The sequence below is a fragment of the Pseudomonas sp. 24 E 13 genome, assembly GCF_900004715.1.
GTDB lineage: Bacteria > Pseudomonadota > Gammaproteobacteria > Pseudomonadales > Pseudomonadaceae > Aquipseudomonas > Aquipseudomonas orientalis_A.
Genome location: NZ_CVTO01000117.1, coordinates 58,852 through 115,037, shown reverse-complemented (window position 1 = coordinate 115,037; position 56,186 = coordinate 58,852). Strand labels below are relative to the sequence as shown.

Below are 56,186 nucleotides of genomic sequence, written 5' to 3'. Positions count from 1 at the left end.
GCCGCCATCGGGGGCAAGTCGAATCGTCGCACCGCCCCTCCCACATTTGGACCTCGGAGCGTCAGGTAGATACGCGTCCGCTCCCTCGCCACAGGTGCGGTTTCGCACCACAATTGTGTAGATACCTATGCCCCGATAGCAGTGGTTCCGTCGGAGCCTCTTTGACTGACACACCGCAATCGGGGGCAAGCCCCCTCCCACATTTGGTTTGCGGTGTTTCAGATATTGGCGCGCAGGATGCTGTCGGGCAGTGACTCTCCCTGCTCGACACTTGCCGCAACGGCCGCGATCAACCCTTGCAAGTCATAGCCCTGCCCCGCCAGCCACGCCTGATCGTAGTAAGTGGTGGCATAGCGCTCTCCCCCATCACATAGAATCGCCACGATCGACCCCGACTCCCCCGCCGCTTTCATCTGTTGCGCAGCCACCAGTGCACCGATCAGGTTCGTCCCGCTGGAGCCCCCCACTCGCCGCCCCAACCGCTCGGCCAGGTAATGCATGGCTGCCAGGGACAGCGCATCCGGCACCTTGACCATCGCATCGATCACTGCAGGCAAAAATGAGGCCTCGACCCGTGGCCGGCCAATGCCTTCGATCCGCGAGCCACAGTCCAGGCGCAGACTGGCGTCGCCGCTCAGGTAATAATCGAAAAACACCGAACGTTCGGCATCGGCACACAGCACGCGGGTGCAATGCTGGCGATAGCGCACATAGCGTCCCAGGGTCGCGGTAGTACCGCCGGTGCCGGGGCTGGAAATCAGCCAACTGGGCTCCGGGTGTTGCTCGAAACGCAACTGCTGGAAGATCGACTCGGCGATGTTGTTGTTCGCGCGCCAGTCGGTGGCGCGCTCGGCGTAGGTGAACTGGTCCATGAAGTGCCCGCCGCTTTCCTGCGCCAGGCGTTCGGACTCGGCATAGATCTGCGTAGGGTCCTGCACCAGGTGGCTCTTGCCGCCATAAAAGGCAATCTGGGCGATCTTTTCCTGGGAGGTGGTGGCGGGCATCACGGCAATGAACGGCAGGCCGAGCAGGCGCGCGAAATAGGCTTCGGAAATGGCCGTCGAACCGCTGGAAGCCTCGATCACCGGTGCACCCGGCTTCAGCCAGCCGTTGCACAACGCGTACAGGAACAGCGAACGCGCCAGCCGGTGCTTCAGGCTGCCGGTCGGGTGGCTGGACTCATCCTTGAAGTACAGCTCGATACCCGGCAAGCCCGGCAATGGCAACGGGATCAGGTGGGTGTCGGCGCTGCGCTGAAAATCCGCTTCAATGATACGAATGGCTTCGCGGGCCCAGGGACGGTGGTCACTCATGACGAGACTTCTCTAAGGATTTGGGCCTGATATTAGGGGGTTTCCTACACTGCACACAGATACAGTAACGACTCAATTGGACACACAATTGCTAGGCTTAGACGCAACGCCAGCTCTACCGAATGCTTATAACAAATAAGAATATAATTTTTGTTTTAACAACTAACGGTACGGGTTAGGGTACGCACCTATTGAACCTGGATTGGAGAGCATCCCTTGCCTCTGCGTAGCACTTTCACCCGTTTCTTCCAGCTGGAGGCCGCCAGCGGTCTGTTGCTGATCGCTGCCGCTGCCCTGGCGCTGATTATCAACAACTCACCTTTGTCGCACCTGTACGGCGCCTTTCTCGACACGCCCGTGGTGGCCCAGGTTGGCGCGCTGCAAATCGCCAAGCCCGCCTTGTTGTGGATCAATGATGGCCTGATGGCGTTGTTCTTCCTGCTGATCGGTCTGGAGGTCAAACGCGAGCTGCTCGACGGTCACCTGTCCAAACCGTCGCAGGTGGTGCTTCCGGGTGCGGCGGCGATCGGCGGCATGGTCGTACCCGCGCTCATCTACTGGGCATTGAACAAGGACAACCCTGCGGCCCTCGCCGGATGGGCGATACCGATGGCCACGGATATCGCCTTTGCGCTGGGCGTCCTGGCACTGCTGGGCAAGCGTGTGCCGGTGTCGCTGAAACTGTTCCTGATGACCCTGGCAATCATTGACGACCTGGGCGCCATTGTCGTCATTGCGCTGTTCTATTCCGCCGACCTGTCCGGGGCTTCCCTGGCAGGCGCAGCGGCCTGCCTGATCGCCTTGATCGCGATGAACCGCCTGGGTGTGGTCAAGCTTGGGCCGTACCTGATCATCGGCCTGATCCTGTGGGTGTGCGTACTCAAGAGCGGCGTGCACGCCACGTTGGCCGGAGTGACCCTGGCGTTCTGCATTCCACTGCGCACCCGTAATGCCGAAACCTCGCCCCTGCTGACCCTGGAGCATGCCCTGCACCCGTGGGTGGCCTACGCCATCCTGCCGCTGTTCGCGTTTGCCAACGCCGGGGTGTCCCTCACCGGCGTCAGCCTCGAGAGCTTTACCCACCACGTGCCCATGGGCATTGCCGCCGGCCTGTTGATCGGCAAGACCATCGGTGTGTTCGGCCTGACCTGGCTGGCCATCAAGACCGGCATCGCCTCACTGCCCAGCGGCGCTAACTGGGGCCAGGTGCTGGGGGTAGCGATACTGTGTGGTATCGGCTTTACCATGAGCCTGTTTGTCGGCTCACTGGCGTTCGTACCGGGCGTCAGCGAGTTTGCCGGCGAGGATCGCATGGGGATTCTGACCGGTTCGATATTGGCGGCGTGTATCGGTTATGCGGTGACGGCGATGGCGAGTCGCAAGAAAGCCGTCACCGCCTAGTCGGGTGATATCCAAACAGCAAAAAGCCGCCTCGAACTGAATCGAGGCGGCTCCACTTCTCAGACCTTACAGGTCATCGAAGCTGTCGCGCAGGAATACCCATACGTGATAAACACGCAGGGCATTCACTACGAGGTTCCACGTACGTCGTGCAAACTTAGACATACTCGGCCCTCCAAGCGTTGGGCCTTACCTCCAGCGCACTTACCGGAACACGTGGGCCTTCGAATGCTGTCATTGCGTTCTATGAGGCGGCAGGGTTGACGGGCCCTCCGCATCAATCCGGCACGGATTACTAGCCCGTGGCGGCGGGTCCAAAAACTTGCTCATTGACCCGGCCTACTCACAGGATGACGAACGTAGAACGGCGTCGATACTAACTGAGCTGCCCGCCGAAGGTGTGACCAAGCGCACGGCGAATTTTGTTATTTATTTTCAATTTCTTTCTGACAAAAAAAGTATCAGAAGCGCTAGTGCTGCTTTACAACGGCTTCTTGCCAGATACCGCAGCCGGCAGTAATATTCCGACCATGTCATTGCGTTCTGTGAGCCTGCAAGGTTAGCTTGATATGGCCTTGCGATAAAAAACCGCCCTACTAAGGCGGTTTTTTTTATGCGCAATTAGGATTTTTTAGACCGTAAGATCACGGCCCATTAAACAAAAAACCCCAACCAGTCACCCGGTTGGGGTTTTTCTTTGCCTTTCGCTGACCGCTTAGCGGGTAACGCGGCTGGTACCGTCAACCGTCATGATGCGTACGCGGTCGCCAATGCGGAAAATTTCATTTTCCTGCACGGCTTGTACGTAGGAGCGCATGCTGCCGTCGTCTTCGCGAACGGTGATTTCCACGCCCTGGGTGCGGGTCAGGCCTTCTTCGGTGGCCGAACCCAGCAGGCCGCCGGCCACCGCGCCGATCACAGCGGTGACGATACTGCCACGGCCGCCGCCGATGGCGCTGCCGCCAACGCCGCCGATGACTGCACCCGCAGCGCCGCCGATTGGGGTTTTGGTGCCTTCGATTTTCACCGGACGCAGGGATTCGATGGTGCCCATGCGAACGGTCTGTACACGACGCGCCTCGTCACGGGAGTAGGAGTCGCCGGTCAGACTCGAGGCGCAGCCACCCAACAGCAAGGACAGGGTAGTAAAGCAGGCAACTAGTAAAACAGACTTACGCATAGCATCAACTCCAAAGGACAGGTATTCATTAAACGCTGCGGCTTGGCGCCTGTCACGGCAAGCCAGGCAAAAAAGTGCTTTCATTCAGCCTGAGTACAGACTGTCGGTACCACAGGATTCGACGAACGGTAGCTAAGCCGCACCATGCCATAGCCTGGTTGATCAGTGTAGTCGTACAGCCGAAAACGCCGAAATCTCGTACATAAAGACTTCGGCGCACAGGACATGATTCAGATGAGATGACGAAAGGCGACGCTCAAGGCGCAAGACGCTCGCGCGTCCATTGGCCCGCTTGCAGCCGATAGTTGAGGCGATCATGCAGGCGGCTGGCGCGGCCTTGCCAGAACTCGATGCGCTCCGGCAACAAACGATAGCCTCCCCAATGCTCGGGGCAATCGGGCTGGGTATCGCTGAAACGCTGTTCAGTCGCCTTGAGCAGCTGCTGCAGTTCTTCGCGATCACCAATGACCTTGCTCTGCGGCGATGCCCACGCACCCAGGCGGCTGCCCAGGGGGCGCACCTGATAATAAGCATCCGACTCCTCAGGCGTGACCTTGACCACGCGCCCTTCAATACGCACCTGGCGCTCGAGGGTCGGCCAGAAAAAGGTCATGGCCGCGAACGGCCGCGCCGCCAGTTGCTCACCCTTGGCGCTCTGATAGTTGGTAAAGAAGGTAAAGCCCTGTGCATCCAGGCCCTTGAGCAACAGGATGCGACAGTGCGGCCGACCGTCCTGGTCGACCGTCGCCAGGGTCATGGCATTGGCCTCCACCGGTGCCTGCTCAGTTTTCACCGCATCGGCGAACCATTGGTGGAACAAGGCAAACGGCTCATCCGGGGCCTGGGCCTCGCTCAAACCGTCCCGTGTGTAGTCACGGCGCATATCGGCCAGTGCCTGGGTCATGCGGCTTTATCCTTGTGGTTCAACGGATCAGTTTTTCGCCTGGTCGTTACTCGCCGGTGCAGCAGCCTTGGCTTTGGTCGCAGCCGGTTTCTTCGCAGCCGGCTTGGCCGGGGCCTTTTTAGCGGCTGACTTGGCAGCCGGCTTGGCGGCGGCTTTCTTGGCCGGCGCTTTCTTGGCCGGGGCTTTTGCCGCCGGGGCCGGTGCGGGAACATCCTGCACAGCGACCATTTCAGCCACAGGCGGAGTCTTGCCCGAGTTGTACTGGCTCAGCAGCGCCAACATAGTTGTACGCTGAGTGAACATGATTTCCATGCGACGATTCAGCGCACGGCCCTGGGAACTGTCATTGGCGGCACGCGGCATCAGGTCGCCCATGCCACGCAGCATCAGGCGGTCCTGCTTCAAACCGCTGAGGCTGAAAATCGAAGCGATCGACTGCGCACGTTCCTTGCTCAGCGCCTGGCTGGCCGGAGCGCTGCCGGTGGCATCAACGTGGCCCAGAACCAGTACGGCGGTCTTGGGATCGGCTTCAACGGCCTTGGCGACGCGCGTGAACGGACCCAGGGTCACCGGCAGCAGCATCGCCGGGCGTTTCGGGTTGTATGAACCGTCTACCGGGGCAATCACCACCAGTACGTTGTCGCGACGTTCCAATTGCAGGTTGCTGTCCTTGATCGCGGCGCGCAGGCGCGGCTCGTAATCGTCCAGCCAGGCCTGGGTGATTTTTGGATCGGGCATCTGCACGTTGGTCACATCGACCTTGGCCAGTGGCTTGGGCTTGGTATCGAACGGCCACCACCAATGGGCTTCGGTGTCGGTCTTGGCCACGACAGGCGCAGTGTCCGGTGCAGGAGTGGCGGCCTTGAGGTCGGCTTTCAAGTCGGCCTTGGCCTCGGCGGCCTTGTCGTCGGCGCTTTTGGCGGAGAATGGCCACCAGTTGAAGCCGGTGTCGCTCTTGGCTGCCGGAGCAGGCGCTGCGGCGACAGGCGCGACAGGCTTGGCGTCGGCAGCGGGCTTGGCGTCAGCAACAGGCTTGGCATCGGCGGCGGGCTTGGCATCCGGCTTGGCGTCGGTCTGGGTCACTGCGTCCTTGGTAGCAGCTTTATCTGATCCAAATGACCACCAGTGCCCACCTTCGGCATCATTTTGTGGAGTTTGTGCACAGCCGGTAATAGTGAGGCACAGCGCCAGTGCCAAGGACTTGTTCGATAACATGAGATATCCACAAAATGAGAAAAAACCAAGGGGCCACATGCCCCGTTAACCAGACGCTTAAAGAACATTGAAGTTACATCATTGCGTTCAGCGTCTTCTTATACGTGCCTTTGTAACAAAAAATTGTGAAACAGCAAGGGGTTTATAGACAACCGGCCAATATTCCGACCAACTTCTGAGCCCGTGGGTCCATAAGTACATAGGGCCCCAGGGTATTAGTCACAAAACCGAAGGCTACATCATGCTCAGGGTCGGCAAACCCTACCGAGCCCCCTGCCCCCGGATGCCCGAATGCGCGCGGACCAAGGCCGAACGTAGCATTGGGCAACTCCGGTTGATCCAACATGCAGCCCAGGCCGAAACGGGTTTGGGTCAATAAGGTTTTATCCGGCCCGATACTGTGTTCGCGGGTCAATTGTTCGAGCATGTCGCTTTCCAGCAAACTACCGTCCAATAAACCACTATAAAAGCCGGCCAGGCTGCGTGCATTACCGTGACCATTTGCCGCGGGTTGCTGCATACGCCGCCATTCGGGTTTATTAGTGCTGGTCAGAATAGACGGCGGATTGGCAAATGCACGTGTAGTCATTGCCGTGGGTTCACGCATCATTACTTGAAGTAACCGTTGTGCCGCAGCATCGCCCATATTGCCCTTGCTGCGGGCTATATGGGCGACACGGTAAAACTCTTCGTCCGCCAGGCCCACGTGAAAATCCAGCCCCAACGGCCGCGCCACCCGCGCCACGATAGACTCTCCAGGCCCGCGCCCATCGGCACGGCGCAACAGTTCACCGACCAGCCAGCCATAGGTGATCGCCTCGTAGCCATGGCCCTGGCCGGGTGTCCACCACGGCGCTTCGGCCGCGAGGGTATCGACCATCAGTTGCCAGTCGTACAGGGCTTCGATGGGCAGCATCTCGCGGATCGCCGGCAGCCCGGCCTGATGGCAGAGCAACTGGCGCAAGGTAATGGACGCTTTGCCCGCTGCGGCAAATTCCGGCCAGTAATCGGCCACGGGCGCATCCAGCTTCAGCTTGCCTTCGGCTACCAGCTGCAGGGCGGTGACGGCAGTGAAGGTCTTGGTGCAGGAGAACAGATTGACGATCGTGTCACTGTGCCAGGCCTCGGCGCCGTCCTTATCGGCGGTGCCGGCCCACAGGTCGACAACCGTCTCGCCGCCGACCTGGATGCAAAGCCCGGCACCGCGCTCCTGAGGGTCATCGAACAATGCGGCAAACGCTTCACGTACCGCTTCGAACTGGAGCGTGTAATGACCCTGAATCTGCACCGGAGCGACCTCGAGAAAACCGCATGAAAAGTGGCCGACATTGTTCCAGTCATTGAGGGATTTGTGAACCCGTCAACGGCGAATCAATGCCCATTTCCGGAGTGCCCGCCAGCATGCCCGGCGCCCTGGCCCGCACCTTTGCCGGCCTGGCCCGAGCGGCCGCCTTCACTCTCGCGGGACGCACCGGCGGCCCTGGCTTTTTCAGCCTCCTTACCCAGTTGGTCGACCGCCGCGAGATTGCTTTTACGCACGCTCTCGACAAAGCCCTGAAAGGGCACGTCAGTGATGCCAACCAGGCCGAAATGGCCGTTTTCACCGTCCAGCAGGCGTCCGGTCACGGGCTGGTCCAGGTACTGGAACCAGTGCACGCCGACAATCGAAGGCTCCGCCATGGCTTGCTTGAGGAAGGCGGCATAGGCCGCGCCCCGCTCTTCTTCACGGGCCAACTGCGTCACGCCGCCCCAGAATGGGCCACGGTCGCTCGAGCCGAAGTTGAACTCGGTGATCAATACCGGTTTGTCGAGTGCGCGCAGGGCGGCGAAGTCATAACCGTCCTGGGGCTTGAGGGTATACATATTGAAGCTCAGCACATCGCAATACTGTGCACAGGACGCCACGGCTTCAGGGGTGCTCACGGCGTAACGTCCGCCCAGCAGCAGTTGGTTGGGCGCGTGCCATTTCAGCGAGTCGGAGATGGTCTTGAAGTAGGCATCGGCGAAGGTCTTCTGGAAATACTTGAAGTCGGCCTCGATTTCCGGGTGTTCCGGGCTGGGCATCGGCGGCTCGAAGCCGGGGTCTTCCATCAGCTCCCAGCCGGCCAGGTGGATGCCCCAGGCTTTCGACAGACCGTCTTCATTGCGGTACTTGTCGCGCAGTTGCTTGAGAAAAGCACGCTTGGCCGGTACGTCGGTGGTCATGCGCAAGGTGCCGTAGGCCAGGGCATAGCGCGATTTTGCATCGTCGCCAGGGCCGGCCCAGGCCAGTTCGTTGTCGGCGAAGAAGCCGATCAGCCACGGGTCGTCGCGATGATCGCGAGCGGCAATGGCCACGGCGCGCTCAGTGGCCATGGCGAAGCGTGGGTCGAACGGGTCGGGCATGCCGCCCCACCAGTCGGTGCCAGTGCTGATGCTGGCGTAGTCACCCACAATCGACAGCGGCAAGGTGTAAGGCACACGGTCAGCCGTGGCCAGGTCCGGATCGCTCCAGTTGCCCACGGTGTTGAAGCCCCAGGCTTGCAGGCGGTCGAGGGTATGGGTCACCCAGCGCTTCTGATCGAAGCCGTCACCGCCATAGGTGCGCTGCAGGTTGGCGCCATAAAAATCATACCAGCGTCCCGAACCGAAACCGCGACCTTCGCCCGCGCCGTTGCCGGTACGGTTGTCGCCACTGCCGTAATACTTGTCGAAGGGTTCACCGGCCTTGGGCAGCGCCGCAAACATCCACTCTCGCCCCGCCACGTAGGTCTGGCTGTTGTCCGCCGCCACGGTGTTGACACCCAGCGAGTAGAACGGATGGCCTTGCGGCGTGACCAAGTACCAGCGACCATCGCGCTTTTCAGTGCGGAAGAAGCCGCTGGCGTCGAACGCCGGGCCTTTGTTCCAGCCGCCGTATTGATCCAGGGCGGATTTGTCACGCTCGGCAAGCCACCCCTTCAGTTGTTGCTGCTCCTTGGCGGCTGCGGCCTTGAGCTGCTCGTCGCTGCTGACTTTTTCCGGCCAGCGTGCACGGGTGGACTGACCGTAAGCGTCCACCAGCTCGTTGTAGGCGGCCTTCATCACCGGCTCGCTGTCCTGCACGCCAAAGCGCTCCAGCAGGATGCTTTGGGCGGCATCGGGTTTGATCATCGACAGCGTCACCGACACCACCTGGCTGCGGTCGACTTCCCCGGTGCTGGCGGCCAGCAACACACGCTGGCCGTCCACGGTCATCGGCATCGGCGGGCCGGCCTTCATGCCCTGGCTCAGCGGCGAGTTGGCTTGCAGTGGCACCAGCAAGGTCTGGGCCGGGCCGGCCGGCAGGTCGATGCGACTGACCAGGGTCTTGCCGTCGGCACTTTGTACTTTCACGTAGAGGGTCAACGCCCAATTCATCGCGCTCTGGATGCGCAGGCTCATGGCGCCCGATTGCGACCAGTCCCACACGCCGGTTTGCGGGCTGAGCACCAGGCTCGGCTCGGCCGCAGGGCTGAAGGTGATGCGGCGCAGCACTTCGCCCTCCGGGGTTTGTTCGGCGTTGTATTGCGGCAGGCTGGCGTCCTGGGTCGCCACCTTGACCACATCGGCGGGCCGGACGAAGTTGAACAGCGTTTGTTGCCCGGCCGGCGCGGCCATCAAGGGCGCGGCGAACAGCAGGGCAAAAAGAGCGGGCAGCGTGCGAATCATACGAACAAGGTTCTCCCAGACGGCCGGTGAATGGCCTGATGACATACATGAGATAGACCACGAAGTGGGCGAGTTCGCCCACGGTGGCTTAAGAAATTTCGCGCCTGAACGGCGGCAAGGCATTCAGGATTGCCTTGCCATAGCGCTGGGTGACCAGGCGGCGATCGAGCAACGTGATGGTGCCCCGGTCCTGCTCGGTGCGCAGCAAGCGTCCGCAGGCCTGCACCAGCTTGAGCGACGCATCGGGTACCGAGATTTCCATGAAAGGATTGCCGCCGCGGGCTTCGATCCATTCGGCCAGCGCCGCTTCGACCGGATCATCCGGCACCGAGAACGGGATCTTGGCAATGACCACGTGCTCGCAGTAGGCGCCGGGCAAGTCCACGCCCTCGGCAAAGCTCGCCAGGCCGAACAGCACGCTGGAATCACCGCCATCGACCCGCGCCTTGTGTTTGTTCAAGGTTTCCTGCTTGGACAGGTTGCCCTGGATGAACACCTGTTTACGCCAGTCGCGGTCAAGGCCATCAAACACATCCTGCATCTGTTTACGCGACGAAAACAGCACCAGGGTGCCTCGCGAGCCTTCCACCAGTTCGGGCAGGTCGCGGATGATCGCCGCCGTGTGCGCCGCCGCGTCCCGTGGGTCGGCCCTGAGATCAGGCACCCGCAGGACGCCGGCGTCGGCGTGATGAAACGGGCTCGGCACCACCGCAGTGACGGCCTTTTTCGGCAGGCCGGCACGCATGCGGAAGCGGTCGAAGGTGCCCAGCGCCGTCAGCGTGGCCGAGGTCACCAGGCAGCCGTAGGCCACGTTCCACAGGTTGCGGCGCAGCATCTCGGCGGCGAGGATCGGGCTGGCATTGACCTCGATATCGAACAGCGCGCCGCTTTCCGCCAAGGTCAGCCAGCGCGCCATCGGCGGGTTGTCTTCCGGGTCTTCGACGGTAAAGGCCGTCCACAACTCCCAGTTGCCCTGGGCGCGGGACAGCAGGCTGCCGAACAGCGGGTACCATTCTTCGGCCTGGTTACTGGCGATGCCGATATTGACCTCGCCATCCATGCCTTCCTTGAGCAAGTCGGTGAGACGGGTGAACAGGTCGGTCAGGCGAGAAAAGCCCTTCTTCAGTTCAATGCCCATTTCACGCATATGCTCGGGAATCATCCCACCGACAAAACGGTGACGCGGCCGCTCACGGCCTTCCACGTCTTCGCCGGGCTTGAAGTCGGCCACCTGCTCGCAGGCGCTGAACATGAACTGCTGCTGGGTCTTGATCTCCCGCGCCAGCTCAGGCACCTGTTCGATCAGCTTACCCAGGTCACCGGGCAGCGGATGCTGGGCCAGCAGCTTGGTGAGGTTCTTGGCGGTGGTTTCCAACCAATCGGCGGTAGAGCGCAAGCGCGTGTAATGGGCGAAGTGGCCGATGGCCTTGTCCGGCAGGTGGTGACCTTCGTCGAACACATACAGGGTGTCGCGCGGGTCCGGCAGTACGGCGCCGCCGCCCAGGGCCAGGTCGGCCAGCACCATGTCGTGGTTGGTGACGATCACGTCGACCTTGCCCATGCCTTCGCGGGCCTTGTAGAAGGCGCACTGACCGAAGTTGGGGCAATGGCGGTTGGTGCATTGACTGTGGTCGGTGGTCAGGCGCGCCCAGTCGGAGTCTTCCAGGGCGGTGGGCCAGCTGTCGCGGTCGCCGTCCCATTTATTACCGGCCAGTTTTTCGATCATGCTGGTAAACAGTTTCTGGCTGACTTCGTCGACTTCGATCTTGAAGCCTTCTTCTTCGAACAACGAAGCCGTGGCGGTCTGCGCGTGGCCTTCCTGCAGCAGCACGTCAAGCTTGGACAGGCACATGTAACGGCCACGGCCCTTGGCCAGCGCGAACGTGAAGTTCAGCCCGCTGTTGCGCATCAGGTCAGGCAGGTCCTTGTAGACAATCTGCTCCTGCAGGGCGACGGTAGCGGTGGCAATCACCAGGCGTTTGCCGGCGGCCTTGGCGGTGGGGATCGCCGCCAGGCTGTAGGCCACGGTCTTGCCGGTACCGGTGCCGGCTTCGACGGCCACGACCGCAGGGTCGCCGCTGCGCCGCCCTTCGTCGTCGGTGTCGATATCCCCGAGGACCTTGGCCACTTCGGCGATCATCAGGCGTTGGCCGTAACGCGGTTTCAAGCTCTTGGCTTCGAGAAAACGCGAGTAGGCGCCCTGGATCGTGGTTTTGAGTTCAGTGCTGATCATGGATAGTCGGGCGCAAAAAACGCTGGATAAATTTTCAGTGGTTCGGATCGGCCGCTATCATACCCCGCTAATTAATCCCGCGCAGAACGGAGTACCACAATGACCGCGTTTAGCCTCGCTTACACCCTGCATGTATTGGCCGCCCTGATCTGGGTCGGCGGCATGTTTTTCGCCTGGATGATCCTGCGCCCCGCCGCCATGGCGGCCCTTGAGGGCCCTGCCCGGCTCAAGTTGTGGGCAAATGTGTTTCAACGTTTTTTTGTATGGGTGTGGGTGGCGGTGTTGATTTTGCCGATCAGCGGCGTAGGCCTGCTGCACCTGCGCTTCAACGGTTTTGAAACGGCGCCGCGCTATGTGCAGGTGATGATGGGTTTGTATCTGGTGATGACGGCGCTGTTTATCCGCATCCAGGCGTTGAAGTTTCCGGCGTTGAAGGCGGCGGTGGCGGCTGAGGATTGGCCGGCAGGCGCGGCTACACTGGGGCAGATTCGTAAGTTGGTAGGGATTAACTTGATTGTCGGGTTGGTGGTGGTGGCCGTGGCGTCGGCTCGGCCGATGTTGTAAGGCGACTCTTACATCGCTATCGGGGGCAAGCCCCCTCCCACCTTTGATCGCATTCCAATGTGGGAGGGGCGGTGCGACGATTCGACTTGCCCCCGATGGCGTCAGAACAAGCGACTCAAAGCCGCTGAATGGTCACCGCCCCCGCAGGCCCCGCCTGCCCCGGTTGCCCTTCCAACCCCGAGCGGCCTTTTTCACCGCCATCGGCGCGGTACACCAGGCAGCCCTTGGACTGACCGCCCTTGCCGGGTTTACCCGCGACACCGGCCAAGCCCCCAGGCCCGCCGTCCACCAAGACCTTGATCTGATCAGCCGGGAAACTCTGCGGCAACTCCACGCGCACTAGCGCACCCGACGCACCCGGCAACCCATCGCCGCCGTTATCGCCATTGAATCCACGCCCGGCAGAACCCCAGGTGCAACCCGGATCGACGCCATTGGCGCCATCCAGGCCGGCATAACCCTGGGCACCGGCGCCACCGCGGGCATCCACCGACAGTGCTTCTGCAGTCAGCGACTCGATACGCAAGGTCAAGTCGCGCCCCGGCTTGGCTGGCCTTTCATGGGTGCCGGGCGCGCCGCGAGAGGTGATCTGGCTGCCCTGATCCAGTTGAGCCTCGCGCACCTGCAACTGCAGCGCGGTAGTGCCGGGGACGATGGCGATACGTGCTTCACGCCCCAGATGCAGCTCCTCCACCGCGATCTGACTGATGGTGGCCGGAATCAACAGGGTGCCGTAGTCCGCCACGTCCAGGCGCTCGAGCTGCAACACGCTGGTACTGCTGGGCAGGCGCATCAACGAATGGGTTTCGACGCTGACACTCTGGGCCAGGGCAATGGGGCTGACCAACAGGGCCAGCAGAAAAACCTTACGCATCATGGGGCTCCCGAGTGTTTCCGAATTTTTCTTTGGACGCACAGTAACGACTTCTACAGGCGATTTGCCAGTGAAGGATCAAAAAACTTCAGAAGGCCCGGCTCAGGCACCGGCGCTATCGGCACTGAGGCGCTAGGCCAGCACGCCCAGCCGCGCTAGTCTCTAGGGTCCTGATGTGAGGATCTTAAATGACCGCTGGATTTTCTTCCCGTACACCCCAGCAAGCGCTGGCCGCGTTGCTGGACCTGCACGCCCCCAAACGCCTGTTGCTGTTGGGCGCCAGCCAGTTTCCCGCACTGGATGCGTTTAAAACGGCGCATCCCGATGTGCGTGTCAGCATTGCCCCACCCGGACCGCTGCCCGCCGAACTGGCGGCGCAGCGTTTTGACCTGGCGCTGGTGGTCGATTGCCTTGAACACCTGCCCAAATCCCAGGGTCTGACGTTGCTGGGCGGCATTCGCAACCTCAATGCCAGCCGCATCGCGGTGCTGGTGGACCTGGGCGCCTGCGACTGGAAGGACACCGATTTTTTCTCCCTGGCCCTGCAGGCCGGCGAACGCTTTCAGCGCGATGAGCAGGTGCTGACGCTGTTTACCTATGATCTGCTTGACTATAAACAAGTACCCGACTGGCTCAACGCCCGTTTCTGGGCCAACCCGGAAAATTTTGGCAAGTATTGGTGGTAACACAATGAGTACATCCATTTGCCCCTGCGGCAGTGGCAATCTGCTGGATGCCTGCTGCGGCCATTACCACGCCGGCCATCCCGCGCCGTGTGCCAGCGCATTGATGCGCTCGCGCTACAGCGCCTATGTGCTGGGCCTGGTCGACTATCTGGTGGCAACCACCTTGCCGGCGCAGCAGGCAGGCCTGGACCGCGAGGCCATTAGCGCCTGGAGTGCGCAGAGCACCTGGCTTGGGCTGGAGGTGGAAAATTCCGAGCTCTTCGGCGGCCAACCGGAACATGCCTTCGTGACCTTCACGGCGCGCTGGCACGACAGCAGTGGTGAACATAGCCACCGCGAGCGGTCTTCTTTCGTACAGAATGAGGGGCGCTGGTACTTCATCGACCCGACGGTGGACGTGAAGGCCGGGCGCAATGACCCATGCCTGTGCGGCAGCGGGCAGAAGTTCAAGAAGTGCTGTTCCAGCTATTTTTAACGACCTGACAGGGATAACGCCAATGCTTCGCAGATTCAGCCTGATGCTGGCGTTAACCCTGGGCCTGAGCGGCTGCGCCTCCTGGTTCGAGGACGATTCGCCGCCGCCCCATGTATCACTGGTGAAGGTCGAAGTGGTGCGTGCCAAGTTGCTGGAGCAGAAGTTCAAGCTCTACTTTCGCGTGGATAACCGCGACGACGCCGACCTGACCGTGCGCGGCCTGATCTACAAGGTCACCCTCGGCGACCTGGTACTGACCGAAGGTGAGTCCAACGAATGGCTGACCGTACCGCCGCGCGGCCATAAATACTTCCGGGTGTCGGTACGGACCAACCTGTGGCCGCGAATACGCGATGTGGTGCAAATGCTGAAAAACCCCGAGCGCCCCGTGCCCTATCGTCTTGAAGGCGAGTTGAAAACCGGATTATTCATCGGTAATGACGTGCAGGTGGCTCACAATGGCGAGATAATCCCCGGCGATTTTATTCCGGAGCGACATCGATGACTCAGCAACCCCATGTCCATGGTCCCGACTGCAACCACGATCACGATCACCAGGATCACGACCACGGCCATGTCCACGGCCCGAACTGCGGCCACGCTCACCAGGAGCCGGTGCGCAATGCGTTGAAAGACGTGGGTCGCAACGATCCTTGCCCATGCGGCAGCGCGAAGAAATTCAAGAAGTGCCACGGCGCTTAAGCCACTCGACACTCAATGCGGGAGGGGGCTTGCTCCCGATACGGTGTGCCAGTCAGCCTATCTGTTACTGACCCACCGCTATCGGGGGCAAGCCCCCTCCCACATGAGTACTCATGCAATTACACAACTCCCGCTTGCGTCGTTTCGCCGCGCTCACTAACGTAGCGCCTTTAATGACGCTACCCCCCCGCAGGAGCTTTGCCATGGCCTCGCCAGCCCTTACACATTTTCTTCCCCGGTTCGGCGTTGCCGCGGCAGTGGTCAGTGCGTTGAGCCTGTCCGGCTGCCAGCTCCAGAACACCCAGGACACCCTGCCCCCCGCAGCCGGCGTAGAGCCGATCAAGGGCCTGGCGCAAAACGTGTCGATACGCCGCAATGCCCAGGGCATGCCGCTGATCGAAAGCAACACCTTCCACGACGCGTTGTTCAGCCTCGGCTATGTGCATGCCAGCGACCGGATCACCCAGATGGTCACTCTGCGGCTGCTGGCCCAAGGCCGCCTGGCGGAAATGTCCGGGCCCGAGGTCCTTGATGTCGACCGCTTCATGCGCGCAGTCAACCTTAAAAAGAGCGCAGGCGAGCTGTACAACGCTTCGTCGCCGCGGCTCAAGCGTTTCTTTGAAGTCTACGCGCGGGGCGTCAACGCCTACCTGTTCCGCTACCGCGACAAGCTGCCGACCGACCTGGCCCAGACCGGCTACAAACCCGAATACTGGAAACCGGAAGATTCGGCGCTGCTGTTCTGCCTGCTGAACTTCAGTGAGTCGAGCAACCTGCAGGAAGAAATCTCATCGCTGGTGCTGGCGCAAAAAGTCGGCGTCGACAAGCTCGCCTGGCTTATCCCCAGCGCGCCGGACGAAGCGATCCCGCTGGCCGAGGCCGACAAGCTCAAGGGCGTGAACCTGAGCCAGATCACCGGTCTTGCCGGGTTGGACACCGTCAGCCAGCAACTCAACAGCCTCAATGCCCTGGGCGTGACCACGTCGAGCAACTGGGCCATCGGGCCGCAACGCAGCCGCAGCGGCAAAAGCCTGCTGGCCAACGACATCGCCGCCCAGCCGCAAGCACCAACGCCCTGGAGCTACGTGCAGATCCGTGCACCGAAATATCAGGCGGTCGGCGCGTCGATCGCCGGCCTGCCGACCCTGCTGTCGGGTTTCAACGGCAAGGTGGCGTGGAGCATGAGCGCGGTCAAGGGCGACACCCAGGACCTGTTCCTGGAAAAGGTCAAACGCCAGGGCAGCGCGCTGTACTACGAGAACAACGGCAAATGGCTACCGGCCGGCGTGCGTAACGAGACCTTCTTCATCAAAGGCCAGCGCTCGATTCGCGACGTGGTGTACGAAACCCGCCACGGCGCCTTGCTCAACAGCAGCCAGGCGCTCACCAGCGGTTTTGGCCTGGCCCTGCAAACCGCCGATTTGAAGGACGACAAGAGCCTGGATGCGTTCTTCGACCTGTCCCGCGCGCAGAACGCCGGCAAGGCCTCGGACGCTACCCGCGAAATTCGCGCCATTGCGCTGAACATGATCTTCGCCGACGCCAGCAACATTGGCTGGCAAGTCACCGGCCGCTTCCCCAACCGCCGCGAAGGCCAAGGCCTGCTGCCCTCGCCGGGCTGGGACACGCGCTTTGACTGGGACGGTTACGCCGACGCCATGCTGCACCCCTATGACCAGGACCCGGCTCAAGGCTGGATCGGCACCGCCAACCAGCGCACAGCCCCGCGTGGCTATGGCATGCAACTGTCCAATTCCTGGGACGCACCGGAGCGCAGCGAGCGCCTGGCGCAACTGGCCAACGCCGGCAAGCACGACAGCCGCAGCCTGATCGCCATGCAATACGACCAGACCACCCTGTTTGCCGCCAAACTCAAGGGGATGTTCCAGGCGCCGGGCATGGCCCAGCCGCTGAAACAGGCAATCGACGCGCTGCCCGCCGCCGAACAGGCCAAGGCGCGCGAAGCACTGGGCCGCTTGATGGCCTTTGATGGTCGCCTTGCACCGACGTCCGCCGACGCGGCGGTCTACGAACTGTTCCTGCAGGAAAGCGCCAGGCAGATCTTCCTCGACAAACTCGGCCCGGAACACAGCGCCAGCTGGAAAGCCTTTGTCAGCAACGCCAGCCTGTCCTACACCGCCATCGCAGACCATTTGCTGGGCCGTGAAGACAGCCCGCTCTGGGATGACACGCGCACACCGCAAAAAGAAGACAAGCCGGCGATTCTCGCACGCACCCTGGCCGCTGCGATCAGCAGCGGCGACAGCCTGCTGGGCGCCGATCACAAGGCCTGGCAATGGGGCAAGCTGCACACCACCGCCTGGAAAAACGCCAGCGGCGAGGTTATTCGCGGGCCTTTCGCCAGCGGTGGCGACCACAACACCCTGAACCCGGCACCGTACAACTGGGGGCAGGATTTCAATGTGGCCCAGACGTCAGCGCTGCGCATGATTGTCGACTTTGGCCAGCCCGAACCGATGATGGGCCAGGGCGGCACCGGCCAGTCCGGCAACCCGGCCAGCCCGAACTATGCCAACGGCATCGATCCGTCGCTCAAGGCGCAATACCTGAGCTTCCCGATGCAGCCGCAGAACTTTGACAAGGTGTATGGCAAAAGTCGGCTAACCCTCACACCTGGCAAATAACCCGGTTTTCAACTGTGGGAGGGGGCTTGCCCCCGAAAGCGATGGATAAGCCACTGCATCAGTGGCTGACACTCTGTCATCGGGGGCAAGCCCCCTCCCACATTTGGACCCCATGCATTCTGATAGAACTTCTGCACAGCCCACCGCCTCATAAGTAACAAGCCCATCTCCCCGGTCACCCCATGGACCTCGTCATCGCCCGACCCGAAGGCCTCTATTGCCCCGCCGGGGATTTCTACATTGATCCCTGGCGCCCGGTGGACCGCTCCGTCATCACCCACGCCCACGGCGACCACGCCCGCACCGGCAACGAGCATTACCTGGCCGCCGCGCCCGGCGAAGGCATCCTGCGCTCGCGCCTGGGCCAGGACATCAACTTGCAGACGCTGGCCTACGGCGAAAAACTCGTGCACCACGGCGTCACATTGAGTTTCCACCCGGCCGGGCATGTGCTCGGTTCGGCCCAGGTGCGTCTGGAATACCAGGGCGAGGTGTGGGTCGCGTCCGGCGATTACAAGGTCGAGCCCGATGGCACCTGCGCGCCTTTCGAACCGGTGCGCTGCCACACCTTTATCACCGAATCCACCTTTGGCCTGCCGATCTACCGCTGGCAGCCGCAGGCGCAGATTTTTTCCGGTATCAACGACTGGTGGCAGGCCAATATCGCCGCCGGCAAAGCCAGCGTGTTGTTCTGCTATTCCTTCGGCAAGGCACAACGCATTCTGCACGGTATCGATGCCAGCATCGGTCCGATCCTCAGCCATGGCGCCGTCGAGCCATTGAACCGGGTCTACCGCGAAGCGGGTATCTACATCCCCGAGACGCTATACGCCGGCGACTTCAAAAAAAACGACCCACTGCTGCGCCAAGCCCTGATCATCGCCCCGCCCTCCACCGGTGGCAGCACCTGGATACGTCGCTTTGGCGACTACAGCGACGCCTTCGCCAGCGGCTGGATGCGCCTGCGCGGCACGCGGCGCCGGCGCGGGGTCGATCGCGGCTTTGTGCTGTCGGACCATGCCGATTGGCCCGGGCTGTTGTGGGCGATTGAGCAGACCGGCGCCGAGCGGGTGATGGTCACCCACGGTTCGGTCGGCGTGCTGGTGCGCCATCTGCGCGAGAAAGGCCTGGATGCCCAAGGTTTCAGCACCGAATACGGCGACGACGAAGAAGAGGCCAGCGCATGAAAGCCTTCGCCGAGCTGTACGCCAACCTCGACGCCACGACCTCCAGCAACGCCAAGCTGGCGGCACTGCAAGCGTATTTCCGACAGGCACCGCCAGAGGATGCGGCCTGGGCGGTGTACTTCCTCTCCGGCGGGCGCCCGCGGCAATTGGTGCCGACCCGCCTGCTCAGGGACATGGCGACGCAAGCGGCGAACATCGAGCCGTGGTTGTTCGAAGAAAGCTACCAGTCCGTCGGCGATCTGGCCGAGACCATTTCCTTGCTGTTACCCGAATCCACCTACACCTCTGAAGATGGCCTGGCGGTGTGGCTGGAAGACAAACTGTTACCGCTGCGTGGCCTTGCGCCGCTTGAACTGACCGAGCGCCTGCCGGCGCTGTGGGTGCAACTGGATCAACCGAGCCTGATGGTGTGCATCAAGTTGATCACCGGCAGCTTTCGCGTGGGCGTGTCCAAACTGCTGGTGACCCGTGCGCTTGCCGCCATGGCCGGGCTCGACAGCAAGCGCGTGGCCCAACGGCTGGTGGGCTACACCGACCTGTCCAATCGCCCTACGGCCGCAGGCTATCTCAAGCTGATTGCCGCCGAATCATCCGACGAGCATGCGCAACGCGGCGGGCAGCCGTATCCGTTTTTTCTCGCCCATGGCCTGGCGCAACCAGTGGAGCAGTTTGACGCCCTGCTCGGCTCTCCCGCCGACTGGCAAGTGGAATGGAAGTTTGATGGCATTCGCGCGCAGTTGGTCAAGCGTGAGGGCCGCTTGTGGGTCTGGTCGCGCGGTGAAGAACTGGTGACCGAGCGGTTCCCCGAGCTTCACAGCCTGGTCAGCGGCTTGCCCGACGGCACGGTGATCGACGGTGAAATTGTGGTCTGGAAAGAGGCGGTGCAACCCTTCGCCCTGCTGCAGCAGCGGATCGGCCGCAAGACATTGAGTAAAAAAGTGCTGGAGGATGCACCGGTGGCGGTGCTCGCCTACGACCTGCTCGAATACCAGGGCGACGACTGGCGCAACCACACCTTGGCTGAACGCCGTACGCAGCTGGAACGCGTGATCGCGCAGTGCAACCAACCCGCGCTGCTGCCCTCGCCACTGCTCGAGGGGCAAACCTGGGAAGCGTTGGCCGTGCAACGCGAAGCCTCCCGCAGCCTCGGCGTCGAAGGCATGATGATCAAGGATCGCAAAGGCCTTTACGGCGTGGGCCGCACCAAGGACATGGGCCTGTGGTGGAAGTGGAAGGTGGACCCGTTCAGCATCGACGCCGTGCTGATCTACGCCCAGCGCGGCCATGGCCGGCGCGCGAGCCTGTACAGCGATTACACCTTCGCGGTCTGGGATGGCCCGCCGGGCAGCGAGCGCACCCTGGTGCCGTTCGCCAAGGCCTATTCGGGGCTGACTGACGAAGAAATGCGCAAGGTCGATGCGATCGTGCGCAAGACCACCGTGGAAAAATTCGGCCCGGTCAGCAGCGTCACGCCGAGCATGGTGTTTGAGTTGGGCTTTGAAGGGATCGCCCTGTCAAAGCGGCACAAGAGCGGCATTGCGGTGCGCTTTCCGCGGATGTTGCGCTGGCGCCAGGATAAGCCGGTGGAGGAAGCCGACAGTCTCGCCACGCTGCAGGACTTGTTGGCCTGACACAAATCAACTGTGGGAGGGGGCTTGCCCCCGATAGCGGAGGGTCAGACACAGATGCTCTGACTGACACACCGCCATCGGGGGCAAGCCCCCTCCCACATTTGGATTTACGCTCGACCTGAAATGGTGCGCTACTCTTTCAATGCACACTAGTGGGCATTTCCTACACTTATAAATCCCTTATCCCACCTTTTAAAACGATCATTCGGAACTATGGTGCAGAAATTGCTACTTGTGCTGCGTCTGACACCGTTCAGTAACAGTCCTAAACGCGCCACAAGCGCTTATCTTGGTTTCCAGGGAACACATAATGAAAAAAGCATTGCTGACCCTTTCTGCACTGGCTCTGTGCATGGCTGCAGGTGTTGCAACCGCCAAGGAATACAAGGAATTGCGTTTCGGTGTCGATCCTTCCTACGCACCGTTCGAATCCAAGGCCGCCGACGGCAGCCTGGTGGGCTTCGATATTGACCTGGGCAATGCCATTTGCGCGGAGCTGAAGGTCAAGTGCAAATGGGTTGAAAGCGACTTTGACGGCATGATTCCGGGCCTCAAAGCCAACAAGTTCGACGGTGTGATTTCTTCCATGACCGTGACCCCGGTGCGCGAGAAGGCAATCGACTTCTCCAACGAGCTGTTCTCGGGCCCTACTTCGCTGGTGTTCAAAAAAGGTGCAGGGTATTCGACGCCTGAATCGCTCAAGGGCAAATCCGTGGGCTATGAGCAAGGCACCATCCAGGAAGCCTACGCCAAGGCCGTGCTGGACAAGGCCGGTGTGACCACCAAGGCCTACGCCAACCAGGACCAGGTGTATGCCGACTTGACGTCCGGGCGCCTCGACGCTTCCGTGCAGGACATGCTGCAAGCCGAACTGGGCTTCCTCAAGTCGCCGGCCGGTGCCGGTTACGAAGTCAGCGCCGCCATCGACGACCCACTGCTGCCTTCGAAAACCGCGATCGGTATCAAAAAAGGTAACACTGAGCTCAAGGCGCTTTTGGATAAAGGTATCAAAGCGTTACACGATGATGGCACCTACGCCACCATCCAGAAAAAACACTTTGGCGATCTGAACCTGTACAGCGGCAAATAATGCCTGGGGCGCCCCTTTTTCAAGGGGCGCTTTTTTATCGCCATAGGTCCTGATTTATGTTCGAAGATCTGTTGCAAACCCTCGGGCTGAGCGCGTTCAGCTTGAAGGGTTTCGGCCCGCTGTTGCTGCAAGGCACCTGGATGACTATCAAGTTGTCGGTGCTGTCCCTGGCCGTCAGCGTGTTGCTGGGCCTGCTCGGCGCCAGCGCCAAACTGTCCAGCCTGCCCGTGCTGCGTATCCCGGCCCAGCTCTACACCACGTTGATTCGCGGCGTCCCCGACCTGGTGCTGATGCTGCTGATTTTCTACAGCCTGCAAACCTGGCTGACCGGCCTCACCGACTTCATGGAATGGGAATACATCGAGATCGACCCATTCAGCGCCGGGGTCATCACCCTGGGCTTTATCTACGGTGCTTATTTCACCGAGACCTTTCGAGGCGCGATCCTGGCCGTGCCCCGTGGCCAGCTGGAAGCCGCCACCGCCTACGGGCTCAAGCGCGGGCAACGGTTTCGCTACGTGACCTTCCCGCAAATGATGCGGTTTGCCCTGCCGGGCATCGGCAATAACTGGATGGTGATGCTCAAGGCCACCGCGCTGGTGTCGATCATCGGCCTGGCCGATCTGGTGAAAGCAGCCCAGGATGCCGGCAAGAGCACCTATCAACTGTTCTACTTCCTGGTACTGGCCGCGCTGATCTACCTGTTGATCACCAGCGCCTCCAATTTTGTCTTGCGCCGTCTTGAACGTCGCTACGCCGCAGGTTCAAGGGAGGCCGTGCGATGATCGAGCTTTTGCAGGAATACTGGCGCCCGTTCCTTTATAGCGACGGCCAGCACATCACCGGCCTGGCCATGACCCTGTGGCTGCTCAGCGCGGCATTGGTGATCGGCTTCCTGGTGTCGATTCCACTGTCTATCGCCCGGGTATCGCGCAGGCGCCTGGTGCGCTGGCCGGTGCAGTTCTACACCTATCTGTTTCGCGGCACGCCGCTGTATATCCAGTTGCTGATTTGCTACACCGGCATCTACAGCCTTGCCGCCGTGCGTGCGCAACCGGTACTCGATGGGTTCTTTCGCGATGCGATGAACTGCACCATCCTGGCCTTCGCCCTCAACACCTGCGCCTACACCACGGAAATTTTCGCCGGGGCGATCCGCAGCATGGCCCACGGCGAAGTCGAAGCGGCCAAGGCCTACGGCCTCAGCGGCTGGAAGCTGTACGCCCATGTGATCATGCCGTCGGCACTGCGCCGTTCGTTGCCCTACTACAGCAACGAGGTGATCCTGATGCTGCATTCGACCACGGTGGCGTTTACCGCGACCATTCCGGATATCCTCAAAGTCGCCAGGGACGCCAACTCGGCCACCTTCATGACCTTTCAATCATTCGGCATCGCGGCATTGATCTACCTGGCGGTGACCTTTGCCCTGGTCGGCCTGTTTCGACTGGCGGAACGCCGCTGGCTGGCCTTTCTCGGGCCGAGCCATTAAGGAGCGCTCATGCGTCATCAGCAACATGACCTGATTGCGCCGGTGCCCGGCACGGCGCGACAGATTCACAGTTTCCACTTCGGCCCGGAGCAGGCGCAAAGCAAGGTCTACATCCAATCATCACTGCACGCCGATGAACTGCCGGGCATGCTGGTGGCCTGGCACTTGAAGGCGCGCCTGGCACAGTTGGCGGCGACCGGGCGCGTGCGCAGCGAAATCGTCCTGGTGCCGGTCGCCAACCCAGTGGGGCTGGAACAGGTGCTGATGGACGTCCCCCTGGGCCGCTACGAGCTGGAAAGCGGACAGAACTTCAATCGTCTGTTTGTCGACCTCAGCGACGCGGTCGGCGATCAGGTTGAAGACTTGCTGGGCAGTGATCCCCAACACAACGCGCGGTTGATCCGCACCGCGTTATCCGCCGCCCTGGCCGCGCAAACCGCGTCGACTCAACTGCAATCCCAGCGCCTGGTGCTGCAGCGCCTGGCGTGCGATGCCGACGTGGTGCTGGACCTGCACTGTGACTTCGAAGCCGTGGCGCACCTCTACACCACGCCCGAGGCCTGGCCGCAGGTGGAGCCGCTGGCGCGTTACCTGGGGTCGGAGGCCAACCTGCTGGCCACCGATTCCGGCGGGCAGTCCTTTGATGAATGTTTCACCCTGGTGTGGTGGCAGTTGCAGCAACGCTTCGGCACGCGCTTCCCGATCCCCATGGGCAGCTTTTCCGTGACCGTCGAATTGCGCGGCCAAGGCGATGTCAACCACGGCCTGGCGACCCTGGACTGCCAGGCGATCATCAATTACCTGACCCACCTCGGCGCGATTGAAGGCGACGCGCCAGCACAGCCCGCACTGCCCTACCCGGCCACGCCACTGGCAGGCGTGGAGCCTGTGACCACAGCGGTGGGCGGCTTGCTGGTGTTCCACGCCTTGCCGGGGGAATACCTGGAGGCCGGGCAGCTTATCGCCGAAATCATCGACCCTATCACCGACCGCGTAACGCCCGTGCATTGCCGCAATGCCGGCCTGCTTTACGCCCGCTCGCTGCGACGCATGGCCACCGCCGGGATGGTGATCAGCCATGTCGCCGGCGCAGAGGCCTACCGCAGCGGCTACCTACTTTCGCCTTGAGGATGCACGCCCCATGTACAAATTGACCGTTGAAGGCCTGCATAAAAGCTATGGCGACAATGAAGTGCTCAAAGGTGTCTCGCTCAAGGCCAAAACCGGCGACGTAATCAGCCTGATCGGCGCCAGCGGCTCGGGCAAGAGCACCTTCCTGCGCTGCATCAACTTCCTGGAAACCCCCAATGACGGCGCCATGACCCTGGATGGTCAAGTGATCCGCATGATCAGCGACCGCCACGGCATGCGCGTGGCCGACGATGCCGAGTTACAACGTTTGCGCACGCGGTTGGCCATGGTATTCCAGCACTTCAACCTGTGGAGCCACATGAGCGTGCTGGAAAACATCACCATGGCCCCGCGCCGCGTGCTGGGGTGCAGCAGGAAAGACGCCGAAGACCGCGCCCGCCGCTACCTGGATAAAGTCGGCCTGCCCGCGCGGGTGGCTGATCAATACCCGGCGTTCCTCTCCGGCGGCCAGCAGCAACGGGTCGCGATTGCCCGCGCCTTGGCGATGGAGCCCGAGGTGATGCTGTTCGATGAACCCACCTCGGCGCTGGACCCGGAGTTGGTGGGTGAAGTGTTGAAAGTGATCCAGGGCCTGGCCGAAGAAGGCCGCACCATGATCATGGTGACCCATGAAATGAGCTTCGCGCGCAAAGTCTCAAGCCAGGTGCTGTTCCTGCACCAGGGCCGCGTGGAAGAGCAAGGCGCGCCGGCGGATGTACTGGGCAATCCGAAGAGCGAGCGTCTGCAGCAATTCCTGAGCGGCAACTTGAAGTAAACCTTTGGGGCGCCTGGGGGGTCTGTGCATTAGAGCCTCCAGAGCGTCCGCTGCCGCATGGCAAAACCCGTCGACTTCGCCAAACAATGGTTTGCCACCCGCGGCTGGCGCCCGTTCGCCTTTCAGAAAGACGTGTGGAAGGCCGTCAAGGAGGGTCAGTCAGGCTTATTGCATGCCAGTACCGGCGCGGGTAAAACCTACGCGCTGTGGTTCGCAGCCCTCAATCGTTTCGCCGTAACGCGCCCACCCGCTACCGGCAAGCGCAAGCCTGCGGCCGAACCCCTGACCGTGCTGTGGATCACACCCATGCGTGCGTTGGCCGCCGACACCGCGCGTGCCCTCGAGGCGCCGTTGGCGGCATTGCAGATTCCCTGGAGCGTCGGCCTGCGCACGGGCGACACCAGCAGCAGCGAACGTGCGCGCCAGACCCGCCGCCAGCCCACCACGCTGATCACTACGCCGGAAAGCCTGACACTGATGCTCGCGCGCGCCGACAGCGAGGTCAGCCTGGGGCATCTGCGCATGGTGGTGGTGGATGAGTGGCACGAATTGATCGGCAATAAACGCGGCGTGCAACTGCAATTGGCGTTGGCACGGCTGCGGCGCTGGCACCCGGATTTGCTGGTGTGGGGTATTTCCGCAACCCTGGGTAATCAGGCGCACGCACTGGAGGTGTTGGTCCCACAGGGTGGCGGGATAAACGTGCAGGGGCAGACCGCCAAACAGCTACAAGTGGACACACTGCTGCCGCCCACTGCCGAACGCTTTCCCTGGGCCGGACATATCGGTTTGAAGATGCTGCCGCAAGTCGTGGCGCAAGTGGACTCGAGCAGCAGTTGCCTGGTATTCACCAACACCCGCGCGCAATCGGAAATCTGGTATCAGGCGTTGCTCGAGGCCAGGCCGGACTGGGCCGGCCTGATTGCGCTGCATCACGGTTCGCTGTCGCGGGAAACCCGTGACTGGGTGGAGCGTGCGTTGAAAGAAGGCCAACTCAAGGCGGTGGTGTGTACCTCAAGCCTGGACCTGGGCGTGGACTTTCTGCCGGTGGAACGAGTGCTGCAGATCGGTTCGGCCAAGGGTGTGGCGCGCCTGATGCAACGCGCCGGCCGCTCGGGGCATGCACCGGGGCGGCCGTCACGGGTGACATTGGTACCGACCCACAGCCTGGAGCTGGTGGAAGCCGCCGCCGCCCAGGATGCGATTGCCCAGCGGCGCATTGAAGCCCGCGAATCGCCGCACAAACCCTTGGATGTGCTGGTGCAGCATCTGGTCAGCATGGCCCTGGGCGGTGGGTTTACTCCCGACGCGCTGCTGGCGGAGGTACGCGGAGCCTGGGCCTATCGCGACCTGACCGACGCCGATTGGGCCTGGGCCCTGGCCTTCGTGCGCCATGGCGGGCTGTCGCTCACCGCCTATCCGGATTACCGCCGCGTCGAGCCCGACGAACAGGGCATCTGGCGCGTCCCCGATGCGCGCCTGGCACGCCGCCATCGCATGAGCGTGGGCACCATCGTCAGCGATGCGAGTATTCATCTGAAGTACTGGAGCAAGGGCGGCGGCGGCAAGAACCTGGGCAGTGTCGAGGAAGGCTTTATTGCACGGCTCAAGCCGGGGGATGGCTTTCTGTTCGCCGGGCGCCTGCTGGAGTTGGTGCGCGTGGAAAACATGACCGCCTATGTCCGCCGCAGCACCGCGAAAAAAGCCGCCGTGCCGCGCTGGAATGGCGGGCGCATGCCCCTTTCCAATGAATTGGCGCAGGCGGTGATCGAGCGCTTCGACGCGGCGGCTCAGGGTCGCTTCGAGGGGCCGGAAATGCGTGCGGTGCAGCCGCTGTTGCAGACGCAATTGCGCTGGTCCGGCCTGCCGACCCGCGACCACTTGCTGGCGGAGTTTCTCAAGTCACGCGAGGGCTGGCACCTGTTTCTCTACCCCTTCGCGGGGCGTCAGGTGCATCTGGGGCTGGCAAGTTTGCTGGCGTGGCGCGTCAGCCGGCGGCAACCCGTGACTTTTTCCATCGCGGTCAATGATTACGGGCTGGAGCTGCTGAGCGCCACCGAGGTGCACTGGCCGGATATCTTCAACGAGGCACTGCTCAGCCCGCAGGAGCTGCTGACGGATGTGGCAGAAAGCCTCAATGCCGGTGAACTGGCGTTGCGCCGCTTTCGCGAAATCGCGCGCATTGCCGGGCTGGTGTTCGCCGGCTATCCCGGTGCGCCGAAAAGTACTCGCCAGGTGCAGGCTTCCAGCGGGCTGTTCTTCGAAGTGTTCAAGCAATACGACCCGCAGAACCTGTTGCTGGCCCAGGCGGGGGAAGAAGTCCTGCGCAACGAACTCGACATTCAGCGCCTGGAGGAGACATTGCTGCGCCTGTCGGCGCTGCAACTGGACCTGCATGTGATCCAACGGCCTACGCCGCTGGCCTTCCCCCTGCTGGTGGAGCGGATGCGCGAAAGCCTGAGTTCCGAAAAACTCTCGGAACGCATTGCGCGGATGGTCAAGGACCTGGAAAAAATTGCGGACAAAGGAAAAGGTTAATGGCTTGTTCGATAACGCTTGAGGGTGAGCAGTTGTGGTTACTGGCGGACAAAGCGGTTTACTGGCCGGCGCGCCACAGCCTGTTGATCGCCGACGCTCACTTTGGCAAGGCTTCGGCCTACCGCAGCCTCGGGCAACCGGTCCCCCAGGGCACCACAAGCGAAAACCTGCAGCGCCTGGACCGGCTGCTGGCGGCGTTTCCCTGCAATGAGGTGATCTTTCTCGGCGACTTCCTCCACGGCCCCGGCTCCCACGCCAGCGGCACCCTGGGCGCGCTGAGGGCCTGGCGAGCGCGGCATGCCGAGTTGCCCATCACGTTGATTCGCGGCAACCACGATCAACGCGCTGGCGATCCGCCTGCCGACTTGGGCATTGAGGTGGTTTCCGAGCCTCTCTTAATGGGCCCGTTCGCGCTGCAGCACGAACCGGACGCCCACCCCAGCCATCATGTGCTGGCCGGGCATGTCCATCCGGTGTATCGCTTGCGCGGCAAAGGCCGGCAGAGCCTGCGCCTGCCGTGCTTCCAGATAGGCGATCGCGTCAGCCTGCTGCCGGCGTTTGGCGCATTTACCGGAGGGTATGCAGTGGAACAGGACAGTGAGCGCCGAATCTTCGTGATCGGCGATCACCAGGTATGGCCCGTTCAGTGAACGCCGGTTGGGCGTGCGTGGATCAGGCCACGGGCGCGGGTGGTGGCTCATCCGGCAGGGTCGGCTCACCAGGTTCGGTAGGTTGCGGATAGTCCGGCTCAGGTTGGCCGGGAATGCCGCCCGCATAAGCAGGGTCGGCCATCAAGGACCAGGCCAGAACACCAATCTGGTTGGGTTCAAGCCGGGCAAGTTCTGCGCTGATTCGCGGGTTGATCTTCATAAGGCACTCCTCAAGCGTGGCTCGACGCGTTTCACACGCGCCGAGGCAGTACACCTAGATAGAGTCACTTTCTGCAGACTAATTCCCTTTAAGCGTAGGAGCTTTCTATCAAGCGCGTGGGAGAGTAACGCCGCGCTGGCCCTGGTACTTGCCCGCACGGTCCTTATAGGACACTTCACATGCCTCGTCGGACTGCAGGAACAGCATCTGTGCCACGCCTTCGTTGGCGTAGATTTTCGCCGGCAAGGTGGTGGTGTTGGAGAACTCCAGGGTCACGTGGCCTTCCCACTCGGGTTCCAGCGGCGTGACGTTGACGATGATGCCGCAACGGGCATAAGTGCTTTTACCCAGGCAGATGGTCAATACGTCCCGTGGAATACGGAAGAATTCCACGGTGCGGGCCAGGGCGAAGGAGTTTGGCGGGATGATGCATACGTCGCTCTTGACGTCGACGAAGCTTTTTTCGTCGAAGTTCTTCGGATCGACGATCGCCGAGTTGATATTGGTGAACACCTTGAATTCATCGGCGCAACGCACGTCGTAGCCATAGCTGGAAACCCCGTACGAAATCACGCGTTCGTCACCTTCGCCACGAATCTGGCGCTCGACGAACGGTTCGATCATGCCGTGTTCCTGCGCCATGCGGCGAATCCACTTGTCCGATTTGATGCTCATGGCGGTGTCCTGAATAGCGAGGTGGAAAAATTCTGTGGGGCATCTTACCGGGGCCGGCGGTGGGGTTCAAAGGGCGCACCGCTTTTAATGACGAATGCACCGGTGTCCATAACCCCCAGCCAACGGGGCCGGGGCTCCTGGCGCAGTTTTACGGGACAATAAATACCACCGCCAGTGACGAAATTAGAGAAACCTGCGGAAATACCATTGGCACGTTCCGGAAAAAGGGTTAAGGTGGCGTCACTGTGTTGCTTGTGTCACTGAGAATCTCTACACGATATGTTGAATTTCGATCCAACCATCTCCAAGAATTTTTCCTGCTCTTTGCACTCAGTCTCGGCCAGGGCTTTTCCTGAGTCGCAGTTAACTTTGTTCAAGGAGTTACACCATGTCTAATCGCCAAACTGGTACCGTTAAGTGGTTCAACGATGAAAAAGGCTTCGGCTTCATCACTCCACAATCCGGTGACGACCTGTTCGTTCACTTCAAAGCTATCCAATCCGACGGCTTCAAAAGCCTGAAAGAAGGCCAACAGGTTTCTTTCATCGCTACCCGCGGTCAGAAAGGCATGCAAGCTGAAGAAGTTCAAGTTATCTAACTTGTACTGACTTAGTCGAAAAGACCCCGCCCTCAAAAGCGGGGTTTTTTTATGCCTGGGAAAATGTAGGAGGGGGCTTGCCCCCGATAGCGGTGTGTCAGTCGAAGCCTATATCGACTGAAGCGCCGCCATCGGGGGCAAGCCCCCTCCCACATTCAAGCCTTCAAGCAGGGTCGTTATTGAAACAACGACTCACTCGACAAGCCGTTCTTCTCCAGGATCTCGCGCAAGCGCTTGAGACCTTCTACCTGAATCTGCCGAACCCGCTCACGGGTCAGGCCGATCTCCAGGCCTACGTCCTCCAGGGTACTGCTCTCATGGCCGCGCAGGCCGAAGCGGCGAATCACCACCTCACGCTGCTTGTCCGTGAGTTCCGACAGCCACTGGTCGATGCTTTGGGACAAATCGTCGTCCTGCAACAGTTCGCAAGGATCCGTCGGACGATCATCCGTCAGGGTGTCCAGCAGGGTTTTATCCGAATCCGGACCCAGCGAGACGTCAACCGAAGACACGCGCTCGTTCAGGCCGAGCATGCGCTTGACCTCCCCTACCGGTTTTTCCAGCAGGTTGGCGATTTCTTCGGGCGAAGGTTCATGATCGAGTTTCTGTGTCAGCTCCCGTGCTGCCCGCAGGTAGACGTTGAGCTCCTTGACCACATGGATCGGCAACCGGATCGTGCGGGTCTGATTCATGATCGCCCGTTCGATGGTCTGGCGAATCCACCAGGTGGCGTAGGTCGAGAAGCGAAAGCCCCGCTCAGGGTCGAACTTCTCCACCGCCCGGATCAAGCCCAGGTTGCCCTCCTCGATCAAGTCCAGCAGCGACAATCCGCGATTGACGTAGCGTCGGGCGATTTTAACCACCAGGCGCAGGTTGCTTTCAATCATGCGTTTGCGCCCAGCCGGATCACCCTTCTGCGACAGACGCGCAAAATGGACTTCTTCTTCGGGGGTAAGCAGAGGGGAAAAGCCGATTTCATTGAGGTACAACTGGGTCGCATCGAGCGCCCGGGTGTAGTCGATGTACTTGTGTTGCTTTAACGCGGAGGAGTTCTTGGATTTGGTGCGAACCGAGGGGGGTGAAGCCCTCTCATTATCTGACATCGTTTCCGTAGCGATGCCGGTCTCCATAAGGAGAACCTCATCGTCGATGTCAAACTCCGGCGCTTCTTTACTGAGAGCCATTGTTATAGTCCTTTGGTGAGTTCGACCTCAAGCTCAAGCGACGCCTTTATCCTTGGCAACGCTGGAGCCTGTTCCTTCTACGTGAGGGAACAGGCTGGCAACACATCAACGACGGGGTAGGAATTGCAGTGGATCTACAGGTTTGCCCTGACGGCGAATCTCAAAGTGCAGTTTCACCCGGTCTGTCCCCGTTGAACCCATTTCGGCAATCGTCTGTCCGACCTTGACCTGCTGCCCCTCCCGAACCAACAACCTGCGGTTATGACCGTAGGCACTGACGTAGGTATCGCTGTGTTTGATGATGACCAGCTCGCCGTAGCCCCGTAGACCACTCCCGGCGTACACCACTGTCCCATCAGACGCAGCCAAAACAGGCTGTCCCAAATCCCCGGCGATATCAATGCCTTTATTCAAACTGCCGTTTGAAGAGAATTTTCCAATCAACACACCGTTTGAGGGCCATCCCCATCCGGTCGGCGCAGGCCCCGCAGGAGGCAATGGCGCGGGTGCCGGCTTGCTCGCCACCGAAGGCGAGGCGGTGCCGGCCGGCCGTGTGAATACGGTGGTTTTGCTCGAGGAGGAAGACGAAGAACCGGACTTTGTCACAACTGCCGTAGGGGCCGAACCGGTGCGACCGTCAAAACGAATCGTCTGCCCCGGATGTATCGTATAAGGCAGGGGAATGTTGTTACGAGCTGCAAGTGCCTTGTAATCCCAACCGTAACGGAAGGCAATCGAGAACAACGTGTCGCCCTTGCGTACAACGTACTGGCCCGTGGTCACCATCGGCTTTTGCGGTGCCGCATTCGTGCGGTCGACCACCCGCGCACCACCGGATGGCGTGCTCGAACAGGCGGCCAGTAAGGAACTCAAGACAAGGCCAAGCACCAGTCGCTGAAAGCTTGTTTTACTCATTCGCTGCGCAGGACCTGTGAGACTCACCCGCCGCTCCCTTTGTGGTGGCTGAACATTAACGCCCGTATCAGGCTTGAAATATGACGCAAGTATAACTGGGCACTGGCTTTTTACCGGCACACGGATGAAACGAAAAATTCATCGTGTTTAATGCCGGCTCTCACCCTTGTTGAATCTATAGACCCCGCTGTAAGACACATCCGCGTCTATGGAATTCACTAACAGGGAATAAATGTCAGGCCAGCGGGCCATTGAGCAACGGCACGAACCGCACGGCGCCAAGTACATGCCGGGAAAAGCCGTCGTCCTCCCGAATGATGAGCATCAATTGTTGCACTTCGCCGGAGCCCACCGGGATGACCAGTCGACCGCCAGGCGCCAACTGGTCCAGCAACGCTTGCGGCACATCGGTGGCCACTGCAGTCACGATGATGCCGTTGTAGGGCGCCAATGCAGGCCAGCCTTCCCAGCCATCCCCCCAACGAAACACCACGTTACGCAGGTTCAGCTCCACCAGGCGCTCCTTGGCGCGGTCCTGCAGCACCTTGATGCGCTCAACCGAGAACACCCGCTCGACCAACTGGGACAACACGGCGGTCTGGTAGCCGGATCCGGTGCCGATTTCCAGCACCTTGTCCAATGGCCCTGCGGCCAGCAACAGTTCGCTCATGCGCGCGACCATATAGGGCTGGGAGATGGTCTGGTTGTGGCCGATCGGCAGCGCGGTGTCTTCGTAGGCGCGGTGTGCCAGGGCTTCGTCGACAAACAGGTGCCGAGGCGTGCGCCGTATCACTTCCAGCACCTGCGCATTGGACAGGCCTTCTTCGTACAGACGCTGGATCAAACGCTCGCGGGTGCGCTGGGAGGTCATCCCGATGCCACGGCGCAGCAGGTCGTCTTGTTCACGAGCCATCAGCGCAGTCCCTCCAGCCAGCCATCCAGACCACTGAAGGCATCACTGAAGGTGCGATCGAATTGCAACGGGGTAATCGATACATAACCTTGCATCACCGCATGAAAGTCCGTGCCCTCACCACCATCCTCGGCGTCGCCGGCCGCCGCGATCCAATAGCCTTCCCTGCCACGCGGGTCGACCACCTTCAAGGGGGCCGCCGCACGGGCACGGTGCCCCAGCCGCGTCAGCTGGATGCCGCGAATATGGTCCAGAGGCAGGTTGGGAATATTGACGTTGAGCACGGTGCGCGGCGGCAGGTCCAGGGAACCGTGCGCCTCCACCAGCTTGCGCGCGTAATACGCCGCCGTGGCCAAGTTATCCAGTTGCCGGGAGGCGAAGGAAAACGCGAACCCGATCCCACCCAGAAAGCGCCCTTCGAGGGCTGCCGCCACGGTGCCGGAATACAGCACATCGTCGCCCAGGTTCGCACCCAGGTTGATGCCCGACACCACCAGGTCCGGCGCGTGCTCCAGCAGGCTGTTGATCGCCAGGTGCACACAGTCGGTGGGCGTGCCGTTCACGCTGATAAAGCCATTGGCCAGGACCTTGGGGTGCAACGGACGGTCGAGCGTCAGCGAACTGCTGGCGCCGCTCTTGTCCTGGTCGGGGGCAACCACCACGCACTCGGCGTAATCCGCCAGCGCAGCATGAAGCGCGGCGAGACCGGGTGCGGTGGCACCGTCATCGTTTGATATCAGAATACGCATGGGTTGTCCGTCGGCCCCACCGGCACCAGATCAACAAGCTCGCGCACCAATACAGTGGCAAAGCATCCGGCCGGCAGGACGAATTCCAATTGCAGAATGTCAGGCCCGGGATAATGCCACGTCAACCCGCCAATGGGCAGTCGCAGAATGCGACGTTCTTGGCTCATGCCCGCATTCACTAGCCAATCACGCAGGTCAGCTTCTGCGGCGGCGACAGATTGTTCCAGTTCGTACGTAGGACCCTTCGCCGGCGACTCACCCTCGCCCCACTGCGGGCCGGTGGGGTGCAGGTCCAGGATCGCCAGGCGCGGATCGCTGCATTCAGCCTCCCCGGCCGGGAAAAAGCTGCGGCTGTCGGTGAAGGCGAGCAGGTCGCCGACCTGGGCGCGTTGCCACGAGCCGTCAGCGACGCGTGCCGCCAACACTTTGTTGAACAGAAAGCTTCGGGCGGTGGACAGCAGCCGCGAACGCACATTGCGCTGTTCCGGCAAGGCCTTGCGCGCAGCCCAGTCACGGGCATCGACGACATTGCCGCCGTTGTGGCCAAAGCGCTGGGCGCCGAAATAGTTGGGAATGCCGTGCCGGGCAATCAATTGCAGGCGCGCATCGAGGGCGGCGGTATCACCGGCCAACTGGGTCAGGCGCAAGGTGAAGCCGTTGGCTGCATGGGCGCCGCGCTGCAGCTTGCGTTTGTGCCGGGCGGTTTTCAGGATCCTGAGGGTGTCGTTCTCGGCGGCACTCATGTCCGGGTCGGCCTTGCCGGGCAGTTGCACGCTGAACCACTGGCGGGTCAACGCCTGGCGATCCTTGAGCCCGGCATAGCTGACGGTGCGCAACGGCACGCCCGCCGCCTTGGCGATACGCCGCGCCGCTTCCTCGGTATTCAGGCCGCGCTTCTCCACCCACAACCACAAGTGTTCGCCCTCGCCGGTCAGCGGGATGTCGAGCACTTCGTCTACCTGGAAATCTTCGGCAGTGGCCTTCAGCACCGCGCTGCCCAAGGCCTCGCCATAGGCTCGCGGGCCGAGTAATTCAAATTCGTTCATGCGCGCAGCAACAAGGCGACGGAGTGCACGGCGATGCCCTCTTCACGACCGGTGAACCCGAGCTTTTCGGTGGTGGTGGCTTTCACGTTGACTTGGTCCAATTCTATTTGCAGGTCTGCGGCAATCAGGGCACGCATGGATTCGATGTGCGGGGCCATTTTTGGCGCCTGGGCCACGATGGTGTTATCAACGTTACCGACTTTCCAGCCCCTGGCATGGATCAAACCCACGACATGGCGCAGCAGGACACGACTGTCCGCACCCTTGAAGGTTGGATCGGTGTCCGGAAAATGCTTGCCGATATCACCCAACGCCGCTGCGCCGAGCAATGCATCGCTCAAGGCGTGCAGGACAACGTCGCCGTCGGAATGAGCCAGCAGCCCATGATGATGCGCGATACGCACGCCGCCCAAAGTGATGAAATCGCCTTCAGCGAAACGGTGCACATCGTAGCCGTGGCCAATACGCATAAAAAAACGCCCCGATTTAATTCAGGGCGTGATTCTACCTACTTTTGCCTCACATTAACCGAGCAAAGCACGACCATGATGGCGCAAATGGTCATCGATGAAGCTGGCGATAAAGAAGTAGCTGTGGTCATAGCCAGGTTGCAGGCGCAGTTCCAGCGGATGGCCGGCGGCCTTGGCCGCTTGCTGCAGGGCCTCGGGCTTGAGCTGCACGGCGAGGAAATCGTCGCGATCGCCCTGGTCCACCAGCAGCGGCAACTGTTCCGAGGCTTCGCTGATCAGTACGCAGGCATCCCATTCACGCCACTTCGAGCGCTCCTCTCCCAGGTAATGGGAAAAGGCTTTCTGGCCCCAGGGACAATCCATCGGATTGCTGATCGGCGAAAACGCCGACACTGACTGGTAACGCCCGGGGTTGCGCAGCGCACAGACCAACGCACCGTGGCCGCCCATCGAGTGACCGCTGATGCCGCGCTTGTCCGAAGCCGGGAAGTGCGCTTCCACCAGCGCCGGCAATTCCTGCACCACGTAGTCATGCATCCGATAATGCCTGGCCCAGGGTTGCTGGGTGGCATTGAGGTAAAAACCCGCGCCGAGGCCGAAGTCCCAGGCATTGTCCGGGTCATCGGCAACACCGGGGCCGCGCGGGCTGGTATCCGGTGCCACGATGATCAAGCCCAGCTCGGCGGCCATGCGCTGGGCGCCGGCCTTCTGCATGAAGTTCTCGTCGGTGCAGGTCAGGCCGGACAGCCAATACAGCACCGGCAGCTTGCCGCCCTGCTCCGCTTGCGGCGGCAGGTAGACCGCGAAGGTCATGTCGCAATCGAGCACATCGGAGTGATGCTTATAGCGTTTGTGCCAGCCGCCGAAGCTTTTCTGGCAGGACAGGTTTTCCAGACTCATGGCCGACCTCAGAAATGGATGACGGTACGAATGCTCTTGCCTTCATGCATCAGGTCAAACGCTTTGTTGATGTCTTCCAGGCCCATGGTGTGGGTGATGAAGGTGTCCAGCGGAATCTCGCCGGTCTGGGCCATGTCCACGTAGCTTGGCAATTCGCTGCGTCCGCGTACGCCGCCGAATGCCGACCCGCGCCAGACGCGACCGGTCACCAGTTGGAAAGGACGGGTGGAAATTTCCTGGCCGGCGCCGGCCACGCCGATGATCACTGACTCACCCCAGCCTTTGTGGCAGCACTCCAGGGCCGCACGCATCAGTTGAACATTGCCGATGCATTCGAAGGAAAAGTCCACGCCGCCATCGGTCAAATCGACAATCACGTCCTGGATCGGGCGGTCGTAGTCTTTCGGGTTGATGCAGTCGGTAGCACCCAGTTGCTTGGCGATTTCGAATTTGGCCGGGTTGATGTCGATGGCAATGATGCGACCCGCCTTGGCTTTCACCGCGCCAATCACCGCCGACAGACCGATACCGCCCAGACCGAAGATGGCCACGGTGTCGCCCGGCTTGACCTTGGCGGTGTTGAGCACCGCACCGATACCGGTGGTGACGCCGCAACCGAGCAGGCAGACTTTTTCCAGCGGCGCTTCTTTAGAAATCTTGGCCACCGAAATTTCCGGCAGCACGGTGTACTCGGAAAACGTCGAGGTGCCCATGTAGTGGAAAATCGGCTCGCCTTTGTAGGAGAAACGCGTGGTGCCGTCAGGCATCAAGCCTTTGCCCTGAGTGGCACGGATGGCCTGGCAGAGGTTGGTCTTGCCTGACAGACAGAATTTGCACTTGCCGCATTCCGGGGTGTACAGCGGGATCACATGGTCGCCAACGGCAACCGAGGTCACGCCTTCACCAATGGCCTCGACCACTGCACCGCCTTCATGACCCAGAATCGACGGGAAGATGCCTTCCGGGTCCGCGCCCGACAGCGTGTAGGCGTCGGTGTGACACACGCCGGAGGCGACCACGCGCAACAGCACTTCACCCGCCTTGGGCATGGCGACATCGACTTCCACGATCTCGAGAGGTTTATTGGCTTCGAAGGCTACGGCGGCGCGGGACTTGATCATCCGGGTTTCTCCATGGAGTTGAACATTGATGGAATGAGTGTAAACCATGGCTTATTGATTAATAATCCAGGCAAAAGCAAAACATTATTGCCATATGGGGACAATCAACGTGTTGGAAAACCGCTGGGAAGGCATCGATGAGTTCGTCGCCGTGGCCGAATGCAGCCAATTCACGGCAGCGGCCGAGCGCCTGGGGGTGTCGTCGTCCCATATCAGCCGCCAGGTGGCGCGCCTGGAAGAACGCCTGCAAACGCGACTGCTGTATCGCAGTACGCGCAAGGTGACGCTGACCGAAGCGGGCCAGACCTTCCTGCACCACTGTCAACGTTTGCAGGACGGTCGCGAAGAAGCCCTGCGTGCAGTGGGCGACCTGACCAGCGAACCCAAGGGCATGTTGCGCATGACCTGCGCGGTGGCCTATGGCGAACGTTTTATCGTGCCCCTCGTCACAAGGTTCATGGCGCTCTATCCGCAGTTGCGGGTCGATATCGAGCTGAGCAACCGCCCGCTGGACCTGGTGCACGAAGGCCTCGACCTGGCGATTCGCCTCGGGCGCCTGCAAGACTCGCGCATGGTCGCCAGTCGCCTGGCCCCTCGGCGCATGTACCTGTGCGCGTCACCTTCCTACCTCGAACGGTATGGTCGGCCACATAGCTTGTCGGAACTGAGTCGGCACAACTGCCTGATCGGCAGTTCGGATATCTGGCAACTGGCCCAGGACGGACGCGAATTTTCCCAGCGGGTGCAGGGCAACTGGCGCTGCAACAGTGGACAGGCGGTGCTGGATGCAGCGCTGCAAGGTGTGGGGTTATGCCAGTTGCCGGACTATTACGTACTGGAGCATTTGCAACACGGGACGCTGGTGTCGTTGCTCGAGGCCCACCAACCGCCAAATACCGCGGTGTGGGCGCTGTACCCGCAGCAACGGCATTTGTCGCCGAAAGTCAGGAAGCTGGTGGATTTTCTCAAGGAAGGCTTGGGTGACCATCCGGTTTATCGAGCATAAACAATTACCGCCCGTGTATTGCCTGGTTAGCGGTCAATAGCCGCTTTGACTGCACAAACCAGGCAAGCCGATGACGTCCAACGCCCAACAGCTCCAGCATATCAATCACTTTGTCCGCAAGGTCCTGGCGGACTTTCCAGTGCCCAGCGCCATTGCCGCTCAATTGCTGTGTGAGCATCTGCAACCGTTCAGCCAGGAAACACTGGATCCGGACACCACATTCCTGACCACGCTTGAATACAACACCGACCACCCCAACGCGGCGTATAACGCACAGATCGTCCAATCCATGAGCCTGACCGAGGCCATGATCTGCAATGCCCCCCATGCCCCAGGCGGCATGATCAACACCACGGGTTTTTCCACCACCGCGCCTTACTTCACGATCGTGACCGAACTGCCGCGCCTGATGGATAACCGCATACCGCAAATGTTCAACGAAGAGTTCATTACGTCCGGCTGGATACCGCCCAGGCGTTATGAAGCGCTCTACCGGCAAAGCGACCCTCAGGTCTACGATCCGACTACCCAATTGGCGATTGCGCCTGCCGTTCTCAGGAGGGTCATCGATTCAAGCCACTTCGAACACACCTACGACAAGGCCGTCACACTGTTCTGGGACGAGCATCGGGACAACTACACCACCCTGATGCGTATCGCATTCACCAAGGCCTACCTCCATCAGTACGCAGAATTCACCCTCACCCTGGCAGAACGGCAGCTGGCCGCCCGAGCGGCAGGTATCGGCGTCGACAAGGACGCCGGCAACCTGACCCTCGAAGACTTCCAGGCGCCCTACTCACCGGATGCAAACCTGACCGTACGGGTGCTGCGCATCCATCAATTCGAAGCCACCGACATCCTCACGATTACCGACAACCAGAGCCAGATCACGCTGGCGTACATCCCGGGAAACTCCTCGCCCATCCATGGTTTCAATACCCCGAAAGACATGCGCAGTGCGCTGGTGAAACTGGCCGGGGATCCGACCCTGCGCAAAGCCCTGACCAACCACTTTGAACCCGACTCGGTTGACTCCGGCCTGCTCTACAGGGGTGTCGAGGAAGCATTGATCGGCATGGCGATGTACCCGAAATCCTCCAGCCCTCCCGGTTTTTTCAACAGTTTGTTGCACAACGGCTATTGGGACCCGGAGCAATACATCAATAACCCGCTGTATCCGGCGCTCAGAAGTGACCCATTTGCGTTCATCGCACGCCAGATCCGCACTCGCATTGCCAAGCTGGCGGCAAAAACCATTGTCTCGCCTCTGGACACGTTCAAGGCCGATACCCTCGACGTTCTGGAAAAGGCCTGCATGCTGGCGATCCCCGTGGCGCTGACCATGGGCGCGGCGTTGCTGGCGGAGTTTTGCTTCGTGACATCGGGCTTGACTGCAATGGCCATCGGCGCCGATGACGTGATCAAGAACAAACCCCACGCCGTCGAGCGCATTGTGTTCGGCGCCTTGAACGCGCTCCCGGTGGTTATCCACGGCATCGGTAAAGGGGTGAGCAATTTTGAGACGTTGCGACCTGGGCTTGGCCAGGCCACGCGGGCAGAGGAAGGCCAGATCAGTGTCCGGGTCATGACTGAAGCCCCCGCGTCGGCCGAAACCGAGACTCGCCCCCTGATCGCTACGACCGCCCCCAGTGGCTTGCAGAGCGTCAGGATTCAGGGCGAGACCTTCCTGACCTACAAAAAACCGAATGCCGGGGGCCTTTTCGAGTTATTCGTAAACAATCCAGAAGCCCCGGAAAAGATCCAATCCACCGGTCTCTACGCGATTCAAAGCGCCGACCTGCAATGGCGACGTGCCGGGCTGGCCGGAGGCGGGGCATTTCGCAATGCCTGGCAACGGGTTTACACACTGTTCGGCGGCGCCGAGAACGCAAGCTTCTTCAGCCTCTACGAGATGCCTGCGCACGTTCGCGAGACGCTCGTGGAAATGCTCACTGACACCAGCTTGTTTTCGGAAGACTTCGAACCCGTCGGCACGGCTGCACAATCGATCAACAGCACCCGGAAACTGTTTTTCGAGAAAAGAAGCCAATTAAACCGCGATTCGGCGATCTTCTTTAACCGCCTGCCCTATTCACCCCTGCAGCCGGTACTCCCGCGCTTGAGCTTGAACGAGCCGCAGCAAAGCATTATCGAGAAATTGCTGCGCGCCAGTGATGGCCTCGTGATCGGCGAAAGCCACAGCGCCGAATCGAGCAAAGCCTTTCTGATCGACAACATGCAGCTACTCGCCAGCCAGGGCGTCAAACGCCTCTACTTCGAACATCTGCTGACGGATGTGCATATTCCGATGCTGAGGGCGTTTTACCGGTCCAAGAACGCACCGATGGCCGAGGAGCTGACAAATTTTCTGAACGGGATCTACCCATTGCCCCAAAACCGTTATTACTCATTCAGACACGTCGTGAGCACAGCCCGAGACGCCGGGATCAAGGTTCAGCCGATCGACTGCATCGTGAGCTACATACTTCGCGATATGCGCGACAGCAGGGGCACCCTGCGCCAGCGGATGATGAACTATTACGCCACCGAGGTGATCCAGTGGGTCCAGACCTTCAAGCGCAGACCCGGAAAATGGATCGCACTGGTGGGCGATACCCATACCAATACCTTCAAGGGTATCCCTGGGCTGGCAGAACTCACCGGCAGCATCGGCCTGCGGATAGAAGATAGAGTGGGCGCCCAACCTTTAGGCATCGAAGTCGACCCGGGGCGCACTGCCAGCCTGGGCCTCAATAAAGGGGAAGGCACAGTCAAAGCCAATCTGGTGTTGCGCGTTGATCCTGCCGTCTTGCAGTCTTCAGTGGAACCACAGCCCGGCCCTTCGCACAGTCGAGTGATGTCGTCGGCCGAGACATTGCTGACGCAACCGGGCCAATTCACGCTCCGCGAGGCCAGCCACATTGACTATCGGTCCCGACGTGGGGAACTGCGCAATGTCAGGATCAATAGCCAGAAGGGCCGGTACTTCATCGAGGCGTCCGGCTGGTCTATCGACCAGAAGCCATTCGACAGCATTGAGGCATTGGTCAGCGAGCTGAGAACCCAGCCCGGGATGCGGCAAGTCTACCGCTAAGGGTCAGGACCCTTGATAACCCCGGCGCTGACGCAGCCATTCGAGGTCTTCGGGGCGGGTGACCTTGATGTTGTCCGCACGCCCTTCGACCAGCCGCGGCGCCTGGCCGGACCATTCCATGGCCGAGGCTTCGTCGGTGATCATGGCATCGGCAACCAGGCTGTCGGCCAGGGCGCGGTGCAAGGCACCCAGGCGGAACATCTGCGGCGTGTACGCCTGCCAGATCAGGCGACGGTCGACGGTTTCCACCACGCGGCCCTGCTTGTCGACACGCTTTAAGGTGTCGCGAGCGGGCACCGCCAGCAGACCGCCCACCGGGTCGTCCGCCAGTTCAGCCAACAGCTTGTCGAGGTCGTCACGGTTCAGATTGGGCCGCGCGGCATCGTGCACCAACACCCAGTCGTCATCACTGGCGCCCAGGGCGTTGAGATGCAGCAGCGCGTTGAGCACCGAGCCCGAGCGTTCCGAGCCACCGTCCGCACGCTGGATACGCGGGTCGGTGGCGCACGACAGGGTGGGCCAATAGGGATCATCGACAGCCAGACTGACCACCAGGCCCTTGAGCGATGGATGGTCGAGAAAACAGCCGAGGCTGTGTTCGAGAATAGTGCGCCCGCCCAGTTGCAGGTATTGCTTGGGACGGTCCGCGGCCATACGGGCACCGACGCCCGCGGCAGGAATCACGGCCCAGAAGGCCGGTAAATCAGCGTTCATTGGGCCAACTGGTAGAGGGTCTCGCCCTCCTTGACCATGCCCAACTCATGGCGAGCCCGCTCTTCAACGGTCTCCGTACCTTTTTTCAGCTCCAGCACTTCAGCATCGAGGACGCGGTTGCGCTCCAGCAGGCGTTCGTTTTCGGCGTGCTGGTCGGCAATTTGCTGGGTCAGCTCTTCCACCTGCGCAAAGCTGCCATTACCGACCCATAGGCGGTACTGCAGGCCAGCCAGCAACAAGAGCAAGACGAGGAACAACCAATTGGGACTGCGCATCGAAATCCGGGTATCCAGTGAAAAAAGACCGTCATGCAAACCTTTTGCAGCAACTGATAGCACGAAGCCTGGAAAAACCAGGCTTGTGCTTGTCAGTCAGCAGATTAGCGCCGAAATGCCCACTGTCGTGAGATTTCCGACGCAATCCGCCGACTTTTTACCATTTACTGCTCAGCCGCGAAACTCGCCGCGACCGTTGTACTTGGCTTTACCCGCCAATTGCTCTTCGATGCGCAGCAATTGGTTGTACTTGGACACACGGTCCGAACGGCACAGGGAACCGGTCTTGATCTGGCCCGCCGAGGTCCCCACGGCCAGGTCGGCAATGGTGGAATCTTCGGTTTCGCCGGAGCGGTGGGAGATCACGGCAGTGTAACCCGCAGCCTTGGCCATCTGGATGGCTTCCAGGGTTTCGGTCAGGGTGCCGATCTGGTTGAACTTGATCAGGATCGAGTTGGCGATCTTCTTGTCGATGCCCTCTTTCAGGATCTTGGTGTTGGTCACGAACAGGTCGTCGCCTACCAACTGGATTTTCTCGCCGATCTTGTCGGTGAGGATTTTCCAGCCGTCCCAGTCGGACTCGTCCAGGCCGTCTTCGATCGAGATGATCGGGTAGCGCTCGGTCAGGCCCTTGAGGTAGTCGGCGAAACCTTCGGAGTTGAACACCTGGCCTTCGCCGGACAGGTTGTATTTACCGTCTTCATAGAATTCGCTGGCGGCGCAGTCCAGGGCCAGGGTCACGTCGGTGCCCAGCTTGTAGCCGGCGTTGGCCACGGCTTCGGAGATCACTTTCAGTGCATCTTCGTTGGACGCCAGGTTGGGCGCGAAACCACCTTCATCACCCACCGCAGTGCTCAGGCCACGGGCCTTCAGCACAGCCTTGAGGTGATGGAAAATCTCGGTGCCCATGCGCAGGCCTTCGGAGAAGGTCTTGGCGCCCACTGGCTGCACCATGAATTCCTGGATATCGACGTTGTTATCAGCGTGCTCGCCACCGTTGATGATGTTCATCATCGGCACCGGCATCGAGTACACGCCCGGAGTGCCGTTCAGGTTGGCGATGTGCGCGTACAACGGCAGGTCCTGATCCTGGGCAGCCGCCTTGGCAGCGGCCAGGGAGACGGCGAGGATCGCATTGGCGCCGAGGCTGCCTTTGTTTTCGGTGCCGTCGAGCTTGATCATCGCGTGGTCCAGGGCTTTCTGGTCCAGCGGGTCCTTGCCCAGCAACAGATCACGGATCGGGCCGTTGATGTTGGCTACTGCCTTGAGTACACCCTTGCCCAGGTAACGGCTCTTGTCGCCATCACGCAGTTCCAGCGCTTCACGGGAACCTGTGGAAGCACCGGACGGCGCGCAGGCGCTGCCGATGATGCCGTTATCGAGAAGCACATCGGCTTCGACGGTGGGGTTGCCACGGGAGTCGAGAACTTCACGACCTTTGATGTCGACGATTTTTGCCATTGTTGTAAACACTCCAAAGTTGACGAAAACGACGCAGCTGAAGGAAATCTTTTGACCGACCGCAAGGGTGGAACAACAGGGCAGGCTTGCAGACGACAAGGCCCAGGCCTGGGGCCTGAGCATAAAGCGTGGGAAATTCTACCGGAGAAACGCCGCTTACGCGGTCTCTACCGTCGGAAAACTCTTGACCAGCTCGTCCAACTGCTTGAGCTGGGCCAGGAACGGCTCCAGCTTGTCCAGGCGCAGGGCACAAGGGCCGTCGCACTTGGCGTTGTCCGGGTCCGGGTGGGCTTCCAGGAACAGGCCGGCCAGGGACTGGCTCATGCCCGCCTTGGCCAGGTCGGTGACCTGGGCACGACGCCCACCGGCGGAGTCCGAGCGACCACCGGGCATTTGCAGCGCGTGGGTCACGTCGAAGAACACCGGGTATTCGAACTGTTTCATGATGCCGAAACCGAGCATGTCCACCACGAGGTTGTTGTAGCCGAAGCTCGAACCACGCTCGCAGAGGATCAACTGGTCGTTACCCGCTTCCACGCATTTGCTCAGGATATGCTTCATTTCCTGAGGTGCGAGGAACTGGGCTTTCTTGATGTTGATCACAGCGCCGGTCCTGGCCATCGCGACAACGAGGTCGGTCTGGCGCGACAGGAAGGCCGGCAGCTGGATGATGTCGCACACCTCGGCAACCACGGCAGCCTGCTCAGGCTCGTGGACGTCGGTGATGATCGGCACGCCGAAGGCTTGCTTGATGTCCTGGAAGATCCGCATGCCTTCTTCGAGACCCGGGCCGCGATAGGAGGTCACTGACGAACGGTTGGCCTTGTCGAAGCTGGCCTTGAACACATAAGGGATACCCAGTTTCTGGGTAACCCGCACGTACTCTTCACAGACCTGCATCGCCATGTCGCGGCTTTCCAGCACGTTCATGCCGCCGAACAGCACCATGGGCTTGTCGTTGGCAATTTCGATGTCGCCTACGCGAATGATCTTCTGGGCCATCAGGGTTATGCCTTCTTCTGATGTTGCGTCAGTGCAGCTTTGACGAAACCGCTGAACAACGGATGACCGTCGCGCGGCGTCGAGGTGAACTCAGGGTGGAACTGGCAGGCCACGAACCACGGGTGATCCGGCGCCTCGACCACTTCAACCAACGCGCCATCGCCGGAGCGACCGGAGATTTTCAGGCCGGCCTCTTTGATTTGCGGCAGCAGGTTGTTGTTCACTTCGTAGCGATGACGGTGACGCTCGACGATCACGTCCTTGCCGTAGCAATCGTGAACCAGCGAGCCCGGCTCCAGCAGGCAATCCTGCGCGCCAAGGCGCATGGTGCCGCCCAGGTCGGAGCTTTCGGTACGGGTTTCGACGGCGCCGGTGGCGTCTTCCCACTCGGTGATCAGGCCCACGACCGGATGGCCGCTGGTGTGATCGAACTCGGTGGAGTTGGCGTCTTTCCAGCCCATCACGTTACGGGCGAACTCGATAACGGCCACTTGCATGCCCAGGCAGATACCCAGGTAAGGCACCTTGTTCTCGCGAGCGTATTGCACGGCAGTGATCTTGCCTTCCACGCCACGCAGGCCGAAACCGCCGGGAACCAGGATCGCGTCCACGCCTTCAAGCAGCGCGGTGCCCTGGTTCTCGATGTCTTCGGAATCGATGTAGCGCAGGTTGACCTTGGTACGGTTGCTGATGCCGGCGTGACTCATCGCTTCGATCAGCGACTTGTACGCATCCAGCAGCTCCATGTACTTGCCGACCATGGCGATGGTGACTTCGTGCTCAGGGTTGAGCTTGGCATCGACCACCGCTTCCCACTCGGACAGGTCCGCGCCATTGCATTGCAGGCCGAAACGCTCGACCACAAAATCGTCCAGGCCTTGCGAATGCAGGATGCCCGGGATCTTGTAGATGGTGTCGGCGTCTTCCAGGGCAATCACCGCACGTTCTTCAACGTTGGTGAATTGCGCGATCTTGCGACGCGAGGAAATGTCGATCGGGTGATCGGAGCGGCATACCAGCACGTCCGGCTGCAGGCCGATGGAACGCAGTTCCTTGACCGAGTGCTGGGTAGGCTTGGTTTTGGTTTCGCCGGCGGTCGCGATGTAGGGCACCAAGGTCAGGTGCATCAGCATTGCGCGCTTGGCGCCGACTTCGAAACGCAACTGGCGGATGGCTTCGAGGAACGGTTGGGATTCGATGTCACCCACGGTGCCACCAATCTCGACCATCGCCACGTCGGCATCGCCCGCACCCTTGATGATGCGGCGCTTGATTTCGTCGGTGATGTGCGGGATCACCTGGATGGTTGCACCCAGGTAGTCACCACGGCGCTCCTTGCGCAGCACGTGCTCGTAGACGCGGCCGGTGGTGAAGTTGTTGTTCTGGGTCATGGTCGTGCGGATGAACCGCTCGTAGTGGCCCAGGTCCAGGTCGGTCTCGGCGCCGTCATGCGTGACGAACACTTCACCGTGCTGGAACGGGCTCATGGTGCCCGGGTCGACGTTGATGTACGGGTCCAGCTTGAGCATGGTGACTTTAAGCCCCCGCGCCTCCAGGATGGCCGCCAATGAAGCGGAGGCAATGCCTTTCCCCAATGAAGAAACAACACCGCCCGTGACGAATATGTAGCGCGTCATGAAAAACCCTAGAAGTCTGCGTTAAAGCGGTCCGAGCCGCCGGGGAAAGCGAAGAGAGGCCGAAGCCCCCGATCACCTGCATTAATCACAGTGCACCTTTCAAAAAAACCGCCGCGTTGTGACAGACCAGCAATGGAACACCGGTACGTTGATCGCTACACATTTTTTGGAATCGCCCAGCAAAGACTGCTTGGTAATCGGCAACTGCTGCGATTCAGGCGAATCCACAGAAGTTGTATCAAGAAGGGAGCGTAGTCTACCGGAAAGGCGCTATCAGCTCAAACCTTGATCGCAGGTCTGCGGCAACCAATCTAATTGCCCGTGATCTGCCGACCCGGCCCATGGCCCCGCGATGGTTGGGACAGCCAGCAATTGCTCACCCCGGTAGACCAGCGGCAATCTGCCACGGACAAAGCCGGGCACGCCACTTTCGTTGAGCAGGCGCTTGAGGTCGCGACGACCTCGCCCCGGCACGTCGATGACTTCGCCGCCCTGCCGATAACGGATCACCAAAGAACCTGAAGGTGCCTCGCCGACAAATCGAAGCTGACCATTGCCAGGTAACTCCAGTGGGTTTCGCGGATCGGGCCAGCTTACCGATGCGTCGGAGAATTCGGACCAAATAGAAGGCAACCACCAGATGCGCTCGCCGCAACGGTGTAACTCGCCGTCGGCCAGGCGCCATACGGGCTGTGCATCGCCCTTGGCATCGCGCAGGGAACACCAGCCGGCCCAGTGATCGCTGTCGGGCAGGCGGGTCAGTGGGTTCAGCCAGTGACGCAGGGCGTTGCGCTGGCGGGCGTCGGAAAGCTCGCGCAAGGGCGCCAGGGCCAAGGATGGCAAAAGCAACCAGGGAAACGCTGAAGGCTGATCGGCGGCGTTCAGGTCCATGTGCGCCAGCTCATCGAGCAGCCCCTGGGCTTCGTTGAGGTGTTCGGCAGTACGGGCCAGACTTGAGGCTGCCTGGGGCCAGCGCTGCGTAAGCAATGGAAATACTTGATGGCGCAGATAATTACGGGAGAAGCGTGGATCAGCGTTCGAAGGGTCTTCGATCCACTTCAAGTGATGTTGGTGGGCGTAAGCTTGCAGCTCGCCACGGGCCACCTCCAGCAGCGGCCGCACCAGATGCCCCGCCGCCAACGTACGATGCGCAGGCATTGCGGCAAGCCCGCGCACACCCGCACCGCGCAGCAGGCGGAACAACAGGGTTTCGGCCTGATCGTCGCGATGCTGGCCGGTGAGCAACACCTCCCCTGCCCCGATCACCCCGGCGAAGGCCAGATAACGTGCGTCACGAGCCGCGCGCTCAAGGCTGGCACCGGGTGGTACTTGCACGCGCAGGATGCGCAAGCGCACGCCCAGGCTGTCGCAGACCGACTGGCAATGAGCGGGCCACGCATCGGCGGCCGCTTGCAGGCCATGATGAACATGCACGGCGCAGAGGGGCGGTAATGTTTCGGACTTTGCCAGGGTGGCCAGAAGATGCAGCAGCACGGTGGAATCGAGCCCACCAGAGAACGCGATGTGCCAGGCCGGGGCATTGCGCCAGGGGGCCAGGGTTTTCAGAAGTCGGGCCGGCAGGATTGATTTCATCACAGGTTACCGCCGCAAATCTGAAATACGTCCGTCAAGCATACACAAAGCAAATGTGGGAGGGGGCTTGCCCCCGATAGCAGTGGGCCAGTCAACAGATGCAGTGACTGACACTCAGCAATCGGGAGCAAGCCTCCTCCCACATTAAGTGACGGCGTCGGCTTAGAGGCCGTAGCTCATCAGGCGCTCATAACGACGGGCCAGCAGCGCTTCGTTATCGAACTTCTTGAGCATTGCCAGTTGCGCGCCCAGCTCGGCGCGGATGGTTGCCGCAGCGGCAGCCGGGTCACGGTGTGCGCCGCCCAGTGGCTCGGCGATCACTTTGTCCACGATCCCCAGGCCTTTGAGGCGGTCAGCAGTGATGCCCATCGCTTCAGCAGCGTCCGGCGCCTTTTCGGCGGTTTTCCACAGGATCGAGGCGCAACCTTCCGGCGAAATCACCGCGTAGGTCGAATATTGCAGCATGTTCAACTGGTCGCAGACGCCAATGGCCAGTGCACCGCCGGAACCGCCTTCACCGATCACAGTCGCGATGATCGGGGTTTTCAGGCGCGCCATGACGCGCAGGTTCCAGGCAATCGCCTCGCTCTGGTTGCGCTCTTCGGCGTCGATCCCAGGGTAGGCACCCGGCGTGTCGATGAACGTCAGGATCGGCATCTTGAAGCGCTCGGCCATTTCCATCAGGCGGCACGCCTTGCGGTAGCCTTCCGGACGCGGCATGCCGAAGTTGCGACGCACTTTTTCGCGCACTTCACGGCCTTTCTGATGACCGATCACCATCACCGGCTGGTCGTCCAGGCGAGCGATACCGCCCACGATGGCCGCGTCGTCCGAGAAGTGGCGGTCGCCATGCAGCTCGTCGAATTCGGTGAAGATATGCTGAATGTAGTCCAGGGTGTACGGACGGCGCGGGTGGCGGGCCAGGCGCGCGATCTGCCAACTGGTCAGCTTGCCGAAGATGTCTTCGGTGAGCGTGCTGCTCTTGTCTTGCAGGCGGGCGATCTCATCGCCGATATTCAGCGAATTATCGTTGCCGACCAGGCGCAGCTCTTCGATCTTGGCTTGCAGGTCAGCGATCGGCTGTTCGAAATCAAGAAAATTCGGGTTCATAAGCGTCCGTCTTGGGTCGACGGCCAAGGGGTGCCTGGCCAGCCGGTTGTCTATTCGCGCCCTACCTTAAGGGAGAGGCGCGGTTAGGTCGAGATTAAATGTTCAGCCGAGGTCAGGGGTGCTGACCGTCAACGGTATTGGAGGAAGACGTTGTCTCGCCCGAACTGGTCACGCAAAGCTTGAATCAAGCCGTCAGCCGGATCAATTCGCCAGGTCTCGCCAAACTGCAGCATGGCCTTGGCGTCATTGCCGGTGTACTCCATGGTCACCGGGCATGCGCCACGGTGACGCTTGAGCAGGTCACCCAACCAGCGTAGCTGATCGCCCTTGAGTGCCTCGGTCTTGACCTTCAGGCGCAGGCTTTCGGCCAGGTTTGTGCGTGCATCTTCCATGCTCATCACCCGCTTGATGCGCAGGCGCAGGCCACCGGAGAAGTCGTCGTTGCTGACCTCCCCTTCCACCACCACCATGGCGTCGGTCTGCAGCAGCGACTGGGCGGAGTGGAACGCGTCGGCAAACAGCGAGGCTTCGATCCGGCCCGAGCGGTCATCGAGGGTGATGAAGCCCATCTTGTCGCCTTTCTTATTTTTCATCACACGCAGGGCGATGATCATGCCGGCGACGGTCTGGGTATCGCGCGCCGGTTTCAGGTCGATGATGCGCTGGCGAGCAAAACGGCGAATCTCGCCTTCGTACTCGTCAATCGGGTGACCGGTGAGGTACAGCCCCAAGGTGTCTTTTTCGCCCTTGAGACGTTCCTTGAGGGTCAGATCCTTGGCCTTGCGGTGGTTGGCATACACATCCGCGTCTTCTTCGACGAACAACCCGCCAAACAGGTCGGCGTGGCCGCTGTCATGGGTACGGGCGGTCTGTTCGGCAGCCTTGATCGCTTCTTCCATGGCGGTGAGCAACACCGCGCGATTGCGGTCGATATTGGCCTGGTAGGCCTTCGGCTCGTCATGGAAGTACGGGCCAAGACGGTCCAGCGCGCCGCTGCGGATCAGGCCGTCGAGGGTACGCTTGTTGATACGCTTGAGGTCGACCCGCGCGCAGAAGTCGAACAGGTCCTTGAAGGGCCCGTCCTGGCGCGCTTCGGTGATGGCTTCCACCGGGCCTTCACCGACTCCCTTGATCGCGCCGAGGCCATAAATGATGCGGCCTTCGTCGTTCACCGTGAACTTGAACTCCGAGGCGTTCACGTCCGGCGCGTCGAGGCGCAGCTTCATGGTGCGCACTTCCTCGATCAAGGTCACGACCTTATCGGTGTTGTGCATATCCGCCGAGAGTACCGCCGCCATGAACGGCGCCGGATAGTGGGCTTTCAGCCAGGCGGTCTGGTACGACACCAGGCCATAGGCGGCGGAGTGGGATTTGTTGAAGCCGTAACCGGCGAACTTCTCCACCAGGTCGAAGATGTTACCCGCGAGGTCAGCGTCAATATTGTTGGTGGCGCAGCCCTCAATGAAACCGCCGCGCTGCTTGGCCATTTCCTCGGGTTTCTTTTTACCCATGGCGCGACGCAACATGTCCGCACCGCCGAGGGTGTAGCCCGCCATGACCTGGGCAATCTGCATCACCTGTTCCTGATACAGGATGATGCCGTAGGTCGGCGCCAGTACCGGCTTGAGGCCTTCGTACTGATAGTCCGAATGCGGGTACGCCAGTTCGGCGCGGCCGTGCTTACGGTTGATGAAGTCATCCACCATGCCGGACTGCAACGGCCCAGGACGGAACAGGGCCACCAGTGCGATCAAGTCTTCCAGGCAGTCGGGCTTGAGCTTTTTGATCAGCTCCTTCATGCCCCGGGATTCAAGCTGGAACACTGCCGTGGTTTCGGCTTTTTGCAGCAGGCTGTAGGTCGGTTTGTCATCCAGCGGGATGAACGCGATATCCAGCGGCTCCTCGCCCACCTTGGCGCGGTCGCGGTTGATGGTCTTGAGCGCCCAGTCGATGATCGTCAGGGTGCGCAGGCCGAGGAAGTCGAACTTCACCAGGCCGGCCGCCTCCACGTCATCCTTGTCGAACTGGGTAACCAGGCCGTCACCTTCTTCGTCGCAGTAGATCGGCGAGAAGTCAGTCAGCTTGGTCGGCGCGATCACCACGCCGCCGGCGTGCTTACCGACGTTACGCACCACGCCTTCGAGCTTGCGCGCCATGTCCCAGATTTCGGCGGCTTCTTCATCGACCTTGATGAAGTCGCGCAGGATTTCTTCCTGCTCGTAGGCTTTTTCCAGGGTCATGCCGACTTCGAACGGGATCATCTTCGACAGGCGGTCGGCCAGGCCGTAGGACTTGCCCTGCACCCGGGCCACGTCGCGGATTACCGCCTTGGCGGCCATGGAACCGAAGGTGATGATCTGGCTCACCGCATTGCGGCCGTACTTCTCGGCCACGTATTCGATCACCCGATCGCGACCGTCCATGCAGAAGTCGACGTCGAAGTCGGGCATGGATACCCGCTCCGGGTTCAGGAAGCGTTCGAACAGCAGGTCATATTCCAACGGGTCAAGGTCGGTGATTTTCTGCACGTAGGCCACCAACGAGCCCGCACCTGACCCCCGGCCCGGACCTACCGGTACGCCGTTGTTCTTGGCCCACTGGATAAAGTCCATCACGATCAGGAAGTAGCCGGGGAACCCCATCTGGATAATGATATCCAGCTCGAAATTCAGCCGGTCGACGTAGACCTGGCGTTTGGCCTCATAGTCTTCAGTAGTGTCTTTGGGCAACAGGACGCGCAGGCGATCCTCTAGGCCGTCGAACGACACCTTGCGGAAGTACTCATCAATGGTCATGCCATCGGGAATCGGGAAGTTGGGCAGAAAGTGCTTGCCCAGCTTCACTTCGATGTTGCAGCGCTTGGCGATTTCGACCGAGTTTTCCAGGGCCTCGGGCAAGTCGCTGAACAGTTCGGCCATTTCCTCGGCGCTTTTGAGGTACTGCTCTTCGCTGTAGTTCTTCGAGCGGCGCGGGTCATCCAGGGCGCGGCCTTCGCCGATGCACACGCGCGTTTCGTGGGCTTCGAAATCTTCCTTCTTGATAAAGCGCACATCGTTGGTCGCCACCAGCGGCGCACCCAGCTTGTCGGCCAGGGCCACGGCGGCGTGCAGATGCTCTTCATCGTTGGGACGATTGGTGCGCTGCACTTCGAGGTAGAAGCGGTCAGGGAAGACTTGCATCCATTCGCGGGCCAGCACTTCGGCTTCCTGCGGACTGCCACCCAGCAGCGCGATACCGATCTCGCCCTCCTTGGCGGCCGAGAGCATGATCACGCCTTCGCTGGCTTCGGCCACCCACTCGCGCTCGATGATGATCGAGCCATTGCGCTGACCATCGATAAAGCCACGGGAAATCAGCTCGGTCAGGTTGCGATAACCCACGCCGTTCATCGCCAGCAGGCTGATGCGGCTCAGCGGGTTATCCGGGTCCTTGTTGGACAACCACAGGTCGGCGCCGCAGATCGGCTTGATACCTGCGCCCATGGCGTTTTTGTAGAACTTGACCAGGGAGCACATGTTGTTCTGGTCGGTAACCGCCACCGCCGGCATGTTCATGCCCACCAGGGTCTTGACCAGCGGCTTGATCCGTACCAGGCCGTCGACCAGGGAGTATTCAGTGTGCAGGCGTAGATGAACGAATGAAGCCGGCATAGTGATCCTGTGCAATAACTTGGAAACGACAAGGCCCGGGATTGTACCGGGCCTGGAGCAAAACATCAGCCTCGCGACTACACCTCGCTGAGGCTCTCGCGCAGCTCATAAGCCTGGCGCACCGGGGCGAACGAGCGGCGGTGGATCGGCGTAGGACCGAGTCGCGCCAGGGCTTCCAGATGAACGGGCGTTGGGTAGCCTTTATGGCCGCCCATGCCGTAGCCCGGGTAAACCAGATCGAAAGCCGCCATTTCGCGGTCGCGGCTGACCTTGGCCAGAATCGACGCCGCCGCAATCGCCGGCACCTTGCTGTCGCCCTGGACCACGGCCTCGGCGCGCATCGCCAGTTTGGGGCAACGGTTACCGTCAATCATCGCCAGCCTGGGCGTGATATGCAGCCCTTCAACCGCGCGCTGCATGGCAAGCATGGTGGCGTGCAGGATGTTCAACTCGTCGATTTCTTCGACTTCCGCCCGGGCGATATGCCAGCTCAAAGCCTTTTCACAGATCTCGTCATAGAGTTTTTCACGACGGGCTTCAGTGAGTTTTTTCGAGTCATTCAGGCCCAGGATCGGACGGTTCGGGTCGAGGATCACCGCCGCCGTTACGACCGCACCGCACAACGGGCCGCGTCCGACTTCGTCGACACCCGCCACCAATTCGTGGGCTTGTGCAACCAGGCTGAAATCCAGGCCCATCTGCGTGCTCATAAGGCTTCCTGTTTGTGGCCGATCAGCTCCAGCACAGCATCCGCCGCCTGGTTCGAGGCATCACGGCGCAAGGTGCGGTGAATAGCGTCGAAACCACGGGTCTGCTCGGCGCCGTCGTCAATCAAGGGTAGTAGAGTTTGCGCCAGCGCTTCGGGCGTAGCATCGTCCTGCAACAACTCCGGCACCAGCAACCGTTGGGCCAGCAGATTGGGCAATGAAATATACGGGCTCTTGACCATCCGCTTGAGAATCCAGAAAGTCAGCGGCGCCAGGCGATAGGCCACTACCATCGGACGCTTGTACAGCAGGGCTTCCAGGGTCGCGGTACCCGACGCGATCAATACGGCGTCGCAAGCGGCCAGGGCCAGATGGGACTGACCGTCGAGCAGGGTCAGCGGCAGGTTGCGCCCTTGCAGCAGTGTTTCAATTTGCGCGCGGCGCTGCGGGCTGGCGCACGGCAGCACAAAACGAACGCCTGGCTTGAGTGCCTGCAGACGTTCGGCGGCATCAAAAAACAGGCTGCCCAGTCGTCCGACCTCGCCCCCTCGGCTACCCGGCATCAGTGCGACCAGCGGGCCGGCAACCAGCCCCAGTTCGGTACGCGCCGCGTCACGGTCAGCCTGCAAAGGAATGGCATCGGCCAGGGTATGGCCGACGAACCGCACCGGCACGCCCTTCTCTTCGTAGAATCTGGCCTCGAACGGCAGCAAGGTCAGCATCAAGTCGCAGCCTTCGCGAATCTTGAGCACACGCTTTTGCCGCCACGCCCATACGGACGGGCTGACATAGTGCACGGTCTTGATCCCGGCCTGGCGCAGCTTGAGTTCGATGTTGAGGGTGAAGTCCGGGGCATCGATACCGATAAAGACGTCGGGCCTTTCGTCGATCAGCGTCTGGATCAGCAGCTTGCGCCGCGCGAGCAATTCACGCAGGCGCCCCAGCACTTCGACCAACCCCATGACCGACAGGCGCTCCATCGGAAAGTAGGAGGTAAGGCCTTCAGCCTGCATCAAGGGGCCGCCGACGCCGATAAACTCGATGGCCGGGTGCCGGGCTTTCAGCGCCCGCATCAGGCCGGCGCCGAGAATATCGCCGGAAGCTTCCCCGGCGACCAAGGCGATACGCAACTTGGCCATGATCAGCGGGTAATGCCGCGAGTCGACGCCTGGATCGAGTCACGAAACACCGCGACTTCCGGGAACGACGCTGCCGGCTCGGTCAGTTCGATCAGGGCCTGCTCAACCGTCAGCCCTTGACGGTATACCGTCTTGTAGGCACGGCGCAGGGCCTGGATTGCGTCGTCGCTGAAACCGCGACGGCGCATGCCTTCAAAATTCATGCTGCGCGCTTCGGCAGGGTTGCCGAACACCGTGACGAATGCAGGGACATCCTTGCCGATGGCGGTGCCCATGCCGGAAAAGCTGTGGGCGCCGATATGGCAGTATTGATGCACCAGAGTGAAACCGGACAGGATTGCCCAGTCATCCACATGCACATGCCCGGCCAACGCGGTGTTATTGACCAGGATGCAGTGGTTGCCAATCACGCTGTCGTGGCCGATATGCGCATAGGCCATTACCAGGTTGTGATCACCCAGCGTGGTCTCGGCGCGGTCCTGCACAGTGCCACGGTGAATGGTCACGCCTTCACGGATGATGTTGTGGTCACCGATGACCAGCCGTGTTTCTTCACCCTTGTACTTCATGTCCGGGGTGTCTTCGCCTACCGAGGAAAACTGGTAGATACGATTGTGTTTGCCCATGCGGGTCGGACCCTTGAGGATCACGTGTGGCCCGATGACAGTCCCCTCGCCGATTTCCACACCTGCGCCGACGATCGACCAGGGGCCGACCTCAACGTCGGCGGCCAGTACGGCCGACGGATCGATGATTGCGCGAGGGTCAATCAAACTCATAGTTTGCGTTCCGCACAGATGATCTCGGCAGAGCACACCGGCTTGCCATCCACCGAAGCCTGGCATTCGAACTTCCAGATCTGGCGCTTGCAGCTGATGAACTTGGCTTCCAGGATCAACTGGTCACCCGGAGTGACCGGATTGCGGAAACGCAACTTGTCGGAACCCACGAAATAGTAAAGCGTGCCGTCGGCAGGCTTGAGGTCAAGCATTTTGAAACCAAGGATACCGGCAGCCTGGGCCATTGCTTCGATGATCAACACGCCCGGCATGATGGGATGCGCAGGAAAGTGACCATTGAAAAACGGTTCGTTGATGCTGACATTCTTGTAGGCACGAATGCGCTTTTCCTCAACATTGAGGTCCACTACACGATCCACCAGCAGGAACGGATAACGGTGAGGCAGGTATTCGCGAATCTCGTTGATGTCCATCATTTCGGGGGGAAGCCTGTAATAAAGATTGGGGGCGGGCGGACTAAAAGCACGCCCCGCTAGCAAATCAAGGAGGCAGTCTATCGGCTGTGCACACTTGATATGGAAATGGTATCAGCCTTCTGATGAAGCATCACCGCCAGGGGTCACGTCCCCAACACGCTTTTCCAGCTGTTTGAGACGTCGAGCCATGTCGTCGATCTGCCGCAAGCGTGCTGCACTCTTGCGCCATTCAGCCGAGGGCTGCATGGCGGTACCGGAAGAATAGGAACCCGGCTCGGTAATCGAGTGGGTGACCATGGTCATGCCGGTGATGAAGACGTTGTCGCAAATATCGATATGCCCCACCAGCCCGACGCCACCGGCGAGCATGCAATGCTTGCCGATTTTGGTACTGCCGGAAATGCCCACGCATGCCGCCATGGCGGTGTGGTCG

General features: G+C 60.9%; 50 protein-coding genes (1 of these 50 running past the window's edge). 19 read left to right on the top strand and 31 right to left on the bottom strand.

The window, feature by feature from the left end:
- Window positions 1-218 precede the first annotated feature (218 nt).
- Window positions 219-1,313, bottom strand: coding sequence for a PLP-dependent cysteine synthase family protein (locus BFP90_RS13715; protein ID WP_065893402.1), 1,095 nt, complete (start codon window positions 1,311-1,313; stop codon window positions 219-221).
- Between the two features lie 216 nt (window positions 1,314-1,529).
- Between BFP90_RS13715 and nhaA the strand changes: the two genes are divergently transcribed.
- A complete protein-coding gene (nhaA, locus tag BFP90_RS13710; protein ID WP_065893401.1) occupies window positions 1,530-2,714 on the top strand; it encodes a Na+/H+ antiporter NhaA in 1,185 nt (394 codons plus the stop codon).
- Window positions 2,715-3,429: 715 nt separating this feature from the next.
- Here the strand turns inward: nhaA and BFP90_RS13705 are convergent.
- From BFP90_RS13705 to dinG, 6 genes are all read right to left on the bottom strand, one after another.
- Window positions 3,430-3,894 carry a glycine zipper 2TM domain-containing protein gene (locus tag BFP90_RS13705; RefSeq protein WP_065886131.1) on the bottom strand — a complete coding sequence of 155 codons (465 nt, stop codon included), beginning with the start codon at window positions 3,892-3,894 and terminating at the stop codon, window positions 3,430-3,432.
- Between the two features lie 256 nt (window positions 3,895-4,150).
- Window positions 4,151-4,798, bottom strand: a complete 648-nt coding sequence (gene pdxH / locus BFP90_RS13700) for a pyridoxamine 5'-phosphate oxidase (RefSeq protein ID WP_065897010.1) — start codon at window positions 4,796-4,798, stop codon at window positions 4,151-4,153.
- Window positions 4,799-4,825: 27 nt separating this feature from the next.
- Window positions 4,826-6,013: an OmpA family protein gene (locus tag BFP90_RS13695; protein ID WP_083203246.1), complete on the bottom strand. Its 1,188-nt coding sequence runs from the start codon at window positions 6,011-6,013 to the stop codon at window positions 4,826-4,828.
- Between the two features lie 142 nt (window positions 6,014-6,155).
- The gene (locus BFP90_RS13690; protein ID WP_065897006.1) at window positions 6,156-7,301 is read right to left on the bottom strand and encodes a serine hydrolase domain-containing protein; all 1,146 of its coding nucleotides are present in this window, start codon (window positions 7,299-7,301) and stop codon (window positions 6,156-6,158) included.
- Between the two features lie 83 nt (window positions 7,302-7,384).
- Window positions 7,385-9,682 carry a beta-galactosidase gene (locus BFP90_RS13685; RefSeq protein ID WP_065897005.1) on the bottom strand — a complete coding sequence of 766 codons (2,298 nt, stop codon included), beginning with the start codon at window positions 9,680-9,682 and terminating at the stop codon, window positions 7,385-7,387.
- Window positions 9,683-9,770: 88 nt separating this feature from the next.
- Complete coding sequence (gene dinG, locus BFP90_RS13680; protein WP_065897003.1) at window positions 9,771-11,915, bottom strand: ATP-dependent DNA helicase DinG; 2,145 nt, start codon at window positions 11,913-11,915, stop codon at window positions 9,771-9,773.
- 99 nt (window positions 11,916-12,014) lie between these two features.
- Here dinG and BFP90_RS13675 point away from each other — a divergent pair, with 99 nt between their 5' ends.
- Window positions 12,015-12,479: a CopD family protein gene (locus BFP90_RS13675; RefSeq protein ID WP_065893396.1), complete on the top strand. Its 465-nt coding sequence runs from the start codon at window positions 12,015-12,017 to the stop codon at window positions 12,477-12,479.
- A 115-nt stretch (window positions 12,480-12,594) separates the two neighbouring features.
- Here BFP90_RS13675 and BFP90_RS13670 read toward each other — a convergent pair whose 3' ends face one another.
- Complete coding sequence (locus BFP90_RS13670) at window positions 12,595-13,353, bottom strand: collagen-like triple helix repeat-containing protein (RefSeq protein ID WP_065897001.1); 759 nt, start codon at window positions 13,351-13,353, stop codon at window positions 12,595-12,597.
- 188 nt (window positions 13,354-13,541) lie between these two features.
- Between BFP90_RS13670 and BFP90_RS13665 the strand changes: the two genes are divergently transcribed.
- From BFP90_RS13665 to pdeM, 14 genes are all read left to right on the top strand, one after another.
- Complete coding sequence (locus tag BFP90_RS13665; protein ID WP_065893394.1) at window positions 13,542-14,039, top strand: DUF6231 family protein; 498 nt, start codon at window positions 13,542-13,544, stop codon at window positions 14,037-14,039.
- A gap of 4 nt (window positions 14,040-14,043) precedes the next feature.
- On the top strand, window positions 14,044-14,514 hold the full coding sequence (locus tag BFP90_RS13660) for a YchJ family protein (RefSeq protein WP_065893393.1): 471 nt from the start codon (window positions 14,044-14,046) through the stop codon (window positions 14,512-14,514).
- Between the two features lie 22 nt (window positions 14,515-14,536).
- On the top strand, window positions 14,537-15,019 hold the full coding sequence (locus BFP90_RS13655; protein WP_065893392.1) for an LEA type 2 family protein: 483 nt from the start codon (window positions 14,537-14,539) through the stop codon (window positions 15,017-15,019).
- A complete protein-coding gene (locus tag BFP90_RS13650) occupies window positions 15,016-15,216 on the top strand; it encodes an SEC-C metal-binding domain-containing protein (RefSeq protein ID WP_065886122.1) in 201 nt (66 codons plus the stop codon). Before BFP90_RS13655 ends, BFP90_RS13650 begins: the two co-directional genes overlap by 4 nt.
- 203 nt (window positions 15,217-15,419) lie before the next feature.
- Entirely contained in the window at window positions 15,420-17,861 is a 2,442-nt protein-coding gene (locus BFP90_RS13645; protein WP_065897000.1) for a penicillin acylase family protein, read from the top strand.
- Window positions 17,862-18,043: 182 nt separating this feature from the next.
- Entirely contained in the window at window positions 18,044-19,048 is a 1,005-nt protein-coding gene (locus BFP90_RS13640; RefSeq protein ID WP_065896997.1) for a ligase-associated DNA damage response exonuclease, read from the top strand.
- On the top strand, window positions 19,045-20,679 hold the full coding sequence (locus BFP90_RS13635; RefSeq protein WP_065896995.1) for an ATP-dependent DNA ligase: 1,635 nt from the start codon (window positions 19,045-19,047) through the stop codon (window positions 20,677-20,679). The genes BFP90_RS13640 and BFP90_RS13635 overlap by 4 nt, the downstream gene beginning before the upstream one ends.
- A 310-nt stretch (window positions 20,680-20,989) precedes the next feature.
- Window positions 20,990-21,769: a transporter substrate-binding domain-containing protein gene (locus BFP90_RS13630; RefSeq protein ID WP_057723170.1), complete on the top strand. Its 780-nt coding sequence runs from the start codon at window positions 20,990-20,992 to the stop codon at window positions 21,767-21,769.
- Between the two features lie 56 nt (window positions 21,770-21,825).
- A complete protein-coding gene (locus tag BFP90_RS13625; RefSeq protein WP_065893388.1) occupies window positions 21,826-22,554 on the top strand; it encodes an ABC transporter permease in 729 nt (242 codons plus the stop codon).
- Window positions 22,551-23,261, top strand: coding sequence for an ABC transporter permease (locus BFP90_RS13620; RefSeq protein WP_065896993.1), 711 nt, complete (start codon window positions 22,551-22,553; stop codon window positions 23,259-23,261). Before BFP90_RS13625 ends, BFP90_RS13620 begins: the two co-directional genes overlap by 4 nt.
- Before the next feature lie 9 nt (window positions 23,262-23,270).
- Window positions 23,271-24,389 carry a succinylglutamate desuccinylase/aspartoacylase family protein gene (locus BFP90_RS13615; protein WP_065896991.1) on the top strand — a complete coding sequence of 373 codons (1,119 nt, stop codon included), beginning with the start codon at window positions 23,271-23,273 and terminating at the stop codon, window positions 24,387-24,389.
- A 13-nt stretch (window positions 24,390-24,402) separates the two neighbouring features.
- A complete protein-coding gene (locus BFP90_RS13610; protein ID WP_065893385.1) occupies window positions 24,403-25,167 on the top strand; it encodes an ABC transporter ATP-binding protein in 765 nt (254 codons plus the stop codon).
- Between the two features lie 57 nt (window positions 25,168-25,224).
- Window positions 25,225-27,705 carry a ligase-associated DNA damage response DEXH box helicase gene (locus tag BFP90_RS13605; protein ID WP_065896989.1) on the top strand — a complete coding sequence of 827 codons (2,481 nt, stop codon included), beginning with the start codon at window positions 25,225-25,227 and terminating at the stop codon, window positions 27,703-27,705.
- Window positions 27,705-28,355, top strand: a complete 651-nt coding sequence (pdeM, locus tag BFP90_RS13600; protein WP_065896988.1) for a ligase-associated DNA damage response endonuclease PdeM — start codon at window positions 27,705-27,707, stop codon at window positions 28,353-28,355. Before BFP90_RS13605 ends, pdeM begins: the two co-directional genes overlap by 1 nt.
- Window positions 28,356-28,377: 22 nt before the next feature.
- Here pdeM and BFP90_RS13595 read toward each other — a convergent pair whose 3' ends face one another.
- Both BFP90_RS13595 and dcd read right to left on the bottom strand, forming a co-directional pair.
- Window positions 28,378-28,575 (bottom strand): hypothetical protein, encoded by a 198-nt coding sequence (locus BFP90_RS13595; RefSeq protein WP_065886112.1) that lies wholly within the window; start codon window positions 28,573-28,575, stop codon window positions 28,378-28,380.
- Window positions 28,576-28,683: 108 nt separating this feature from the next.
- On the bottom strand, window positions 28,684-29,250 hold the full coding sequence (gene dcd / locus BFP90_RS13590) for a dCTP deaminase (RefSeq protein WP_003189215.1): 567 nt from the start codon (window positions 29,248-29,250) through the stop codon (window positions 28,684-28,686).
- A gap of 388 nt (window positions 29,251-29,638) precedes the next feature.
- Here dcd and BFP90_RS13585 point away from each other — a divergent pair, with 388 nt between their 5' ends.
- Window positions 29,639-29,848 carry a cold-shock protein gene (locus BFP90_RS13585; RefSeq protein WP_002554837.1) on the top strand — a complete coding sequence of 70 codons (210 nt, stop codon included), beginning with the start codon at window positions 29,639-29,641 and terminating at the stop codon, window positions 29,846-29,848.
- A gap of 176 nt (window positions 29,849-30,024) precedes the next feature.
- Here BFP90_RS13585 and rpoS read toward each other — a convergent pair whose 3' ends face one another.
- The 8 genes from rpoS to BFP90_RS13545 all read right to left on the bottom strand — a co-directional run bounded on the left by rpoS (window position 30,025) and on the right by BFP90_RS13545 (window position 37,146).
- Window positions 30,025-31,032, bottom strand: a complete 1,008-nt coding sequence (rpoS, locus tag BFP90_RS13580; protein ID WP_065886111.1) for an RNA polymerase sigma factor RpoS — start codon at window positions 31,030-31,032, stop codon at window positions 30,025-30,027.
- Between the two features lie 105 nt (window positions 31,033-31,137).
- Window positions 31,138-31,974: a peptidoglycan DD-metalloendopeptidase family protein gene (locus BFP90_RS13575; RefSeq protein WP_065886110.1), complete on the bottom strand. Its 837-nt coding sequence runs from the start codon at window positions 31,972-31,974 to the stop codon at window positions 31,138-31,140.
- A 208-nt stretch (window positions 31,975-32,182) separates the two neighbouring features.
- The gene (locus tag BFP90_RS13570) at window positions 32,183-32,818 is read right to left on the bottom strand and encodes a protein-L-isoaspartate(D-aspartate) O-methyltransferase (protein ID WP_170827533.1); all 636 of its coding nucleotides are present in this window, start codon (window positions 32,816-32,818) and stop codon (window positions 32,183-32,185) included.
- Window positions 32,819-32,859: 41 nt separating this feature from the next.
- Window positions 32,860-33,609 carry a 5'/3'-nucleotidase SurE gene (gene surE / locus BFP90_RS13565; RefSeq protein WP_065886108.1) on the bottom strand — a complete coding sequence of 250 codons (750 nt, stop codon included), beginning with the start codon at window positions 33,607-33,609 and terminating at the stop codon, window positions 32,860-32,862.
- Window positions 33,597-34,655 carry a tRNA pseudouridine(13) synthase TruD gene (gene truD / locus BFP90_RS13560; protein ID WP_065886107.1) on the bottom strand — a complete coding sequence of 353 codons (1,059 nt, stop codon included), beginning with the start codon at window positions 34,653-34,655 and terminating at the stop codon, window positions 33,597-33,599. The genes surE and truD overlap by 13 nt, the downstream gene beginning before the upstream one ends.
- On the bottom strand, window positions 34,652-35,125 hold the full coding sequence (ispF, locus tag BFP90_RS13555; RefSeq protein WP_057723182.1) for a 2-C-methyl-D-erythritol 2,4-cyclodiphosphate synthase: 474 nt from the start codon (window positions 35,123-35,125) through the stop codon (window positions 34,652-34,654). The genes truD and ispF overlap by 4 nt, the downstream gene beginning before the upstream one ends.
- Before the next feature lie 54 nt (window positions 35,126-35,179).
- On the bottom strand, window positions 35,180-36,025 hold the full coding sequence (fghA, locus tag BFP90_RS13550) for an S-formylglutathione hydrolase (RefSeq protein ID WP_065893382.1): 846 nt from the start codon (window positions 36,023-36,025) through the stop codon (window positions 35,180-35,182).
- Window positions 36,026-36,033: 8 nt separating this feature from the next.
- Window positions 36,034-37,146, bottom strand: coding sequence for an S-(hydroxymethyl)glutathione dehydrogenase/class III alcohol dehydrogenase (locus tag BFP90_RS13545; RefSeq protein WP_065896986.1), 1,113 nt, complete (start codon window positions 37,144-37,146; stop codon window positions 36,034-36,036).
- 94 nt (window positions 37,147-37,240) lie between these two features.
- Here BFP90_RS13545 and BFP90_RS13540 point away from each other — a divergent pair, with 94 nt between their 5' ends.
- Together BFP90_RS13540 and BFP90_RS13535 are read left to right on the top strand one after the other, a co-directional pair.
- Window positions 37,241-38,152, top strand: coding sequence for a LysR substrate-binding domain-containing protein (locus BFP90_RS13540; protein ID WP_165386127.1), 912 nt, complete (start codon window positions 37,241-37,243; stop codon window positions 38,150-38,152).
- Window positions 38,153-38,222: 70 nt separating this feature from the next.
- Window positions 38,223-41,249 (top strand): dermonecrotic toxin domain-containing protein, encoded by a 3,027-nt coding sequence (locus BFP90_RS13535; RefSeq protein WP_065896985.1) that lies wholly within the window; start codon window positions 38,223-38,225, stop codon window positions 41,247-41,249.
- 3 nt (window positions 41,250-41,252) lie between these two features.
- On the opposite strand, the gene ispD is transcribed toward BFP90_RS13535, so the two are convergent.
- The 13 genes from ispD to lpxD form a co-directional block, all read right to left on the bottom strand.
- Window positions 41,253-41,963 (bottom strand): 2-C-methyl-D-erythritol 4-phosphate cytidylyltransferase, encoded by a 711-nt coding sequence (ispD, locus tag BFP90_RS13530; RefSeq protein WP_065893379.1) that lies wholly within the window; start codon window positions 41,961-41,963, stop codon window positions 41,253-41,255.
- On the bottom strand, window positions 41,960-42,238 hold the full coding sequence (ftsB, locus tag BFP90_RS13525; protein ID WP_057723188.1) for a cell division protein FtsB: 279 nt from the start codon (window positions 42,236-42,238) through the stop codon (window positions 41,960-41,962). Before ftsB ends, ispD begins: the two co-directional genes overlap by 4 nt.
- 171 nt (window positions 42,239-42,409) lie before the next feature.
- Window positions 42,410-43,699, bottom strand: a complete 1,290-nt coding sequence (eno, locus tag BFP90_RS13520) for a phosphopyruvate hydratase (RefSeq protein WP_065880069.1) — start codon at window positions 43,697-43,699, stop codon at window positions 42,410-42,412.
- Window positions 43,700-43,855: 156 nt separating this feature from the next.
- Window positions 43,856-44,701, bottom strand: a complete 846-nt coding sequence (gene kdsA, locus BFP90_RS13515) for a 3-deoxy-8-phosphooctulonate synthase (RefSeq protein WP_065886101.1) — start codon at window positions 44,699-44,701, stop codon at window positions 43,856-43,858.
- 5 nt (window positions 44,702-44,706) lie between these two features.
- Complete coding sequence (locus BFP90_RS13510) at window positions 44,707-46,338, bottom strand: CTP synthase (RefSeq protein WP_065886100.1); 1,632 nt, start codon at window positions 46,336-46,338, stop codon at window positions 44,707-44,709.
- A 273-nt stretch (window positions 46,339-46,611) separates the two neighbouring features.
- Entirely contained in the window at window positions 46,612-47,931 is a 1,320-nt protein-coding gene (gene tilS, locus BFP90_RS13505) for a tRNA lysidine(34) synthetase TilS (RefSeq protein WP_065896983.1), read from the bottom strand.
- Window positions 47,932-48,093: 162 nt separating this feature from the next.
- Window positions 48,094-49,041 carry an acetyl-CoA carboxylase carboxyltransferase subunit alpha gene (locus BFP90_RS13500; RefSeq protein WP_065886098.1) on the bottom strand — a complete coding sequence of 316 codons (948 nt, stop codon included), beginning with the start codon at window positions 49,039-49,041 and terminating at the stop codon, window positions 48,094-48,096.
- A 128-nt stretch (window positions 49,042-49,169) separates the two neighbouring features.
- On the bottom strand, window positions 49,170-52,691 hold the full coding sequence (dnaE, locus tag BFP90_RS13495) for a DNA polymerase III subunit alpha (RefSeq protein ID WP_065896982.1): 3,522 nt from the start codon (window positions 52,689-52,691) through the stop codon (window positions 49,170-49,172).
- A gap of 77 nt (window positions 52,692-52,768) precedes the next feature.
- Window positions 52,769-53,401, bottom strand: a complete 633-nt coding sequence (rnhB, locus tag BFP90_RS13490) for a ribonuclease HII (protein ID WP_065896980.1) — start codon at window positions 53,399-53,401, stop codon at window positions 52,769-52,771.
- Window positions 53,398-54,537 carry a lipid-A-disaccharide synthase gene (gene lpxB, locus BFP90_RS13485; protein ID WP_065896978.1) on the bottom strand — a complete coding sequence of 380 codons (1,140 nt, stop codon included), beginning with the start codon at window positions 54,535-54,537 and terminating at the stop codon, window positions 53,398-53,400. Before lpxB ends, rnhB begins: the two co-directional genes overlap by 4 nt.
- 2 nt (window positions 54,538-54,539) lie before the next feature.
- Window positions 54,540-55,316 carry an acyl-ACP--UDP-N-acetylglucosamine O-acyltransferase gene (lpxA, locus tag BFP90_RS13480; protein WP_065896977.1) on the bottom strand — a complete coding sequence of 259 codons (777 nt, stop codon included), beginning with the start codon at window positions 55,314-55,316 and terminating at the stop codon, window positions 54,540-54,542.
- Window positions 55,313-55,753, bottom strand: a complete 441-nt coding sequence (gene fabZ, locus BFP90_RS13475) for a 3-hydroxyacyl-ACP dehydratase FabZ (protein WP_003172281.1) — start codon at window positions 55,751-55,753, stop codon at window positions 55,313-55,315. The genes lpxA and fabZ overlap by 4 nt, the downstream gene beginning before the upstream one ends.
- A gap of 111 nt (window positions 55,754-55,864) precedes the next feature.
- Window positions 55,865-56,186, bottom strand: the final stretch of a protein-coding gene (gene lpxD / locus BFP90_RS13470; protein ID WP_065896975.1) for a UDP-3-O-(3-hydroxymyristoyl)glucosamine N-acyltransferase. Its footprint extends 734 nt past the window's final position; only the last 322 of its 1,056 coding nucleotides appear in the window; the start codon falls outside the window, past its right edge — the gene reads right to left on this strand; its stop codon occupies window positions 55,865-55,867.

Coding starts and splice junctions, on each gene's coding strand:
- BFP90_RS13715 (WP_065893402.1), bottom strand. CDS start 1,313: ATGAGTGACCACCGTCCCTGGGCCCGCGAAGCCATTCGTATCATTGAA.
- BFP90_RS13705 (WP_065886131.1), bottom strand. CDS start 3,894: ATGCGTAAGTCTGTTTTACTAGTTGCCTGCTTTACTACCCTGTCCTTG.
- pdxH (WP_065897010.1), bottom strand. CDS start 4,798: ATGACCCAGGCACTGGCCGATATGCGCCGTGACTACACACGGGACGGT.
- BFP90_RS13695 (WP_083203246.1), bottom strand. CDS start 6,013: ATGTTATCGAACAAGTCCTTGGCACTGGCGCTGTGCCTCACTATTACC.
- BFP90_RS13685 (WP_065897005.1), bottom strand. CDS start 9,682: ATGATTCGCACGCTGCCCGCTCTTTTTGCCCTGCTGTTCGCCGCGCCC.
- dinG (WP_065897003.1), bottom strand. CDS start 11,915: ATGATCAGCACTGAACTCAAAACCACGATCCAGGGCGCCTACTCGCGT.
- BFP90_RS13675 (WP_065893396.1), top strand. CDS start 12,015: ATGACCGCGTTTAGCCTCGCTTACACCCTGCATGTATTGGCCGCCCTG.
- BFP90_RS13670 (WP_065897001.1), bottom strand. CDS start 13,353: ATGCGTAAGGTTTTTCTGCTGGCCCTGTTGGTCAGCCCCATTGCCCTG.
- BFP90_RS13665 (WP_065893394.1), top strand. CDS start 13,542: ATGACCGCTGGATTTTCTTCCCGTACACCCCAGCAAGCGCTGGCCGCG.
- BFP90_RS13660 (WP_065893393.1), top strand. CDS start 14,044: ATGAGTACATCCATTTGCCCCTGCGGCAGTGGCAATCTGCTGGATGCC.
- BFP90_RS13655 (WP_065893392.1), top strand. CDS start 14,537: ATGCTTCGCAGATTCAGCCTGATGCTGGCGTTAACCCTGGGCCTGAGC.
- BFP90_RS13650 (WP_065886122.1), top strand. CDS start 15,016: ATGACTCAGCAACCCCATGTCCATGGTCCCGACTGCAACCACGATCAC.
- BFP90_RS13645 (WP_065897000.1), top strand. CDS start 15,420: ATGGCCTCGCCAGCCCTTACACATTTTCTTCCCCGGTTCGGCGTTGCC.
- BFP90_RS13640 (WP_065896997.1), top strand. CDS start 18,044: ATGGACCTCGTCATCGCCCGACCCGAAGGCCTCTATTGCCCCGCCGGG.
- BFP90_RS13635 (WP_065896995.1), top strand. CDS start 19,045: ATGAAAGCCTTCGCCGAGCTGTACGCCAACCTCGACGCCACGACCTCC.
- BFP90_RS13630 (WP_057723170.1), top strand. CDS start 20,990: ATGAAAAAAGCATTGCTGACCCTTTCTGCACTGGCTCTGTGCATGGCT.
- BFP90_RS13625 (WP_065893388.1), top strand. CDS start 21,826: ATGTTCGAAGATCTGTTGCAAACCCTCGGGCTGAGCGCGTTCAGCTTG.
- BFP90_RS13620 (WP_065896993.1), top strand. CDS start 22,551: ATGATCGAGCTTTTGCAGGAATACTGGCGCCCGTTCCTTTATAGCGAC.
- BFP90_RS13615 (WP_065896991.1), top strand. CDS start 23,271: ATGCGTCATCAGCAACATGACCTGATTGCGCCGGTGCCCGGCACGGCG.
- BFP90_RS13610 (WP_065893385.1), top strand. CDS start 24,403: ATGTACAAATTGACCGTTGAAGGCCTGCATAAAAGCTATGGCGACAAT.
- BFP90_RS13605 (WP_065896989.1), top strand. CDS start 25,225: ATGGCAAAACCCGTCGACTTCGCCAAACAATGGTTTGCCACCCGCGGC.
- pdeM (WP_065896988.1), top strand. CDS start 27,705: ATGGCTTGTTCGATAACGCTTGAGGGTGAGCAGTTGTGGTTACTGGCG.
- BFP90_RS13595 (WP_065886112.1), bottom strand. CDS start 28,575: ATGAAGATCAACCCGCGAATCAGCGCAGAACTTGCCCGGCTTGAACCC.
- dcd (WP_003189215.1), bottom strand. CDS start 29,250: ATGAGCATCAAATCGGACAAGTGGATTCGCCGCATGGCGCAGGAACAC.
- BFP90_RS13585 (WP_002554837.1), top strand. CDS start 29,639: ATGTCTAATCGCCAAACTGGTACCGTTAAGTGGTTCAACGATGAAAAA.
- rpoS (WP_065886111.1), bottom strand. CDS start 31,032: ATGGCTCTCAGTAAAGAAGCGCCGGAGTTTGACATCGACGATGAGGTT.
- BFP90_RS13570 (WP_170827533.1), bottom strand. CDS start 32,818: ATGACCTCCCAGCGCACCCGCGAGCGTTTGATCCAGCGTCTGTACGAA.
- surE (WP_065886108.1), bottom strand. CDS start 33,609: ATGCGTATTCTGATATCAAACGATGACGGTGCCACCGCACCCGGTCTC.
- truD (WP_065886107.1), bottom strand. CDS start 34,655: ATGAACGAATTTGAATTACTCGGCCCGCGAGCCTATGGCGAGGCCTTG.
- ispF (WP_057723182.1), bottom strand. CDS start 35,125: ATGCGTATTGGCCACGGCTACGATGTGCACCGTTTCGCTGAAGGCGAT.
- fghA (WP_065893382.1), bottom strand. CDS start 36,025: ATGAGTCTGGAAAACCTGTCCTGCCAGAAAAGCTTCGGCGGCTGGCAC.
- BFP90_RS13545 (WP_065896986.1), bottom strand. CDS start 37,146: ATGATCAAGTCCCGCGCCGCCGTAGCCTTCGAAGCCAATAAACCTCTC.
- BFP90_RS13540 (WP_165386127.1), top strand. CDS start 37,241: ATGGGGACAATCAACGTGTTGGAAAACCGCTGGGAAGGCATCGATGAG.
- BFP90_RS13535 (WP_065896985.1), top strand. CDS start 38,223: ATGACGTCCAACGCCCAACAGCTCCAGCATATCAATCACTTTGTCCGC.
- ispD (WP_065893379.1), bottom strand. CDS start 41,963: ATGAACGCTGATTTACCGGCCTTCTGGGCCGTGATTCCTGCCGCGGGC.
- ftsB (WP_057723188.1), bottom strand. CDS start 42,238: ATGCGCAGTCCCAATTGGTTGTTCCTCGTCTTGCTCTTGTTGCTGGCT.
- eno (WP_065880069.1), bottom strand. CDS start 43,699: ATGGCAAAAATCGTCGACATCAAAGGTCGTGAAGTTCTCGACTCCCGT.
- kdsA (WP_065886101.1), bottom strand. CDS start 44,701: ATGGCCCAGAAGATCATTCGCGTAGGCGACATCGAAATTGCCAACGAC.
- BFP90_RS13510 (WP_065886100.1), bottom strand. CDS start 46,338: ATGACGCGCTACATATTCGTCACGGGCGGTGTTGTTTCTTCATTGGGG.
- tilS (WP_065896983.1), bottom strand. CDS start 47,931: ATGAAATCAATCCTGCCGGCCCGACTTCTGAAAACCCTGGCCCCCTGG.
- BFP90_RS13500 (WP_065886098.1), bottom strand. CDS start 49,041: ATGAACCCGAATTTTCTTGATTTCGAACAGCCGATCGCTGACCTGCAA.
- dnaE (WP_065896982.1), bottom strand. CDS start 52,691: ATGCCGGCTTCATTCGTTCATCTACGCCTGCACACTGAATACTCCCTG.
- rnhB (WP_065896980.1), bottom strand. CDS start 53,401: ATGAGCACGCAGATGGGCCTGGATTTCAGCCTGGTTGCACAAGCCCAC.
- lpxB (WP_065896978.1), bottom strand. CDS start 54,537: ATGGCCAAGTTGCGTATCGCCTTGGTCGCCGGGGAAGCTTCCGGCGAT.
- lpxA (WP_065896977.1), bottom strand. CDS start 55,316: ATGAGTTTGATTGACCCTCGCGCAATCATCGATCCGTCGGCCGTACTG.
- fabZ (WP_003172281.1), bottom strand. CDS start 55,753: ATGATGGACATCAACGAGATTCGCGAATACCTGCCTCACCGTTATCCG.